Source organism: Pseudomonas sp. NPDC088368, assembly GCF_044753445.1.
Classification (GTDB): Bacteria; Pseudomonadota; Gammaproteobacteria; order Pseudomonadales; family Pseudomonadaceae; genus Aquipseudomonas; species Aquipseudomonas bambusae.
In genome coordinates this window covers 332,523-389,716 of record NZ_JBIVNG010000007.1, presented here as the reverse complement: position 1 = coordinate 389,716, position 57,194 = coordinate 332,523, and the positions used below count along the sequence as shown (strand labels likewise).

Here is a 57,194-nt window from a genome sequence, read left to right as displayed (position 1 = left end):
TGCGTTCCATGGTTCGTACCTACATCAAGAACGTAGTGAAAGCCATCGACGCCAAAGACGCTGCTAAAGCGCAAGCTGCTTATGTTCTGGCCGTGCCAGTTATCGACCGTATGGCCGATAAAGGCATCATCCACAAGAACAAAGCTGCTCGCCATAAGAGCCGCCTGAACGGTCACGTCAAGGCTCTGAACCAAGCTGCAGCCTAAGCGACTGTTTATTAAAAAACCGACCTCAGGGTCGGTTTTTTATTGCCTGCGATTTGGCAGCACATCCTTGCGCCTACCGAGTTGGCGCAATCTCGTCACGGTGCAGGCGCGGGCGCCCAGGGCAGGATCGGAATCGCGGTCACCGCATTCTGCGGGCTGCCCTCAATCACACGATCGCTGTAGACCAGATACACGAGCGTATTGCGCTTCTTGTCGAGGAAACGCACGACTTGCATGGTCTTGAACACCAGCGATGTGCGCTCCTTGAACACCTCATCACCATCCTTGAGCTCACCCTTGAAGTGGATAGGCCCAACCTGGCGACAGGCAATCGACGCTTCCGCGCGGTCCTCTGCCAACCCTAACCCACCCTTCAGGCCACCGGTCTTGGCGCGCGACAGATAGCAGGTCACGCCATCGACCTTGGGATCGTCAAACGCCTCGACCACAATCCGGTCGTTGGGGCCGACGAATTTGAACACCGTCGAAACCTGACCAATCTCTTCAGCCGACGCCAGCACGGGCAACATCAGCAGCGCACCCAGCATTCCTTTTACGAATCGCATTGCAGCTTCCTGTTCAGAGAGCCTGACTCACACCAGAATCAGGTTGTCGCGATGAACCAGCTCGGGTTCAGCTATATAACCCAACTCCTTCACGATGGAGTCGGAGGACAGTCCGATAATCTTCTGCGCTTCAAGCGCGCTGTAGTTGCTCAGCCCGCGAGCAACTTCGCGACCGTCCGCCGCAACACACACCACCATCTCGCCGCGACGGAAACTGCCCTGCACCACCTTCACCCCTACAGGTAGCAGGCTCTTGTGGCTTTCAGTGAGGGCCTTGACCGCTCCATCATCCAGCACCAGCGTGCCGCGAGTCTGCAAGTGCCCCGCCAGCCACTGCTTGCGCGCCGCCAACATCTCGCGCTCGGGCGACAGCAGCGTACCCAACCGCTCACCCGCCTTGAGGCGTGCCAGCACGCGCTCGATGCGACCACCGACGATCACCGTGTGCGCACCCGAACGCGCCGCCAGACGCGCCGCACGCAGCTTCGTCTGCATGCCACCGCGCCCCAGCGCCCCGCCAGTACCGCCCGCGACGGCATCCAGCGCCGGATCATCGGCACGGGCTTCGTAGATCAATTGGGCTTCAGGATTATTGCGTGGGTCGGCGTCGAACATGCCGTCACGATCCGTGAGAATGACCAGCAGATCGGCTTCGACCAGGTTGGCCACCAACGCCGCCAGCGTGTCGTTGTCACCGAAGCGGATTTCGTCTGTCACGACCGTGTCGTTTTCGTTGATGACCGGCACAACACCCAATTCGACCAGCGTGCGCAGGGTGCTGCGCGCATTGAGGTAGCGCTTGCGGTCGGACAGGTCGTCATGGGTCAGCAGAATTTGCGCGGTATGACGGTCATGCTCAGCGAAGCTCGATTCCCAGGCCTGCACCAGCCCCATCTGACCAATCGCCGCCGCCGCCTGAAGCTCATGCATGGCACTCGGTCGCGCAGCCCAGCCCAGTCGACTCATCCCGGCCGCTACCGCGCCAGACGAAACCAGAACCAGCTCGACGCCCGCCTCATGCAGCGCCACCATCTGCTCGACCCAAACACCCATCGCGTTGCGATCAAGACCCTTGCCGTCCGCCGTCAGCAGCGCACTTCCGATCTTCACAACCCAACGCTGGGCACCTGTCACCTTGCTCCGCATGATCTTTCAACCTTAAGCCAGAGAGTACAAATCCAAGATACTAAAACGCCGCTGATTTCAGCGGCGTTGTAGTTTACTTCAGTCGATCACTCACGGACGTAAATGATTTCCGGACCGTCTTCATCGTCCTCGAAATCTTCATCCCAATCGTCATCGCCCATGTCATGCACGCTCTTGACGCCACTACGGCGCAGTGCACGCTTGTCGTCCAGCGCCTGCAACTGTGCGCGGGCCTCGTCTTCAATGCGCTGATCCAGCTCGGCCAGCTCTTCGGCATAGGCCGGGTCATTGGCCAGACGATCAGCACGATCCTCCAGATAACGCATGATGTCGTGACTCAGACGCTCGGTGCCCTGTTTGGCAATCGCCGCGATCATGTACACCGGGCCGGTCCAGTTCAGACGCTCGACAATCTGCGCCTTGACCGCCTCATGCTGATCTTCCGACAGCATGTCGCACTTGTTCAGCACCAGCCAGCGATCGCGATCCGACAGCGCCGGGCTGAACTTGACCAGTTCGTTGACGATCACTTCCGCCGCATCGGCAGGATCGCTTTCATCCAGCGGCGCCATGTCGACGAGGTGCAGCAGCAGGCGAGTACGCGCCAAGTGCTTGAGGAAGCGAATGCCGAGACCCGCGCCATCGGATGCGCCTTCGATCAGGCCCGGGATGTCGGCGACGACGAAGCTCTTCCAGCGGTCAACACTGACCACGCCCAGGTTCGGCACCAGCGTGGTGAAGGGGTAATCGGCGACTTTCGGCTTGGCGGCCGACACCGAGCGAATGAAGGTGCTCTTGCCCGCGTTCGGCAAGCCCAGCAGACCGACGTCCGCCAGCACTTTCATTTCCAGTTTCAGGTCACGCTGCTCACCCGGCTTGCCCGGCGTCGTCTGACGCGGTGCACGGTTGGTACTGGATTTGAAGCGGGTGTTGCCCAGACCGTGCCAGCCGCCATGAGCCACCAACAGGCGCTGACCGGCTTTGGTCAGGTCACCGATGATTTCCTGGGTGCTGGCGTCGATCACAGTGGTGCCGACCGGAACGCGCAGGACCAGATCTTCACCCTTGCGGCCGGTGCAATCCGTGCTGCCGCCGTTCGAACCACGCTCGGCATCGAAATGACGGGTGTAGCGATAGTCGACCAGAGTGTTGAGGTTCTCGTCGGCGATCATGTAGATCGAGCCGCCATCACCACCATCACCACCGTTGGGACCACCGTTTTCGATGAATTTTTCGCGACGGAAGCTCATGCAACCGTTGCCGCCGTCACCGGCCTTCACCCGAATGGATACTTCATCAACAAATTTCATAACGCACGCCTCCCGTCACAAAGACGAGCAAACAACATAAATTCATAAGGCTCTTGCAAAGATGAGCGTTGCGATACCGATCAAAAACCAGCGACTTCACACCACAACGGCCCACACAAACAGCTTTGCAAGAGACTCACCAAAAACCAAAGCTTCTACAAACGAAAAAGCCCTGTCATCGACAGGGCTTTTTTGCTCGGACGGCGTGAGCGCGAGAACGCACCCGAACCACCCGAGACTGCAAGATTATGCCGCGGCTTGAGCCTTAGGCACGATGCTTACATAGCGACGACCGAAGGCGCCTTTGACTTCGAACTTGATCACGCCTTCGACTTTAGCGAACAGAGTGTGATCTTTACCCATGCCAACGCCGTAACCAGCGTGGAATTGGGTGCCGCGCTGACGCACGATGATGTTGCCCGGAATGATTACCTGGCCACCGTACATCTTGACGCCAAGACGTTTGGCTTCTGAGTCGCGACCGTTACGGGTACTACCACCAGCTTTTTTGTGTGCCATGAGTTCAATACTCCTATTAGGGTATCAGGCTGAAATTCAGGCCTGGATACCGGTGATTTTGATCTCGGTGAACCACTGGCGGTGGCCCATACGCTTCATGTGGTGCTTACGGCGACGGAACTTGATGATGCGGACTTTATCGTGACGACCTTGGGAGATCACTTCAGCCACAACGGTAGCACCGGCAACAACTGGAGCACCGATATTGACGTCGTCACCATTGGCAACCAGCAGAACGCGGTCGAAGGTCACGGTTTCGCCAGTAGCGACTTCCAGCTTTTCAATTTTCAGGTATTCACCTGGGGTGACTTTGTACTGCTTGCCACCGGTAACGATTACTGCGTACGACATGGTATTTCTCCGAAAATCCTGCTCACCCAGCGCTTTATAAGAAGAGTATCGGCTGGCATGGCTGCATGGGGCTGGAAAGGCTCGTCATGCAATTGCGTAAGGCAGGTGCTGCCCAGGAAAGTTAGGGTGCGCGATTGTACGCAAGCCGCGAACGCCTTGCAAGCGGCGTTACGTCACGCCTTGACAGGGTGGGGCCTGCGACCTAGCATGCCGCGCAACCCTTCTGGAGCACGTCTCGCTGATGCAACCCCAAGCCTTCTACCGCGCTGTGGCGGACGACTTTACAGCCGTCGACCACATTATCAAGAAGCAGCTGACATCGCGCGTGCCGCTGGTCTCGAAAATCGGCGACTACATTACCTCAGCTGGCGGCAAACGTCTGCGTCCGTTGTTGGTGCTCCTGTGCGGCAAGGCGCTCGGCAGCGGTGGCGACAACCTGCGCCTGCTGGCGGCCACCATCGAATTCCTGCACACCGCGACCCTGTTGCACGACGACGTCGTTGACATGTCCGGCATGCGCCGTGGCCGTTCGACCGCCAACGCCATGTGGGGCAACGCACCCAGCGTTCTGGTCGGCGACTTCCTTTATTCCCGCTCGTTCGAAATGATGGTCGAGCTGGGTTCGATGCCGGTCATGAAGATCCTTTCGAAAGCCACTCGCGTCATTGCGGAAGGCGAAGTGCTGCAACTGTCCAAGGTTCGGGACGCCAGCACCACCGAAGAAACCTACATGGAAGTGATTCGCGGCAAGACGGCCATGCTGTTCGAAGCCTCGACCCACAGCGCCGCCGCCCTGGCCAATGCAAACCATGACCAGAGTGAAGCGTTGCGCACGTTTGGTGACCATCTGGGCATCGCGTTCCAGCTGGTCGACGACCTGCTCGACTACCGCGGCGACGCCGAGACCATGGGCAAGAACATTGGTGACGACCTGGCAGAAGGCAAACCGACCCTGCCCCTGATCTACACCATGCGCGAAGGCACGCCTGAGCAAGCAGCATTGGTGCGCAAGGCGATTCAGAAAGGCGGCCTGGAAGACCTGGATGCCATCCGTGAAGCGGTCGAGCAATCAGGCTCGCTGGACTACACGGCACAATTGGCCCGTGACTATGTGGCTCGTGCCATCGCCTGCCTGGATGTGCTGCCTGCCAGTGAGTACCGCGATGCACTGATCGAACTGAGCGAATTCGCCGTCGCCCGCACACACTGATACGCGCACGGCTCCACAAGAAAGCCCGTCCATGCGACGGGCTTTTTCGTTCTGACGCCGAAAGCCTTGTAGGAGCCGGCTTGCTGGCTCCTACAAAGGTTGCCCAGGGTGAGGATAAACGGTAGCGGACGCCCAGCATGACTCAGATCAGTTCCACCGCCAAAATGCGAATTAATCTCAAATAGCGCCTTGCTATTCTTCAGATAAGAATTATTCTCATTGAAACATTTCAAGGAGAACGGACATGACCTATCTGATCGACGCATGGCTGGATCGGCCACACCCTTACCTGCGTATCCTGCATCGCGAAACCGGGGAGGTGTGCGCCGTGCTGGAAGAAGACGCGCTGGATGAATTGCGAGATCAAGGAGATCTGGACGTGAACAGCCTCAGCTCATGCGAACCGGGGATTCAAAAGGAGATGGTGCGCAGCCTGTTCCTGTTCTGCTATGCCCGAGCGTTGCGCCCGGCATGCGAACTTCACTGATCAGCTGCAAGTGGCAAGCTACAAGCCGCAAGCTTTTCGTCGTCGACTGTACGATCAGGGCCAGTCAACGACGCACTGCTTTTAACGTGAAGCTCAACACTTGCAGCTTGCCGCTGTTTTAGAGGACGTCGAGCAGTTCGACGTCGAACACCAGCACGCTGTGCGGCGGGATGCTGCCAACGCCTTGAGCGCCGTAAGCCAGTTCGCTCGGCACGTGCAGGCGCCATTTGCTGCCGGCTTTCATCAGTTGCAGGGCTTCGGTCCAGCCAGCGATCACGCCGCCAACCGGGAATTCGGCAGGCTCGCCACGATCGTAGGAGCTGTCGAAGACGGTGCCGTCGACCAGCATGCCGTGGTAATGAGTACGCACGTTGCTTTCGCGGGTTGGCTGAGCGCCATCGCCTTGGGTGATCACTTCGAACTGCAAACCGGAATCCAGCGTAGTGACGCCTTCACGCTTGGCGTTTTCGGCCAGGTATTCCTTGCCAGCACCCGCAGCGGCTTCGGCTTTTGCGGCGGCTTCAGCTTGCATGATTTCACGAATGACTTTGAAGCTGGCCGCCATTTCTTCCTGGCTGACACGGCTTGGCTGACCAGCGAACGCATCGGTCAGACCGGCCAGGATGGCGTCCAGATTGACGCCCGGTGGCGGGTTGTCACGCAGTTGGTCGCCCAGTTGGCGGCCAATGCCGTAGCTGACGCGAGTTTCGTCGGTGGACAGATTGACTTCGGACATGCTGCTGCTCCGCTTGATGAACGCCCGCAGGCGCCCTGAACTAAAAGGCCGAGCAGCCTAGCACATCTGCCCTCCGCACCCTAGGCAGCCAACCCGCCGTTACCAGGCCGAGCGAATAGAGATGGGAACGCGTACGACCTGTTCTTCGGTGTCGTGGATGCCACACATCTCGTCGTGAACCACGGCGTGCACCAGATTGAACGGCATACGCGAGACCGATTGCAGCACGTCCCTGGCGTGTTCGACCGAGCGCAGGTGCAGGGTTTTCCCCTGGGCATCGTTCAGCGGATGCGCAGCGCCGTGCATGCGCGCTTCGAGCAGGTAAATGCCGCCTTCCATGGAGATAAGGTTGAGCTCGTCGATGCGACCGGCACTGGCGTGAGCCGTGAGTTCCTGAAGATTCATGAGAGAGCCCTCGTTGATCCAGGCGTTGAGTGAGCGAAAGACAATTCTTGCCCAGTCTGGCTGAAGTACAAGGAACAGAAGGCGCCGCTGGTCATTTTCTGTTCAGTTGAAAATGCCAGCGGCCTGGGATCAGTGCTTGGTCAGCTTGTCCAGATAGCCCATCGCAAACGCCGATACCACGAAGGTCATGTGAATGATCACGTACCACATCAGGTATTGGGTTTCGATGTTTTTGGCGTCCATGAACACCCGCAGCAGGTGAATGGAAGAGATCGCGACGATGGAGGCGGCGACTTTCATCTTCAGGGAAGACGAGTCCATTTTGCCCAGCCAGTTGAGCTTTTCCTTGTCTTCGTCAATGTCGAGCTGGGACACGAAGTTCTCGTAACCCGAGATCATCACCATGACCAGCAGACCGCCCACCAGCGCCATGTCGATCAGCGACAGCAGCACCAGAATCAGGTCGGACTCTGCCAGGGAAAACACATTGGGGATGACGTGAAAGATTTCCTGAAAGAACTTGAGCGCTAGCGCCAAAAGTCCCAGAGACAGGCCAAAGTAGATCGGCGCCAACAACCAGCGCGACGCGTACATGGCATTTTCGATAAACCGTTCCATTGAAGCTCACAGGTAATTGAAAGCCCGCGAGTATAGGGTCAAGGTTTGTCGACACAAGCGTTGAGGACAAGAAATGAAACAATTAACTGAAGTGGGCTTGCGCCTGTAGCCATCGGCGAACTCCACGCTACAACCCTGATGACCAGGCATACCGCGAGGCGTTCGTCGATGTGTCAGAGCGTATCAGTTAACCGGAGAGGTTCGCTGACCGTGAGCAGTGTCACCGTTGATCCGTCGTAACTCACCCTGCAGATGAAGACTCCAGATCGGTATTTCTTCCGCAGTCTGATAACCATGAAGGGTCAGGCTTTCGGCAATCGCGTCCAATACGGACTCGGCGGCGACCGGGCCGTGAAACGGGCCCTGAGCCTTTAACGCGGAAGGTTGTTCTCCGGACATCCCGGCGGCGAACAGCAAAGTCCACATACCGTTATCGCCGGACAGAGGGCGAACCACACATTCGATACGGGTCTCAAGACCCAGACATTGGCGAGTAAGACAGAGGCTGCGCGGCATGGCGAGCTCCTCATTGATTGCAGTATTCATTCCCTTGGAACAGCGAAGGAAACGCGTCAGTCCCTTTGACAACTGCTGCAATACGACAATATCGAAGAAATACCCCACAGGAAAAGCGTAAAAACAAAAAGGGCGCCGAATGGTCATTTTGCCATCAAGCGCCCTGTTTCATTGACGTCAAACCGTTAACTTTTCAGTTCTGGCTGTAATTGTGGCGCCTCTTTTTCGAGCTCTTTCAGGTCTTCTTCGCTGAGCATTTCTGCGATATCACGCAGACGATCCACCACCCGGCCATTGACCGAATTTTCCGGGAACTGCCCCTCTTCATCCGCCTCGCCCACCGTTTCTCCGACAAGCAGGCTCAGCGCCTCGTCCACCTGACGCACGGCATAGACATGGAACTGCCCCGCACGCACGGCTTGCAGCACACGCTCGTCGAGCATCAGCGTGGCGACGTTGGCCTGCGGGATGATCGCGCCCTGATCGCCTGTCAGACCCCGGGCTTCACAGAGTCGGAAGAAGCCTTCGATCTTCTCGTTGACGCCTCCCACGGCCTGCACTTCACCGAATTGGTTGATGGAGCCGGTAATCGCGAAACATTGCTTGAGCGGCGTTTTCGACAACGCCGAGATCAGCGTGCAGACCTCGCCCAGCGAAGCGCTGTCGCCATCCACGTAACCGTAGGACTGTTCGAGGGCGATGCTCGCGGAAATCGCCAGCGGGAATTCCTGCGCATAACGGCTGCCCAGATACCCCGTGAGAATCATCACGCCCTTGGAGTGGATCGGCTGACCGAGGTTGACCTCACGCTCGATGTCGACGATGCCGCTGCCGCCCGGATAGACCGTTGCCGAAATTCGCGCAGGCACACCGAAGGCCGAGTCGCCGACTTCCAGCACGGTCAACCCGTTGCATTTGCCGACCGCCGCGCCCGCCGTGTCGATCAGGATAATCCCGGCGAGCATGTCATCGAGAATCCGTGCCGAGACGCGACCGGTGCGTGTGGCTTTGGCCTTGAGTGCGCGCTCGATATGGCCCGCATCCGTGCGCTCGTCGTTGGCCAGGCTGCGAATGAAATCCGCCTCGCTGACCAACTGAAACAGATCACCGATTCGCGCCGACAAACGCCCCTGATGCTCCGCCAGCCGAGCGCTGTACGTCGCCAGACGCGCCACGGCATCGGCGGTCAACGGCGCCATACCTTCTTCCGAGGTGCGCGTTTTCAGCAGTTGAGCGAACTGCTCAAGACTCTCGTCGACCATCGGGATGTCTTCGTCGAAATCCACCAGCACCCGGAACATCTCCTGGAAATCCGGATCAAGGTCTTGCAGCGTGTAATACAGCGAGCGGGCGCCAATGATGATGACTTTGACCTGCAACGGAATGGTCTGCGGCGTCAGGGTCACGGTCGCGATACGGCCCAGCTCCCCCAGCGGCGATTCCATCTTGAGCTTGCGCGATTGCAGCGAGCGCTTGAGGGCGTCCCACACGAACGGCTCGCTAAGCATTTTCTCAGCTTCGAGAATCAGGAAACCGCCATTGGCCCGGTGAAAAGCCCCCGGACGCAGTTGGCGATACGTGGTGTACAGCGCGCCTTGGTCGGTGCTGTATTCGATACGCCCGAACAGGTTGTCGTAGGTCGGGTGCGGCTCGAACACCACAGGCGCCCCGCCGCTGGCTGAATGACCGACCACCAGGCTCGGGCAGTACTGCTCTTCCAGCAGCTTGCGCGCCTGGGCGTCGGTCTTGCTGTCGTCGACCAGTTGCTCGACCACCGTTTTCAGCAGGTTGACCTGCACAGCCTGCAGGTACGCGCAAACGGCGGCATTCTCGGCGTACTGCTCCGAGAGCGGCGCCAGCAGCGGTTGCAGGGCCAGAATAATCGTCTCTTCATTTAGCTGACGCATCTGGTTGTTGGACTCGCGCTTCCACTGCGGCAGGCTGGCGAGCTCTTCATTCAAACGTTCTTCCAGCGCCGAAATATCGGTGTGAAAACGCTCGCGCTCGGCTTCCGGCAATTGTGAAAACTCGGCCTCGTCCAACGCCTTGCCTTCCAGCATGGGCGTGAAGGCGATGTTGGTGCTGTCGCGATACAGGGCGATGTCCTTTTCCAGCGCCAAGCGCTCGATCACGTCCAGTGCCTTGTCGTAGCGCTGATTGAAGGCACGGTCGATGGCGCTTTTCTTTTGCTGGTAAGACGGGTGCTCAAAGACTGCAGGAAAAGTCGACAGCAGGTTGTCGATCAGTCCGTTTATGTCGGCGATGAACGAACTGGCGCTGCCCGGTGGCAGTTCCACGGCGCGAGGCTCGCGCGGCTCATCGAAGTTGTTGACGTAGACCCAGTCCGACGGGGTCTGCATGCGCTTGCCCTCAGCCTTGAGGTAGCGCTTGACGAATGAGAAGCGGCCAGTGCCGGGCTCACCCATGACGAATACGTTGTAGCCGGGGCGCGGCATGGCGACCCCGAATTGCAAGGCCTCGACTGCTCGCTCCTGGCCGAGTACGCCGCGAAAAGGTTCCAGATCGTTGGTTGTCGTGAAGCTGAACTGTTCAGCGGAAAAGGGGCGGGTCAGCGCCTCGGGCGCAAGTCGCAGGCTGGCAGCTACAGAATCGGGCATCGGACATCCTTACATCAGGCGGGGCAGATGGGGGCATTCTGGCGCTCGCTGCACCAGACTGGCAAGGCAAGAACTCGCGCAATCGTTTTCTTCTTGAGGAAGCGACCTACAAGCCCCAAAGGCCGGGAGCTACAGACAACAAACTGCAATAAACCACGGAACGTTCAGATCGTGCCTAAACTCCAAGCTGCGCGGTCGGTAACAAATCGAATAGCCGGCCCGACCTGACGCCCGTATCGGTCAGGACTCCGACCCTTGGTTGAAACAACAGAGACTAACGCTATGAAACGGATTCTTCTTGGTACTCTCCTCGCCGCTGCATCCCTGAACGCCATGGCTCAAGCCCCTGGTGGCCCAGATTGCGGCTGGGGCAACATGCTGTTCGAAGGGCAACGCGGCACCCCGGCCCACTTCCTGGCTTCCACCACCAACGGCACCTCCGGTAACGCCACCTTCGGCATGACCTCGGGCACCAACGGCTGCTCCACCAACAGCGCGCTGACGTACGGCGGCAAATCCTGGTTTGCCATGAACGGCATGATGGACGAGCTCTCCAAAGACATGGCGATGGGCCAAGGCGAAGCACTGACCACCTACGCGGTCGTGCTGGGCGTTGCACCGGAAGACCGTGCGCATTTCGCCGCCGTCACCCACGAGCACTACACCCAAATCTTCAACAAGGCCGACGCCACCGCTGAAGACGTGCACACCAACACCATCGACGTCCTGAAGAACGATCCGACTCTGGCCAAATACGCAACCCAAGCCTAAAGTCGTGCCACCTGCCTCCCCGTCGGGAGGCAGGCTTTTAACGCCTTCCGCCTCTTTTTGATTAGTTGCCACTCTATGCTCAAACGCCTTGCCTGGCTGGCGCTCTGTGTCTGCGCCCCGCTGTCCGCCGCGCCTCACGTCGATAACGAACGTTTGCAGCACCTCGCCGATTCCAGGTTCTGGATCGCGATCGGCCACTATGAATCCGGCAAGCTGGGTGGCTGGCGCAGTTATGTCGATGACCCCAAATTCTTCTTGGCCACTAATGGTGCCCATGACCCTAAAGCCGAGCTGGCCGCGACCCTCGAAGCGATCTATCGCCCGGTCGTGCAAGGCAAGGAAGACCTGCACCCGCAATGCGTCTATCCCTCGCGCACGCGTTTTCTGCGGGACGAGCTGAAGCTCACTGACCTGCCCGCCGTGGACTGCAAAGAGTTCAACAAGTGGTTCTCCGATGTGGCGCCGGACAGTACAGTCATGATCTTCCCCGCCGCGTACCTCAACAGCCCGTCGTCGATGTTCGGCCACACGCTGCTGCGTATCGACCAGGCCAACGTGCAGGCAAACAAAACGGCGTTGCTCAGCTATGCGATCAACTTCGGCGCCTACATCGAAGGCTCCGACAACAGCATTCTCTACGCCTGGAAAGGCCTGATGGGCGGCTACCCCGGCCTGTTCGCGCTAGTGCCGTATCAGGAAAAACTCTCCGAGTACCGTAGTCTCGAAAACCGCGACCTGTGGGAATACCGCCTGAACCTGACACCGGAAGAAACGCGGCGCATGGTCGAGCACGTGTGGGAACTCAAGCAGATTCGCTTCGGCTATTTCTTCTTCGACGAAAACTGTTCGTACCGGCTGCTGGAGCTGTTGCAGGTCGCGCGCCCGAGCCTGAACCTGACGCCGCAATTTCAGCTCACGGCCATTCCCACCGACACTGTGCGGGCTGTTAAAGAGGCGGGTCTGGTCGAGAAAATCGACTATCGCCCCTCCAAGGAACGCGAACTGCTGAGCCGCGCCGAGCCGTTGAATCACGATGAGAAACAGTGGGTGCTGAAGGTGAGCGCCGACCAGAAGCAGATGCAGACGGCGGAATACCTTGCGGTGCCGAAAGAGCGCCGAGCGTTGATTCAGGACGCAGCCTATCGATTGGAGCGTTACCGCGCTAATGGTGAGGAGCGCGACTCTGCAAGGTCGCAACGCAGCTACGACCTACTGCGGGCGATCAGCACCAACCCGCCGCCTGCACTTGATATCGAGCGTCCGGGTTTGCCTGAAGACGGCCACGAATCGCGCACCTGGCAGCTGGGCGCCGGCACGCGGGACGACAAGGCGTTTGCCGAATACGGGCTGCGCATGGCTTATCACGACCTGAACGACAACGCTTACGGCTTCCCGCTCGGCGCGCAGATCGAGATTCTTCAGTTGAAGCTTCGCCAGTACGAGAACAACAAGTGGCAGGTGCAGCAACTGGACCTCGCGACCATTCGTTCACTCACGCCGCGCAACGAGCTGTTGCAGCCTTGGTCCTGGCAGGTCGCAGGCGGTCTGGAGCGCGTGTTGGGCAAGCATGGCGACGAAAATCTGGTGAGCCACGTGAACGGTGGCGCGGGCGGGACATGGAAGCTGGGGGATGACGTGCTGGGCTTTGCGCTGGGCACGGTGCGCATCGAGCACAACAATGATTTCGACGCGTTCGTTTCGCCTGCTGCTGGCTTTGACAGTGGGGTGCTGTGGCGCAATCCGCTGGGCAATTTGAGTCTTGAGGGTAAGGGCGATTACTTCACCAACGGCGAAGTGCGACGCACGATCAGTCTGAATCAACAGTGGGAATTGTCGCGAAACCTGGGACTGCGGCTGAGTGCGCAGCGTGAGTTCAGCGAGCTGACGTCGCCGGTGAATGAGGTGATGCTGGAGTTGAAGTGGTATCACTATTGAATAACTGATCAGCCTTTGATTCTGCCCGGAGGGCGTAGGAGTCCAGCTTGCTGACGATCTGTCAGGAACTGGCAGTAAAACCTGCAATCGCGGCGTACCTGATACACCTCGTCCGCTCGGTTTTGCTGCCGCTTCGCGCCAGATCGCAGGCAAGCCAGCTCCCACGCCTTCGGCAGAAGCAAGAGCAAGCAGATATGCGGGCGGGCGACGCGATTCGGGCTCTTGATTCTGGCCGAAGGCCGTGGGAGTTGGCTTGCCTACGATCTGCTGCGAAGCAGCAGTAGAACCTGACAACGCGATCTACCTGACCCGCCACGCGTGCCGGGTTTGCTATCACCGCGCAATGGATCGCAGGCAAGGTGGAGCGCCTCCCCGGCAGCTCCTACGCCTTCGGCAGAAGCAAGAGCAGACAGGCCGCGCACTCACGCCACCTTCGCGGTGTAACCTTCTTCCACAATCAACCCGATGATCTGATTGGCCGGCAGTTGGCTTTGCACGACCACCTCGCCTTTGGCCAGGTCGATCTGCACGTCGGCACTCGGGTCTTCGCCTTTGATCGCGTTAGTGACGGCGCGCACGCAGTGGCCGCAGGTCATGCCTTGGACGTTGAAGGTTTGCATGTCGTGACTCCTCGTTTGAGTGAAAAGCAATGAATGTCGGCATGTTCGACCTTCCCATCGGGGTAAGGTCAAGTTTTGATTGAATCGGCCGGGCTGGTATTCGGCCGTGCTCTGAGCCAAAGTGTTTCATCAACGTACATCAGGAGAATCGGCCATGGGCGGGTCTGCCTTTCGCATCGCAGGTTTTATCGGTCTGCTGGCCTCCGCTTCCTGGGCTCAGGCGGACGAAGATTATGGCGTGCTCATCATTTCCCGCGAACGGCTGGAAGTCGCCACGTCCTGTGAAATTGGCATCTATATGCAGGATCAACTCGTAGGCCGCCTGTTCCAGGAAGAGTCCCGCTCGTTCAACCTGCCCGCCGGTAACATCTCTGTGCGCCTGCGCGTGCTGCCCGGCCAGATGCCCGGTTGCTCACCCGGCATTGAAGCGCAGAACAACACCGCCCTCCACATCAACGCTGGCGACGTTCTGAAGTACCGTATCGCGTCGGGGCCGAACGGGATGTACCTCAAGCGTGCCGAGTTGAATTACTAATCCTGAAAAAGCACGCCCTCCTTCGCTCAAAAATCGAGACTTGACCTTGCCCACGTGGCAAGGTTGATCCTTGTCGGCAATCGCCTTCAAGGAGTCCTCAGGATGTCCAGTCCCGATACGTTCGACCTGCCCATCACCGGCATGACCTGCGCCAGCTGCGCGGGACGTGTCGAGCGTGCGCTGCGCAAAGTCCCTGGCGTGAAGAACGCCACCGTCAACCTCGCCAACGAGCGCGCCCATGTCGAACTCCTGGAAAGGATCGACCCGGCCAACCTTATCTCAGCGGTGGATAAAGCCGGTTATGGCGCCAGCCTTGAGCAGAACCCTGGGGTTCAGAAAGCCGAGCAGCTGAAACGTCATGACAGCGAACGTTGGCACCTGATTCTGGCCATCGTGCTTGCTCTGCCGCTGGTGCTTCCGATGCTGTTGCAGCCATTTGGCGTGCATTGGATGCTCCCCGCCTGGTTCCAATTTCTGTTGGCCACCCCCGTGCAGTTTTTCCTCGGCGCGCGCTTCTACGTCGCGGCATTCAAGGCTGTGCGGGCGATGGCGGGCAACATGGATCTGCTGGTCGCACTCGGCACCAGCGCAGGTTACGGGCTGAGCGTTTATCAATGGCTCATCACGCCAGCAGGGGCCATGCCGCACCTGTATTTCGAAGCCTCAGCAGTGGTCATCGCCTTAGTGTTGCTGGGCAAATATTTGGAGAGCAGCGCCAAGCGACAGACCTCCAGCGCGATTCGGGCACTGGAAGCCTTGCGACCCGAACGGGCGATTCGAGTGGTAAACGGACAGGAAACCGATGTGGCGATCAGCGCGTTGAAAATCGGCGATCTCGTGCTCGTTAAACCCGGCGAGCGTTTTCCGGTAGACGGCGAAGTCGTCGAGGGTCAAAGCCATGCAGACGAAGCGCTGATCAGCGGTGAAAGCCTGCCGGTCGCCAAACAGCCCGGCGACAGGGTCACCGGCGGCGCAATCAATGGCGAAGGCCGCCTGCTGGTCAGCACTCAGGCGCTGGGGGCCGAAACCGTTCTTGCACGCATCATTCGACTGGTGGAAGACGCGCAGTCCGCCAAAGCGCCGATCCAAAAACTGGTCGACAAGGTGAGCCAGGTGTTCGTGCCTGTCGTCCTACTCTTGGCGCTTGCGACCCTGATTGGCTGGCTGCTGACAGGTGCCGCCACGGAAACTGCGCTGATCAACGCGGTTGCCGTACTAGTCATCGCGTGCCCTTGCGCCCTGGGGCTGGCAACGCCTACCGCGATCATGGCCGGTACAGGCGTCGCGGCGCGCCACGGCATTTTAATCAAGGACGCCGAAGCGCTAGAGCGCGCTCATGAAGTGACTGCCGTCGTGTTCGACAAGACCGGAACGCTAACCTCCGGCACACCGCGCATCGCCCATATGATCGCCGTTGATGGAGACGTGAACGCATTGCTGCAACAGGCCGGTGCGCTCCAGCGAGGTAGTGAGCATCCGCTGGCCAACGTCGTCCTGGACGCCGCACGCGAACAGGGCCTGACCCTGGAAGACATCACCCAAAGCCGCTCCCTCGCCGGGCGCGGCATCGCGGGCACCTTGCAAGGTCGTGAACTGGCGCTGGGCAATCGGCGTCTGCTGGACGAAAGCGATCTCACGCCCGACGCCCTCGCCGAAACCGCGCAAGCCTGGGAAGCGGAGGGTCGAACATTGTCCTGGCTCATCGAACTGAGTCCGCAACGCCGCGTGCTTGGCCTGTTCGCTTTCGGTGACACCCTCAAGCCGGGCGCCGCGCACGCCGTTAAGGCGTTGAGTGAACGAAACATCAGCAGCCATTTGTTGACGGGCGACAATCGAGGCAGCGCCAAAGTGGTGGCCGACGCCCTGGGCATCTCGGACGTGCACGCCGAAGTGCTGCCCGCGGACAAAGCCGCCACCGTGATCGAACTCAAAAAGACGGGTGTCGTGGCCATGGTCGGCGACGGCATCAACGACGCCCCGGCCCTCGCCGCCGCAGACATCGGCATCGCCATGGGCGGCGGCACCGACGTGGCCATGCACGCGTCAGGCATCACCCTGATGCGCGGCGATCCTCGGTTGATCCCTGCCGCGCTCGACATCAGCCGCAGGACCTACGCGAAGATCCGACAAAATCTGTTCTGGGCCTTCGTTTACAACCTGATCGGTATTCCGCTGGCGGCGTTCGGCCTGCTCAATCCGGTGATCGCAGGGGCAGCCATGGCGCTGTCCAGCGTCAGCGTCGTGAGCAACGCTTTACTGTTGAAAACCTGGAAACCCGACGTTGAAGGAGATGCACCATGAACATCGGTCAAGCCGCCAAGAGCAGCGGCCTGAGCGCCAAGATGATTCGCTACTACGAATCCATTGGCCTGCTACAGGCCGCCAATCGCACCGACAGCGGCTACCGGTTGTACGGCAAGGACGACCTGCACACCCTCGCCTTCATCAAACGCTCGCGGGACCTGGGGTTTTCGCTGGAAGAAGTCGGCAAACTGCTGACACTTTGGCAGGACCGGGGCCGCGCCAGCGCGGACGTCAAAGCGCTCGCGCGGCAGCACATTGCCGAGCTGAATCAGAAGATCACCGAACTGGCGGGCTTGCGGGACACGTTGCAGGATCTGGTCGAACATTGCCACGGCGACGACCGGCCCGACTGCCCGATTCTCAGGGATCTGGAATCGGGTGGGTGTTGCCGAGCATGAAAAAGCCCGACCTGGGTCGGGCTATCACATCAACCGTTCACTGCATCCATGGCGGAGGCGGTTCTTCGGCTTTGTTCGGCGGTGCATCGTCTTCCGCTCTCGCCGCCTGACGTCGCGCTTCATCACGCTGCGCGGCTTCGATTTCACGAAGCACGCTGTTCACGTCGGCCACATCGTCCGGATCGGCGAACTCGCCGGTGAGCACCGTCGCAGGTGACAAGGTGCCCGCCTGATAGTAGGCCCACATCTCTTTGGCGAATCGTGTTTTCTTTAGCTCCGGTGCGAAGCGTCCGAAGTACGAAGCCATGTTGCCCACGTCGCGTTCGAGCATGCTGAACGCGTGGTTGTTGCCCGCCGCATCCACCGCTTGAGGCAGGTCAATGATGACCGGGCCGTCGGGCGACAGCAGCACGTTGAACTCGGAGAGGTCACCGTGCACCAGACCGGTACACAGCATCAGCACGATCTGTTGGATCAGGAACGCGTGATACTCGCGGGCCTGATCGGGTTCGAGGGTGACGTCGTTCAGACGCGGGGCCGCATCGCCGTATTCGTCCGAGACCATCTCCATCAGCAACACGCCATCAAGGAAGTCGTAAGGCTTGGGCACTCTGACGCCCGCGCCCGCCAGACGAAACAGCGCCGCCACTTCGGCGTTCTGCCAGGCGTCCTCGGTTTCCTTGCGCCCAAACTTTGAGCCCTTGGCCATCGCCCGGGCATCCCGGCTGTTGCGGACCTTGCGGCCCTCCTGATATTCCGCTGCCTGACGGAAACTGCGTTTGTTCGCCTCCTTGTAAACCTTTGCGCAGCGCAGTTCTTTGCCGCAGCGCACCACATAAACAGCTGCCTCTTTACCGCTCATAAGCGGGCGCAGCACCTCGTCTACCAGACCGTCTTCGATCAGGGGTTCAATGCGTTTTGGAGTCTTCATCAGCTTTTATTGTGGGTCCTTCGTTGCCAAACACGCGATTGTTGCTCGTTATACGGCAATCCTCTGCCAGCGAGTAGGGGCATATGGATTGAGTCATGGATTCAATCGCCAACCATACGTTCCCTGAATCATGGCAAGCAGCTTTCATGCCGGGTGTCAGACTGTCGCCTTTAAGGCTTCGTAGCCTGGCTCAAGGAAATGGTTCCGTACGCTTTCCACCGATTCGGTCATGGGAAGTTGTGCCCACGAAAAGAAAAAGGGGCCTTGAAGACCCCTGCCATGACGCCAAATGTTTGCGTCTTCGTTACCAGCTGTAGCGCAGACCCACGTTCACACCCCAAGGCTGCTCGATGTTTTGTCCGTTGCTGTAATCGATGTCGGCATGCAGTTGCAGAACCTCGGTCAATTGAGCGGCCACACCGGCGCCCAATTCACCTCGGCTGCCCGACAGGTCATTGCTGAAGCTGTTGTCGTTGACCTTCACCCGATTGGCGTTGGCGAACTCGTGAGCCAGGGCGACCTTCATATAAGGCTGGACGTATCCGCCTTTTTCCATCGGGAAATTACGCCCCACGGTCGTCCCGACTTTGCCGAGAAACGAATCCGCCTTGTTGCTGCTGGCGTGCATGCCATTATCCAGCGAGTAGCTTTCACCCTGCACCCACAGGGATGAAATCTGGCCGAAAGGCTCGACGAACCAATTGTCTTGCAGCTTGATGTGCTTGCCGACTTCGACCGATGTCCCGATGCCATTGGTGTTGTAGTCACCGTCGGTCTTGGTCCCGTCGCTCATGCGCACGTCAGATGAGTTTTTGAAGCGGTTGGCCTTGAGCACTGCGTCGACGTAATAACCGCTGTCTGACAGCCACGTGGTGTAAGCGCCGACGTAGTAGCTGTCGACATGCCCGGACGTGCCGGCGGCGATGTCCAGGTCCGAACGGCTGTAGCCCGCCAGCAGGCCAATCAGCCACTGCCCGCTAGAAACCGGCAACGGTGCATCGACACCGAACGAAACGCCGTGCTGATTCTGTTGATACGCCGTGCCGCCGGCTGCCGACATGTTGTATTTGTTGCCGTATGCCCGCGTCCAAGCGCCACCCTGAGCCTCACCGTAGCGAAGCTCCCCCATGCGACTGCGCAAGGTGCTCAGTTCGCCATACCAGACGGTGGGGGCAGCGCTGAACAGACCAATCACAGATTCGGTGCCCGGCGTCACGATCGGGTTGCCGTCATCGTCGAACTTCTGCACGAGGTACCAATCCGTGCCTTCACGCTGTTCGAGCTGGTAGGCGAACGTACCGAAGTCGACCTGGCCGCCGATCAGACTGAAACCCGCCGTGCTTCCGGTGCCGGTGTGCACAACCTGCTGATCGGGATCGCCCTTGATCGGGTCAATCCCGGTGTTCTTCACCAGCAACTCGTAATCCCCGCTCGCCTGCCCGGAAACGTTGACGAGGTCGCCCTCACGACCGCCGAGGTTAGTGTCCATGATGAACCGGCCATTACCCGACAACGTATCAAGATTCAGGGCCTGGAACGTACCGTCTCCTAATCCCAGTTTCACCGCGCCCGCGTTCATGTTCAGGTGGCTGACACCCTGGCCGTCAGGCGTGGTCCATGTGGAATTGTTCAAATTCAATTGGGCGACATTCGCAAGCTTGCCGCTGAGCTGCGAGTTGCCGGAGAGATTGAGGGTCTGAACATCGCTTACATCCCCAGAGACGCTGGAGTTGCCGTCGACGTTGAAGGTCTGGACACGGGTAATGTTGCCCATCGCCGACGAATTGGCCGTCACGCTCAGATTCGTGACGTCCGCAACGTCACTGGCAATCCGGGCGCCGTTCAGCGCATCGAATGTGGCGACACGGCTGATCGTCCCGGCGGTCGAGACGTTCCCGTTGGCAGTGAGCGTCGTCACGTCGCTGACATCGCCTTCAATGCGGGACCCATTGAGAACGTTGAGCGTATCGGCACGCGTAATGTTTCCCGTCACCGAAGCGTTGTTGTTGAGGTTCAGGTTCGCGACATTGGTGATATTCCCCGTGATGCCAGCGTTGTTTTGCAGCGTCAACGCGCCCGTCGAGCCATCGCCGATCAGCACATCCCCGGTGAGCAGGCTGTCATCGACAAGGATCTTTGCGCTGGAGTTGTTGGCGACTTCGAGAATCACGCCATTGCCACCGCTCAGCGTCGAGCCATTGCGGAGGGTGATATCGGCCGACGAGGCCAGGGTGTTGCGGAATGACCCGACGATGATGGCGCTGCCGTTGGTCCCGGTGACCGAGGAGTTGTCGACGATGATGTTGCTCTGCTGGCTGGGCAGTGACGCATCAGGGCTGACCAGAATGCCGTTCTGTTCACCCGTGATGGAGCTTTGATCGGTGATCGTGGCGTTCCCGTTGAAGAGCGCTATCCCGATACCGCCATTGAGAAACCCCGTTCCGCCTGCGCTGTTTCCCTGGACGGTGCTGCCCGAAAGGGTGACATCGCCTGCCGCGACGCTGACTCCGCGCTCCTGACCGATGATCGTGCTGTCCGTGACATTGGCAACCGTGCCTCGGGTGCCCGCCAGGTCGGTATTCAGAAAGAGGCCGAAGTCGCCGGTACTCTCGATACGCGCTCCATTGAAAACACCGGTGGCCTGATTCAAGGCGACGCCAACGCCACCCGATTGAACCAGCACGTTGGGATTCAGATTGACCACTGATCTGCTCGACGCGTTAATGCCCCCCGTCGTCGCGCCGTTGACGGTCAGTATGGCCTGATTGAGAAGGGTCCAGCTTTCGACTGGGGCGCCGCTCTCAATCGTTTCAATTGAGCCATTGAGCGTGCGTGCCGTGGCCTGCTGTTGAACCATGAATAATGCCAAACCAATCGAGAGTGCCATCGTTGATTTTGGAAAATGTACAGACATTCGCTGTCCTGCCTTATCTTTTAAGAAGTGGCACACATTATGAGAAGACAATGAAATCATGCTTGTAGGACATTTCTTATTTAAGCGCAGGAAATATAAACGGACAGTTATAACCATCGATTTTTTCGCGATTACAAAACGTGCTTTTATCGCGAATACTTAATGAAACAGGCCCGCAATTTTAGTCATCCGGGTTATCGCGAAAGATCATATCCCCATCCTCTGTTCAGCGTTGGCCCGCTGCTACGCTGACAACAAGGCCGAATGCAATGCCCTGCTTGGGTAGACCCGTCAACCGGCCTTATTGACTCAATAAATTGCTTGTCTCGAACCGCGCTTATCCAACAGCTAGTGGTGCGGACTATCACGTTTCGGCACGAGGTATTGGAAGCACACATTTCACGCAACGTTGTGGCTCACGCGATAACGGAATGTCAGCCAGTTAATCAATGGAAGCAGGAGATACATATGACCATTTTGCAAAGTCGTGTACTCAGGCAAGGCGCTTGCAGGATCGATCCATTTACTGCAAACGCCCTGGACGCCCCGTCACTCACAATTCCGGAAGCTATCCCGGATTACGACGGGTTACTGCACATAAATACGCTCGCAAATGACCTGGAAATCAATTTGCCCTGGTGGAACGGTGTAGAGGAAGACATGCGTCTGCAAATCGCCTGGAAACCGTTTGACCCGGGTGATCCGAACGATCCTGGTGACACTAATCTCATCGGCACCCGGCACGACGTGACGGATGCAGAGGCCGCCGATACCACTACCGTGTTCAAACTCTATGTCCCTAAAGCGCTTCTGGTCCACGGCGTATACATCATCCGGGTCAGGGCCAGATCATTTCCAGGAGGGGTGAACGATTGGACGCTTCGGCACACCGTGCGCGTTGATACCGAGGCGCCGGGCGGTGGCGCACTGCCCTTGCTGACCTTCCCGCCAGAAGTCGAGGTCAGCAAAATGATCGTCGATGCCAACATTCAGGACGGCCAACTCCCCGTGCAACTGGCCCACTATGAAGGCATTGCCAAAGGGGACACTATCGAGCTGTGGATCAACACAACGCCTTGTCATTCGGAAGAACTGACGGTTGATCCAGACCCGGTCGAAGGGTTTATTCGGCTCGGCTACCTGGAGCCCGAGCTTGAAGCCGCTGGCAACGGGCCCGCCTCTTTCTTTTACAAGGTGACGGACAAATCTGGAAATTTCGCGGGTTCAAATAGCCAGGTGTTCGACATCCAGTTGCATACCACACCGTCCGTGATTCCAGCACCCACCGTCCCCCAAGCCGATCCGGATCTGCTGGATGAAGCAGAAGCGCGCTCCGGAACCAAGGTGGGCATTACCAAATTCGACCTGGCTCAGGCCGGGGACGAGATCATGGTTCACTGGGGCAGCCAGACTTCATCGAAATACCCGCTGACCGCTGCCGATTTAGGGAACGACCCGTTCATTACGATTGATCTCGCTTACAGTCTGGTGATTGCGGAGACCGAACAAGGGACCGTCGATGTCACATTCGAAGTATTCAGAAATGGGGTTTCCGTCGGGATGTCCGACATCAACACCGTCAATGTCGATCTGAGAATTCCCGGCGGCCCGGACCCAGACCCCACGAACCCCATCAACGAAAACCTGAAGCCGCTGATCGCACGAAACGCCAGCGCCGGAGACCCGCCACCGCCGGGAGAAGACAATGTCATTCCACCGGAGGATTTCGCTCAGGACGCACGCGTCATCATCTCCTGGCTGGATGTCGCCGGTGATGACATCTACGAACTGGACGACGAAATCGAAGTGACATGGGGCTCCCAGACCGCGGCGACCATCACACGCACGATTGTGCAGCAAGACCTCGACGATGCGATCGACCTGGTCGTGACCGTTCCTACTGCCACAGTCCAGGCAGAGGGGTCGGGCATTGATATTCCGGTGTTCTACACCATCACGCGCTTGACCGTTGCACCGCCAAACGGAAACCGTGCCATTGCACCGTTTGCACTGGTCAAGGTCGTCGGGCCGGACGAGTTACCCGGCAGCGGGACCATCGACATGCCTGTGTTCACTGTCCTGAATGAAGACGACGCGATTGGGCAGGACCAACTGATCGGCCCGGCGGGAGGCCGCTATAACCCGGTTCGCACCCGTGTCAACTACGCCAACGTTGCCGCTGGCGATACCGTGCAGTTGTTCTTCAGCGGGTATGACAGGCTCACCGGTGGATCGCTGATCCCCGGTGCGGCTTATGAACCGGTGTACACGCTGACGCCAGCAGACATGTCTGCCGGCACTTACACCTTTAACGTCTCGGCAACCTATCACTTTGCGGTCTGCAGCAGGGGCCATGTGGAAGCATATGTGATGTTCACCAACGCGAAGGGATCGACGCAATCCACGGCAGCGTCGGCGTATTGCGACGTGAAACGCCCGAACGATCCTGACTGTTCCAGCTACGTGCCTTAAGTCGGCAGTGCAATCACCACCGGCGTGCGCCGGAATCCGTTCTGGCCCACGCCAATCACGTCAACAAGCACGATTCACCCTTCACGGCACAAGGAGCGTTCTGTGGGCAACTCAACGATTACTCCGCTAGCACTGTCCAGCCCAAGGGTTCCCTCGACGGAAGCCAACGGCGGATTGAACTGGACAGATTTGTATGAAGACCCCGAAGCCAGCATCGTGGTGCAAGTGGTGCTTCCCATCGGGAACGAAATAGGGCTGGGGGACCGCATCGACCTCTATTGGCACGGGCAGGGCCTTCTTTCAACCCTCGTCGATGACAAGGCAATGGAAACCCGTCTGGTCAGCTTTCTGGTCAAAGCAACCGACATCATCCAGTTTGGCGACGGTGAACATGAGGTGGCCTACGAGGTCACCTCAGCCATTGGCGGTTCGACCGATCGCTCGCCTGTCCGATTAGTGCGAGTAAAAACCCTGATCCCTGGCGGAACAGACCCGGACGCAGGGACGCCCTACATCAATGAGCGCTTGCCTGAAATTCAGGGTATTCCGGAGCTCATCGAAGAGCCGACTCAGAGTCTGACGGTGACCATTGCGCCCTACGAAAACATGGATTTACATGACAACGTCACGCTTGACTGGGGAGGACAGCGCATTCTTCCTCGTCCGCCTGTCATCGTAGGCAACCCTGTTACGTTCGATGTCACGCGGGCGGTGCTGGAGGCTAGCGCAGGTAAGGTGATCGTGCGCTACCAGATCCGGGATCTTGTCAACAACTGGTCAAAATGGTCACGTCAGCGCGACACCGACGTCGAGGTGGGCAACAGTTTTCTGCAGGCTCCCAGAGTCAGCGGCACTGGCGTGGTCGATGGCAAGATAGACTTGAAACTGTTGGGCAACAGCGACGTGCAGGTGCAGATTCCTGTCTACACCCTTAAAGGGGGTACTGCAGAATATGCGCAGGTTCAATCCTCGGCTGATACGCCACAGCCGTTCATGGAGCGCGACGACCAGGTGCAACTGGCCTGGAGCGGACACACCGCAGACGGCACTTTGCTGCCCGACGTGCTCATCAACTACAAAGTTACGGAGAATGACATTGGCTGGCCCATCGCCCTGAGCGTGCCCAACGCACAGGTGAAACTGATTGCGAAGGGCTACGCGACCATGCGCTATACAGTCACGCCTGCAACAGGACCTTCCAAGTATTCCCGAAGGGCCAATGTGCAGGTAATTGGCGACGTACAAAACTTGCCACCGCCCAGCATACTCGAGGCGACTGGCAGCATTCTGGACCCTGACGCACTCCCTGCGAGCGGGGCGACGGTTTATATCGACGCCTCCGAAATGATTGCCATCGGCGACCAATTGCAAGTCTCCTGGAGCGGCACCGCGGCCAACGGAACACCTTTGGTGCATACGATCGACATCCTCGTCACGGGAAGCGTTGTCGGGAAACCCATTACGCGCTCAGTGAGCAAAACCTTCGTCGACCCTTTGGTCAATGGCAAGGTGGACCTCAGCTACACGTTGTACAAGGGTGACGGGCCGGTCATCGCTTCTCCCATCAGCACCTTCCAGATTCGCCAGGCAGGCGCGCAGTTGCCCGCTCCGGTCGTGGATCATTCCGAAGGCGATTTGCTGGACCCCGCAAAAGTACCGGCTAACGGCACCACCATCCGGGTCAATTACATCCCCATGCAGGCGGGGGAAACCGTCACCGTCGTCTGGGCGGCAGATTCGCCTTTCACAGACACGTTCGTAGTGCCATCGAACTGGAACGGCAAAGAAATTCCTTTCGATCTGGCGAAGACGTACGTCGATGCCAACCTCGGCAAAACGGTGCAGGTGTACTACACGGTGGTTTTGAACGGAGCTACCCGCACCTCTGCCAGCAAAGCGCTGCTCATACAGGCCGCTGGGCCAAGCGAGCTCATTGACGACTTCGACGAGCATGACGCCGACTTGATCAGCGCGGGGGGATTGATCAAGACCCGGAACATGACGATCCGGTTCGTATCAGGCACAGGCGTGGCCGGTTTCGATGGGCGCTATGTCCTCCCACCCGAAGCCGATACCGGGCTTTTCACCAACCCGGTCCTGCAAGTCAGTTATCGGGAAAACGGCAGTCAGGTGATTGAGCTTCAGTGCGACATCGACTCCACCACCCTGAGCTTCAATGTCCACGGCGTGGCCTCCAATGCCACCGCGGTTCGCTACCTGGACGCCTCTAGAACAGAACTGGGTACCAAAATCCTGCCATCGCAACTCAACCAGACCGTGACCTACACCAGCCCCACCAACCGCATTCGGTACCTGGAAATTTCCAGCAGCGCCGACTGGACCCTGTGGGACCACTTCGTCATGACCCTCTGAAATGCGAAAACGAATCCATGTCTCAACAAGGATGAACATCATGAGCAAGATCACAGACGACCACAAAAAAAAACTGGCCGCAGCCTTCTCCTCAGTGTGTAAGACCCCTGGCGTGAGCACGTTCGGCAGCACTCAACAGAACACCTTCCCCGCACCGACGGTGACCGAAGCACCTTCAGGCACCCTGAATCCCATACTCGGTACATCTGGCGTACACGTCGAGGTTGCCTACCCCGAGATGAACGTCTCAGACATCATCGGGCTGTCGTTCAACGGTAATGACACATTCGAAGCGCAGAACGGCAGCATGTTCGGCAAGGTGACGTTCGCCGTTCCAGTCGCGGACGTTGCCAAAGCGATCGGCAAGACCGTCGATGTCATCTACGCGGTGGTCCGCCCAGCCGGCACTTCAATTTCCGATTTCTTGAAACTGACCGTGACCTCGATCCCGGAAAACCAGCTCGCGGGCCCGCAGATCACACAAGCCTCTGGGGGAACACTTGATGTGACCGCCTTGACGGCCGACGCCGATGTCACGGTGCCGGCATGGCCTTTGATCGCCGTCGGACAACGTCTTTGGCTAAAGCTGGAAGGCTCGACCGCGCTGGATTTGCCCGCATGGCAGGGCTTTGCGATCACCAGCACAGGCGTTCAAAGCACCAAGGTCCCGCAAAGTTTTCTAAAAGGCCTGACCGACGGCTCTTCACTGAAGCTGGTGTTGGAAGTGTCGTTCGATGGGGGGGCCACGCGCCAGGCATTTCCGTTGACGACATATGCCATCACGGCCGTGCCGCCCATCACCTCCGTCACCATCGACCGAGTGACCGACTCTAAGGGCGTCGATATCCCCAACGGGGGCACGACCACAGACACCAGCGTGACGATTTATGGCTCGGTGGCGTGATCAAGATCATGCAAGCGCAGTGGGCAGCGGGGCCGTTGACCATACGCGCAGATGTCACGCGCGAAACAGCTCACCCGGCGTGAAGCCAAACAGGCTCTTGAACGCCGCGATGAACGCCGACGTTGAGTCATACCCGCAATTCAGGGCGGTGCTGGTCACGCTGTCGCCCTCTTCCAATGCATTGAGCGAGGCAAGCAACCGCGCTCGTTGTCGCCACCCTCTGAAACTCAAACCGGTCTCGCGCTGAAACAGCCGCATGAGGGTCTTCTCCGACATGTTCAGGCGCGCGGCCCAATCGGTGAGCGTGATGGTCTGGCCGGGGTCTTCGACCAGTTCATTGCACAGCGCCAGCAAGCGGGCATGACGGGGCAACGGCAGAGAAAAGCCGACTTCGGGCAGTTGCGCCAATTGATCGAGCAGCACCTGCACCAGCCGGGACTCATGGCTGTCGCGTTCGGGGTAATCCGCGGGCAGCAGGCAGAAGGCTTTGATCAGCTCGCGGGCCAGCGGTGTGACTTCCAGCACCCGGCAGCGATCGGGCGCCCATAGGGAATCCTGAGTGCGAACGTACAGGCTGCGCATTTCTGCGCGGGTAGAAGTGACCACTTCATGGCCCAGTCCTGCGGGAATCCAAACGCCCCACTGCGGTGGCGCGAAGAAACTGCCCTGATCGGTGTGAACGCCCAGCACACCGCTGATGGCGTAGGAAAACTGCACCCAGTCGTGACGATGGGTCGGCGTCCACGACCCGGCGCTCAGACTCTCGGCACGTGCGTAAACGGGTCGGGGCAGGTCGGTCAGGGCGGGGATCTGCCGCAGCGTGTCGGGGCTGCGAGAGGGTGAATGTCCTTTGCTCGGCATGGGCGCGCCTTCTGTCGTGAAGCGGGCAGTGTAAAGCCTCTCGATTCAGGCGCCACGTCTGTGAGAGCGAATTCAGTCGCGAAATGGCGGAACGATCGATGCAACTGAGTTGGCCGATCGATTATTCGCGAATGAATTCGCTCCCACAGTCAGGCGTTTTGGTGGCGTGAATCACCGCTCCAGGATCGCCGTTACGCCCTGCCCGCCCGCTGCACAAATCGAGATCAGACCTCGCCCTTGCCCCGCCACGCTGAGCAGTTTCGCGAGGTTGGCGACGATGCGCCCGCCGGTCGCGGCGAAGGGGTGTCCTGCTGCCAGCGAGCTGCCTTTCACGTTGAGTTTGCTACGGTCGATGGAGCCCAACGGCGCATCGAGGCCCAGACGGTTTTTGCAGTATTCCGGGTCTTCCCAGGCCTTGAGCGTGCACAGCACCTGCGCCGCGAACGCTTCGTGGATTTCGTAGTAATCGAAGTCCTGCAAGGTCAGACCGTTGCGCGCCAGCAGCCGAGGCACGGCGTACACGGGCGCCATCAGCAGCCCTTCGTCGCCGCGCACAAAATCCACCGCTGCCGCCTCACCATCGCGCCAATAGGCCAACACCGGCAGCCCGCGTTCTTTGGCCCATTCCTCACTGGCCAGCAGCACCAGTGACGCGCCATCGGTGAGCGGTGTTGAGTTACCGGCCGTCAACGTGCCACGAGGGCTGCGCTCGTAGGCCGGTTTGAGCGATGCCATTTTTTCGAGGCTGGCGTCGACGCGCAGGTTGTTGTCCCGGGTCAGGTTTCGAAACGGTGTCAGCAGATCATCCTGCCAACCCGAGGCATTGGCAGCCGCCATTTTCTGATGGCTTTCCAACGCCAGTTGATCCTGGGCCTCCCGAGGTATCTGCCAGGTCTGCGCCATCAGCTCGCAATGCTGCCCCATCGACAGACCGGTGCGCGGCTCGCCATTGCGCGGCAGTTCGGGCTTGAGATTGTGCGGCCTCAGCTGCGTCAGCAGCTTGAGCTTGTCCCCCGTGCTTTTGGCGCGATTGACCTGCAGGAGTATCTGACGCAGGTCTTCGTTCACGCCAATCGGCGCGTCGGATGTTGTGTCCACGCCGCCGGCAATGCCGCACTCGATCTGTCCCAGCGCGATCTTGTTGGCCACCAGCAGCGCTGCTTCCAGACCTGTGCCGCAGGCCTGCTGTATGTCGTACGCGGGTGTTTGCGGAGACAGTCGCGAGCCCAGCACACATTCGCGGGTCAGGTTGAAATCCCGTGAGTGCTTGAGCACCGCACCCGCCGCCACTTCGCCCATGCGCAAACCATGCAGGTTGAAGCGCTCGATCAGCCCCTCCAGCGCGGCCGTGAGCATCTCCTGGTTGCTGGCGGTGGCGTACGCGCCATTGGAGCGGGCGAACGGAATGCGGTTGCCTCCGACGATGGCGACGCGGCGTGTCTGACTCATTGAAATCTCCCTTTCTTGTGTGAGCTGATCAGCCCAAGAGCGTAGGACTTATTAGCCGTTAGTGTGGTCCACTTCTTTGAACCCCGACTCAAGGAGAGTGTTCCATGGCATCTGATCGCTACATTGACTTCGCCAACTCGGACATCGGTCGCCGACTGGTCGGAGCCGTGGGCCTTCCCGCGCCAGCGCGACTGGAACGCTGGCAGGCAGGGCGTCTGCGTCCGGTCGAAGGGGCATTGCTGTTGAGCGGCGGCCCGTTGGCGGAGCGCGTCAGCGAGTTTGCCCCGCGCATGACCGATCTGTTGTTCAGCTTCGCCAGCGAGGTCAGCGGCGCGCACCCGTGGACGCCCGAGCAGGGTTCGAAGGTCAAAGCGCTCGTGTTCGACGCCAGTACGTTGCTGCACACCGCTCAACTGTCCCAACTGCGCGACTTTTTTCAGCCGGTGCTGCGTCACCTCGAAAACAGCGCACACATCGTGATCCTGGCTCGGACGCCCGACGGTCAGTCCGACCCATTGGCCGCCAGCACACAGCAGGCCATCGAAGGTTTCAGCCGGTCGCTGGCGAAAGAAATGCGCAACGGCGGCACGGTTCAACTGCTGCAAATCGAAGACGGCGCGGAAGATCAACTGGAAGGCGCCTTGCGTTTTTTCCTGTCGCCAAAGAGCGCGTTCATCTCCGGCCAAGTCATTCGCCTCAGCGCCTCCACAGCCCACGTGCAGGACTGGAGTCGCCCACTGGCCGGACGCAAGGCATTGGTGACCGGCGCTGCTCGCGGCATCGGTGCAGCCATCGCGGAAACCCTGGCCCGTGATGGCGCAGACGTTGTGTTACTGGATGTGCCACAAGCCAAGTCAGACCTTGAGGCCTTGGCCGCGCGGCTTGGCGGTCAATCGCTGGTGCTGGACATCTGCGCACCGGATGCCCCCGCCCAGTTGATCGAACACCTGCCCGACGGACTCGACATCCTCGTGCACAACGCGGGCATCACTCGCGATAAAACCCTTGCCAACATGACCGCCGACTTCTGGGATTCGGTGCTCAACGTCAACCTCAACGCCCCGCAACTACTGACGCAGGCACTCCTCGATGCAGGCACCCTGCGCGACAACAGCAGCGTGATTCTGATGGCCTCGATCAGCGGGCTTGCCGGTAATCGTGGGCAAACCAACTACACCACCAGCAAAGCCGGGCTGATCGGACTGGCGCGTGCGCTGGCGCCTTCGCTGAAAGAACGTGGCATCAGCATCAACGCCGTGGCACCGGGCTTTATCGAAACCAGCATGACCGCGCACATGCCCTTCGCTCTGCGTGAAGCAGGCCGACGCATGAGTTCGCTCGGCCAGGGCGGCTTGCCCCAGGACGTCGCGGAAGCGGTGGCATGGCTGGGCCAGCCGGGTAGCGCTTCAGTCAGTGGGCAGGTGTTGCGTGTGTGCGGGCAAAGCGTGATTGGGGCTTAACGAATACGGGAGAGAATCGATGAGTGCACATTGGCGCTATCTGGACACCCCTCCATCGCTGCCGGGCTTGTTCATGCAGGCGGCGTTGCGGCGCAAGATCAGCGGCTCGCAGTTGCCGGATCAGGGGCTGCGCTGCTGGGTCTCGGTGGACCCGGACAAAGTGAGCGCATTCTCCAAGGTCTGCGGGTTCATCCCCGGCAGCCTGTTGCCGCCCACGTATCCCCACGTACTGGCGTTCCCGCTGCAAATGAAGCTGCTGACCGACAAGGACTTCCCGTTTCCGCTGTTGGGGCTGGTGCATTTGCATAACCGCATCAGCATTCGCCGTCCGCTCGGCAGTGTGATCAAGGCGCAAGTCAGTGTGCGCGTCGCTAACCTCAAGCCTCACGCAAAAGGCGCGACGTTCAGCCTGATCACGCAGTTCGAGGACGCGCTGGGGCTGTTGTGGGAAGAAGACAGCATCATGCTGTGCAAAGGCGCGAAGATCGAAGGTGAAATCGAAGGTGCCTACGAACCGGCACCGCTGCCGATGACTGAACTGGCGACGTGGTACGCCCCCTCCGATATCGGTCGGCAATACGCGAAAGTCAGTGGCGATTACAACCCGATACACCTGAGCGACAGCAGCGCCAAGCTGTTCGGCTTTCCCACCGCCATCGCCCATGGCCTGTGGATGAAAAGCCGGACGCTGGCCGCGCTGGATGATCATCTGCCTGCGTCGAATGTGGATATTTCGGTGGAGTTCCAAAAGCCCGTTCGTCTACCGAGTGAAGTGACGCTGTCCGCCAGCGCGGCGGGGTCTCACGGCCAGTTGAAGGTCGAGGGCAAGGAAGGGATCGTGCACATGATCGGGACGTGGCAGCCTGCGGCGGAGTAATTCCGCAGACGTTGACTGCTAGCACTTACATACCTTGTGGGAGCGAATTCATTCGCGAACGGGCCATTCAGGCGCTTCATCACTGACTGACACACCGCATCGCGAATGAATTCGCTCCCACAGAGGTTCTGAGACAGGCAGGAAATTCCATCGGCTTCACTTGATTCCGCCCCGCATCCCCCTGAAGCTACCCACCTTCAGGAGACCCGCCCCATGAACCTCGACGAACTCACCCAACGCCTGCATCGCATCCGCGATACCAATGACTGGCGGCAATTTCACAGCCCTAAAAATCTCGCCATGGCCGCCAGTGTGGAAATGGCCGAGCTGGTGGAGATTTTTCAGTGGAAAACCGAGGATCAGTCGCGTCAGCTGCCCGCCGATGAACTCGCCCACGCGGGTCAGGAAGTGGGTGACATCGTGCTCTATCTGCTGCTGATGTGCAGCGAATTGGGGCTGGACATGAACGAAGTGGTGCGCGCCAAGCTGGCCGACAGCGAGCGGCGGTTCAGCAAATGAGCGACCGTCATTTTGACCAGTTGGCCACGCGCTTCGCCGAGAAGATTTACGGCGGCGCCAAGGGCGCGATCCGCTTGGCCGTGTTGCAAGCGGATCTGAAAGAAAGCCTGCCGGACCGCCCGCTGCGCGTCCTCGACATCGGCGCCGGGCTGGGCCACATGTCGCTCTGGCTCGCTGAACAGGGGCATGACGTCACCTTGGCCGAGCCTGCTGAACCGATGCTGGAAGGCGCACGCCAGCGCTTCGCAGAAGCCGGACAAACGGGCACGTTCATTCAAGCCCCGTGGCAGGCGTTGCCCGAGCAACTGAGCGAGCCGTACGATCTGGTGATTTGCCACGCCGTGCTTGAATGGCTTGCCGAACCCTTCACCATCCTGCCGGTGTTGCGCCGACTCACCAAAGCCGATGGCTGGCTGTCGTTGGCGTTCTACAACCGAGATGCGTTGATTTATCGCAATCTGCTCAAGGGCCATTTCCGCAAAATGCGTCGAAATACGCTGGCCGGTGAAAAGCAGAGCCTTACCCCGCAAGAACCCCTTGATCCGCGCGAATTAGCGGCGCAACTTGAGAGTCTGTGGCGAGTCGAAACCCAGAGTGGCGTTCGGGTGTTCCACGATTACATGCCGGTCGAATTCCAGGCGAAAGCCGAACTGGCCGACCTGCTGGAAATGGAACTCGCCCACCGCCGCCACCCGAGCTTTGCCGGACTGGGACGTTATCTGCACTGGATGTGCCGACCTGTTTGAGGCTACCTGCGGAGACCATCATGAAACGCCTCGCTTTGCTGCCCCTCTTCCTGGCTTTGGCCGCGTGTCAGAGCCCTAACCCGTACACGGCCGTTTCCGCCGCCATTCCGCCTGCTCCGCCGCAAGCGGCCAACGCCATCGACATGAGCGCCTACCCCGCTGCGCCCCGTGATTTCGGGCGTTATCGCAACTGGACGTGGCTCAACGGTCAGTTGCCGCCAGGCACGCAATGGGCGGAGTCGGCGCAGGTCGCAGAAGCGGTGAGCAACGGTCTTGACCAGCGTGGCTTGCGGCCTTCGCAAAATCCGCAGACCGCTGATTTGCGTGTCGCGGCCGACACCCACACGGAAACCCGTATTCGTCAGGTGCGTGACGATTATTACGACCCGTACTACGGCGGCGGCTATTACAACGGGTATCGCAACGGCTATGGCGGTTACGCCACGGTGCCGGTCGTGCGAACCTATCAGGAGCAAGTCGTGGTGGTGCGCATCAGCCTGTTCGACGGTCGCAGCGGTCAGCCCGTTTGGAGCGCCAGCGCCGAAACCGGCAGCGGCGGCGATCAGTCGGCGCGGGCCAAGGCGTTGCGCCAAGCCGTGCAGCACGCGCTGACCGCTTATCCGCCGTCGTAATCTTTCCTGTTTTCTTTCCGGAGAAACGTCATGTTCCGCTGCATCGCTGTCGTGTGTGTTGCCCTGCTGCTCGCCGCGTGCCAGACCGATCGGGTCACTCGAGACTTCGACGCACAGCGCGATTTCGGCGGGTATCGAACCTGGGCCTGGAAGGAGCCGGGCCTGCAATATCAGCCCAACGACCCTCGCATCAAAAGCGACCTGACTGAGCAGCGCATTCGGCAGTCGGTCGGTGAACAACTCGATCAACGCGGCCTGCGCATGGCCGCGTCGGGCGTGAAAGCCGACGTTCAAGTGCAAGCCTGGCTGATCGTCGAAGACCGCCAACAACTGGTCACTACGAACTACGGCGGTGGCGGCTATTGGGGCAACCCGTGGGGCGGTTACTGGGGCGGCCCGATGGGCAGTGAGACGCGCAGCGTCGACTACAAGGTCTCGACCCTGCAAATCGACATGCTCGACGGCAAGGACGGCAAACTGGTCTGGCGCGGCAGCACCGAACAGGTGGTGAACGACAACAACGCCAACCCGGCCGCGCGGGAATTGGCGCTGCGTCAGACCGTGCAGAAAATCCTCCAGCAGTACCCACCAAGGTAAACAGCCACGAGCTGTGAGCTACAAGCTGCAAGCAGTGCGCGGTGTCTGACATCACGCGCACTGCTTTTAGCTTGCCGCTTGCCGCTCGAAGCTCGCCGCTTGCAACTGCTCCTCCGGCAACTAGACTCCCCGCATCTCGGGTGAGTAGCGACGGCTTTGCCGAAGGAGTGCTGGATGTCTCCCCTGATGTACCCCTACGCACGTCGGGACCGGCAGCGTGGCGCCATAGGATTGATGGCCGCGCTGACTCTGGCTCTGGCCCTGCTGTGCACCCTGGTGGTGGTCGACAGCGGGCGACTCTACATGGAAAAACGCTCGTTGCAGCGCGTGGCGGATGTGGCAGCGCTGGAGGCTGCCAGTCGCGGCGGCGATTGCACCGGCAGCAACACCGCCAGCACGTACGCCACGCAAAGTGCGACCCGCAACGGTTTCACGGTTTCCGACAACACCCGTACCCTGGCGACCCGCTGCGGCATCCTGATCGTCGGCACTGACAGCCGTCGCACCTTCGCGGTCGACGCCACCCGTTCTGACGCCATTCAGGTCACGGTCAGCCACAGCGTGCCACGGAGCATCGCTGCCGGTGTCAGTGCGATGTTCGAAACCACGCCGTCGCCGCCGGACGTTCAACTGAGTGCGGTGGCGGTGGCTGCCGGGGTGCCGCCCGTGGCAGCCCTGACCATCCGCAACACCGCGCTGCAATTGAATACCGCCAACGCGAGCATCCTCAATCCGCTGATCGGCGGTTTTCTGGGCAGCAGTGTCAATCTGGATGTCGCAGGTTGGCAGGGGCTGGCCAACAGCAACATCAGCCTGCTCGGCTACCTGGATCAGTTGAAGAGCGACATCAAACTGTCGGCCCTCGATTACACGCAACTGTTGAGCAGCAACATTGCGGTCAGCCAACTCCTGCAATCGGCAATCAACGTGCTCGACCCCAATGGCACACTCGGCGCCACTGCAGCCGTGCTCGGTTTGAAGGCGCTCAAGGTGGCGGCAGGCTCGACGCAAGTGGTGCTGGGCAATTTGCTTCAGGTTCAGGGCGGGACCGACATCGCCGCGCTCAACACCAAAGTCAATCTGATGGACCTCGTAGAAGGCTTCGCCCAGTTGGCGAACAAACAGAATGGCCTGGTGGCCAACTTTCCGATCAATCTCGCAGGGCTGGCTCAGGTCAACGCTCGCGTACAAGTGATTGAACCTGGCCAGCTGTCTGCCATTGGCAACCCTAAACTCGCGATCAAAGACCCCAACCCCAGAACCGGCCCCAACCGCATCTACGTGCGCACTGCGCAGGTCAAGACACTGCTGAACGTGAAACTGCCGGCGCTGGATGGGATCGCCTCCCTGGCCAATGCCGCCACCAACCTCATCGCCCCACTGACGCCGACGGTCAGCAGCCTGCTGCACCTGGATCTTGTGGGCGTCGTCAACTCAGTGACCTGCCTCTTGGGTGCCGGGTGCCAGACGCTCGATCTTAAATGGCTCTCTGACAGCAGCAACAGCGTCAGCCTCGACATCGCGCTCACCGCCACCAGTGCCGAAAGCTATGTCACCGGGTACACCTGCACCACCAATACCAATAAATCACTGACCACTCAGACCCAGTCCGCCATCGTGGATCTGAAAGTCGGCAAGATTGACCCGGCTGCGGCATTTCCCGCGAGCACCAATCCGGCCACGATGGTTCCCGGCCCCTTGCCAGTGCTGGATATCGGCATCAAGACCTGCCATCTGGTTCTGGGCATCGGCACGTGCGGCGCGCGAACCGCGTTTGCGGGGGGCGGCATCGGTGTGAGCCTGAATACTTCGCTGGGCGTCACGGGCACGCCGTTTACGTACATCTCGCCCAACCTGCCGGAGATCAATCAGGCGGCCTATTTTCCTCCCTCCCCCGTCCTGACGACGCCGACCAGCGCCTTGTTGTCGAATGCGCTGTCGGGGATTCAGGTCAACATGTACAAACCCACCGTCAGCAATGGGCTGGGGGATTTGCTTAGCAATCTGGGAACAGTACTCAGCGGGATAACGACGGCCCTTGACCAGGTTCTGGCCAGCACGCTGACCCCGCTGATCAGCGGCCTGATCGACCCTTTGCTCAAAGGCCTCGGCGTCAACCTCAACGCCGTGGACGTCGGCGCCAACCTCAGCTGCAATCTGGGGCAGGCGAAGTTGGTGATCTGAGCGAAAAACCTCACTCCCGCACAATCGGCAACGCAATCCGGAAACACGCGCCCTCGCTGGAGTTGCTGACACTCAGACGACCGCCCATCTGCTCGACGATCCCGTAACTCACCGACAGCCCCAGCCCCGTTCCCACGCCCACGGGTTTGGTGGTGAAGAACGGTTCGAAAATCCGCTCCAGCAGGCGCGGGTCGATGCCGCCACCGTTGTCTTCGACGATCAACCAAAGCGTCTGCTCGTCCTGTTCGACATGCAGGGCGATCCAGGGCTCAAAATCGCGGTCTTTTTCGCGCTTGGAAAGCAGGGCATCCCGGGCGTTGACCATCAGGTTGATCAGCACTTGCTCCAGTTGATCGACGTGCCCGCGCACTCTCACCCGCGCTCCCGGCTCACCGATGCGCAGGTCGACGCCTTTGCCCTTCATGCCCTCGCTGAGCATGTTCAGCGTGCCGTCCACCGCATCGATCGGGTCGAACAGTTGCTGCTCGATTTCCGAGCGACGCCCGAACACCCGCATGTGGTTGACCACCCGTGCTGCACGCTGCACCTGGGTGTCGATGCGATTGAGCTTGTCGGTGAGGTAATCGATTTCCACCTCGCCGTTGCTCAAGCGCTTGAGGACGTTGACCACGGCCATGCGCATCACGTTGAGCGGTTGGTTGATCTCATGCGCGAGCCCCGTGGCCATCTCGCCGAGGGTCGCCATTTTGGCGCTCTGATTGAGCTGCATGCGGGTGCGGCGGATTTCGGTGTTGTCGCGGCCCACCGCCTGAATCTCGATCAGCTTGCCGCTGTCGTCGAACACGCCCCGGTCAGCCCAGACCCACCACGCGTGCTCGCGCCCCGGCAGCTCCAGACAGATTTCCGACGTGCTCATGGGTGATTCCGGGGTCAGCTCTTCGATGCGCTTCACGAACGCCTCTTTCTGCTCGGCCGAAAACCATTCCCCGAGGTTCACCCCCGGCAACTGCGCAGGGGTGCATTCGAGATAATCCGCCAATGGCCGGTTGCCGAAATTCAGCACCAGGTCCGGCGTGTAGCGACAGATCATCGCAGGAGAATCTTCCACCAGAATCCGGTAACGCTCTTCGCTTTCTCGAACGCGCTCGGTGGCCTGTGTCGCTTCCGTGACGTCAAGCCAGAGCCCGACCGCCTCCACCGGCATGCCCAAGTCATCGCGCAATAACCGCGCCTCGTCCAGCAGCCAGTGGTACTCGCCTTTTTTGTCCCGCAGGCGATACCGGCAGCTGACCACGCCCTCCCGCAACAACTGGCGTGTGCGCTGAAACCAGACGTCGCGGTCGTCGGAGTGAATGTATTGCGTGAGCAAGCCGTCGCTGCATTCCGCCTGGGTCCAGCCCAACACCGGCGTCAGGCTGGCGCTGAAGAACGTCGGTTCAAGGCTGCCCCGGTCGTAGCTCAGCACGTAGATCACCGCGGGCGAACTGGCGATCAGGTTGTCCAGCCGGGCGTGAGCGGCCGCGGCCTGAGTTTCCTGGTTCTTGATATCGCTGACGTCGAGCATGAAGCCCAGCACCCGGCGCGCCTGCCCGCTGACCAGTTCCTGCCCCTGAATCCGCAGCCAGACCGGCGGGTGAGCGCCCTCGTCGTCACGTAACCGGACGCAGGACAACATCGGCGTCCCATGCTCGCGCAACCCGCCAAGGCGGCTTTCCAGCTCGTGCCGGTCGGCGGGGTGAATCAGTTGTAGCCACTGGCTAAGGGGCAGCACGTCGCTGGTCTCCGGCAGGCCCAGCGTCCTCGCCAACTGAGGCGCGAGCTGCACTTCGTCGGTGTCGGGCAGCAATTCCCACCAGCCGGTGCCCAGCAGGTCCTGCAACACCGCAAGCCGTTCCAGTTGATGGCGGTGCGCCTGATCGGCATGGCGATAGAGGATGGGCCCGGCAAGTGCCGAGCAGAGGTTCATCCACTCCCGATCCCCCAGCTCAGGCGCCTGTTGCGCGGCATCGTAAAACCCGAACAACATCCACGCCTTCACAGAGCCCTCTTTGTGGTGGGGCAACAGAAACCCCTCGGCGTTGCCAAACGCACTTTGCAGATGCACGAGATGGCTGGGAGCGTCGAAGTCGATCTGGTGCGTGACCGTGCCGTTCAGTGAATCGAGGTCGGTGCCCAGGCGCTGTCCGTCTTGCCACAGCTGCGGCGCAGTGTGAGCGTTGTAATGGGCAAAGATGCGCCAGCCCAGACCGCTGGGCTCTGAGAGCGCAAGCGCCAGGCAGGGCACCCGATAATTCTGCGCCAGCTCTTCCAGTTGCTCGGCGGTCACCGCTTGCAACCGGTCGATGTGGCATCCCCGGACTTTCTCTGCGATCTGCCCGGCCACCCGCAGGCACTGCTGACGGCTTTGCGCGACGTTGGCTTCTTCCATCAGGTCGCCAATGTCGAGCAATTGCAGCAACCAACTGCCGGGCAGGTTCGTCGACTGCGCCTGGACCCAGCCGCGCGTGTGCAACACCTGGCCGCCCGGTCGTTTGAAATCCAGATCGAGCATGTGCCCCAGCCACTCCTGCGGCGAACCTTCCACCACCAGCGCGCTGCTCGGCATCAGATAGCTCAACAAACGCTGTGGCGGCGCCGTCGACGCCCCCAACCCCAACGCGCTGCGCAACGGCTTGCTGATGCTGGTGACATGCCCGTCCTGATCCAGCTGCATGTGCCAGTCCGCACTGATTGAAGTGGGCTCGACACTCAGGGATTCCGGTTCGCGCCCGGAAGGTGCATCGCCGCGCCCGAGCCAACGGTTGAGGATTTCATTTTTAAGGGGCAAGTTGCAGGCTCGCTTCAGCAGAAAGGTAGGTCGGCAGATTCGGCACGTCACCGATTCCGGGTAGCGTCAGCACCGGCATGACCTGAGTCAGCTTGCTTTTGGGGTAATCGATCCGGACTTTGAGCAATTTGCCGTCGAAGCTGACAGTGGCATCCGAGGTGGGATTGAAGCCGAGCGCCGACGGAATCCAGGCCAATTGTGTCGTCAATGCCGACTTGGCCTGAGTCGTGACCAAGGTGGCGTAAGCGGCGGGTGTGGTGGCGCTGCCGGGGCTGATGGCCACGCTCTGGCGCACCGCTTCGGCGGTGGCGTTGTTGAACGATTGCATCATCAGCAAGGGCAGGCTGTAGGTCACCAACGCGTAGAAAATCGCGAAGAAAATCACGAACACGAGGGCAAATTCGATGGCGGCGGCGCCACGTTGCCTGATGGGGGAAAAATTGCGAGCGATCCTGCGCATGCCGACGTCTACCCTGACAGTGCTACCGTGCTTGGAGCATAGATTCTTTACGGAAAACAGGACGTTTTTTACCCAATGAATTTACTTTTCCTACTGGTGTGGTTTGCCGTATGCGCGGATCAGGACGCTCGCGCCAGGCGGGTTTCCAACGTTCTGACCTTCGGCGCCGGGCTGATCGCGGTGTTCTATCTGGTGATGAACGGTGAAAGCTGGCTGGGTGCACCGTCGCCGCAGCCATGGTGGGCATTGCTGCTGACGCTGCTGCTGACGTTGCCGGGGTACGCGCTGGGCAGGCTCGGCGCAGGGGATGTGAAACTGTTGATCGCCCTGGCACTCGCCAGCGACCCGGAGCTGGTGCTGGGCACATTCATCGGTGCTGGCGTGACCAGCGTGGCCTGGTTGCTCATGCGCCAGAGAATATGGCGCCAGGTGGGTCAACGGGTCAGGACACGTTATCCACAGCTGTCGCCCGAAACGTCAACAAAGCAGCCTTTCGTGCCTTTCCTGTTTTTGGGGTGCATCGCTACCCTCATTTGGGTCCACTAGTCGAATTGCCATCACACGCTATGTACATAGTCCGAAAGTGAGTCTAGGTTTGTTCCTACGTCCGGGCAGAGAACTGTCCTACAGTGGTTGCCATAAAGGATAGGCAAGGCACCGGGCCCGGTTCAGCCGTAGTCGCAGCAGGGAGTAGCGCGTGAACAAGCAATCGGCAATAAAGGTTCTGGTGGTCGACGATCAACCGCTCATCGTCGATGAGATCAGCGAGTTTCTGGAGGGCAGCGGTTACCGTTGCGTGCCGTGTTACTCCAGCCGTGAGGCGCTGGAACGGTTCCGCGACGACAGCGCCATCGCCATCGTGCTGTGCGATCTGGACATGCCGGGGCTAAACGGCATCGAACTGGTGGAGGCCCTGAAACTGCTGGCGGGCAAGAAGCGCATCTTCGAGTCCATCATGCTCACGGGCCGCGCCGAGAAGCAGGACGTGATCAAGGCCCTGCGTGCGGGGATCGCCGATTACTACCAAAAACCTGTCGATCTGAACGAGCTGCTCGAAGGCGTACGGCGGCAGGAAGACTCGCTGGAAGAACGGGTCAAGAACGTCCAGCACCTGGGCCATCTCAACGACAAGTTGCAGTTCCTCGCCGCGTCCATCGACGACCTCTGCCAGGACCTCGACAAATCCCGCCAGATCGCCCAGCCCGCACAGGCTGAAAGCGACGGCGACTTCGAGATGCCCGCCATCTTCGAACAACTGTCCCCACGCCAGCTCGACGTCGCAAGGCTGGTGAGCAAAGGACAGACCAACTACCAGATCGCCTGCGAACTGGGCATCACCGAAAACACGGTGAAGCTCTATGTCTCCCAGGTCCTGCGTCTGACCCACATGCACAACCGCACCCAACTGGCCCTGGCCCTGTCACCCAGTGCCGCGCGCGCGCGGGTGACGGCGCATTGAACGACGGCATTGCGGCGTAAATCGATCAGGCGACAGATATCTAGCGCCTGTACGGCGCATCGCGAATGAATTCGCTCCCACAGAGGTTCATCTGCGCCGAGAAGTCTGAGCCTGGCGCGGACTCAACTGTGGGAGCGAATTCATTCGCGAATGGCCAGTGCAGGCGGCAAAGATGTGAGTGGACTCAACCCGCTCTCAATTACTCCCCGAACTGCTCCCCGACACACTCCCCCCCTTCTTCTGGTCATAAAAATCCGGGATCGGATGCTGGTAGGTGTTGAGCCAGCGCTGCATCGTCAGGTCGCGCTCGATGGGGGCTTGGGGTTGGGGAATGGGGGACGCGGCCCTGCCGCTGGCCTGGAGTTGCAGCCAGTCCTCGGTCTGTTTTTGCGAGGAGGAGGACGGGCCGGGTTCGATGGCGAAGGCTGTGCCGCTGAGCGTCAGCATGCACAAACCCGTCAACAATAGGCGCTTCATGGTTGTCTCCCTGCGACCGTCGGAGCGTCGATGACGGCGGCGACTTTGTCGGCCTTGAGTGGCGTTCCGGCCGGGGTGTTTTTGAGTTTCTCGGCACGTGCCTGGGCGTCGTTCACCTGGTCGGGTGTCAACCCCGTGCGCGAGACCAGTTCCGCCGCTTGCGTCCAGTCATCCTGATAAATCAGCAACGTGACCATGTTCTGCGCTGCCAACGTATCGGGCTGTTTCAGTTCCATCGCCGTGAGGAACTGAAAGCGTGCCAGGTCGAGCTTGCGCTGATTGAGGTAGACGACACCCAGGTCGTTGCGGATTTTCTCGTCAGTGGGCGACAGCTTCACTGCCGCCTGCAAATACATCAGCGCCTGATTGTTATCGCCCCGCGCTGCCGCGAGCTGGCCAAGTCCATGCTCGCCCTCCGCAGCCCGACAGGTGCCGATCAGACTCTTGTACAGCGGGTCGGCCTCGTTGCTGCCCAACAGACGCAGCACTCGGGCCTTGCGCAGCCGCACATCCGGCAACGTTGGCGGCAGGCTTTCCAGATGGGCCAGGCTCGCGTGCAAACGGCCTTCATCGGCCATGTCCTGCGCCATGTTCAACGCCAGTTCCTGATCCGACGTCGGCTTCGCACAGCTGCCCGCCGTGGCCTGCGCCAGCCAGGGTGCCGTGCCGTCAGCGGCGCAACCACTGAGCAACGCCAGGCCTATTACTGCGATGAGCGCTTTCATTCGATCTCCTAATGCGAACCCAATGCCTTGCCAATGGCGACGAAGCCTGGCCCGGCCAATACGATCAACAACGCGGGAAACAGAAACACCATCATCACGATCGACATCTTTGCCGACAGCTTGGAAATGTATTCCTGCAGCCGCGTCAAACGGCGGTCATCGATCAACTGCTTGAGCGCCAGCAGCGACTTCATCGCCCCGCCGCCCTGATGAATCAACTGATTGAGAATGACGCAGGTGTCGCTGAACTCATCCACCGCCAATATGGCGGCCATCTTGTTCAGCTCATCACCCAGTTCCAGACCTGAGTCGATACGCACCAGCATCACCCGAAGCTCCGACGACAGCACCGGCAGCAGGCTTCGCCCCTCGTTGCTCAACACCCGCAGCGCCTGTTCCACCGCCATGCCCGATTCGAACAGGATGCGAAGCAGCGGAATGAATGTGGCGATTTCCGCGACCGCTTGTTTTTGCCGGCGCATGGCCGCCGTGGCCAGAATGCGCTTTGGCGCGAGGTAGCCCAGACCCAGCGCAAACATCGGCGCCAGCAGCGGGTATTCGACGTCACTGAAGAACAGCGCCTGCACCAGCGTCACCAGACACACCGCCACGATGGGCACACCCACCTGGCAGGCCGCGAACAACGAACGCTGGCTCGCCCGCCGCCAGCCGATGCGGTTCAGTAATGTCTGGGTTTCGCTGTCCAGGCTGACCGAACGCTGGCCAAATCGGCTGTCACCCAGCAAGCGCAATAACGTGCTGACGCGACTGTCGCGGGCGACCACCCCTTGCAGTCGCGACATCACCAGGCGTTCATTCCGGCGCTGGCGGGCGACGGTCAGCAGCAGGAAGAAGCCGGCGATGAAGAACATCAATGCGCTGAGCAACAAGGCCATTTCACACGCTCCGCAACATGCGCCACAGCGCCAGGCAGCCCGCCGTCTGCATGCCAAACGCGACCATCAGCATGGTCTTCCCCGAACCGTCGTTCCACATGTGCAGCAGGTAGTTCGGGTTCACTGCCAGAAAGTACGCCACCATGCCCACCGGCAGCAGCGCCAGCACCACGGCGGTCATGCGGGTTTCGCCGGTCATCGCCCGCAACTGCCGTGCGCCCTGCTCGCGCTCACGGATCAAGCGAATCAGGTTGTCGAGCAATTCGCTGGCATTGCCGCCGTAACGGTGATTGACCCGCAAGCCCATGGCGAACAGTTGAAACTCATCGCGCTCGTACAGCTCAGCGAAGTCTTGCACGGCGTCTGGTAATGAAACGCCCATTTGCACGTTGCGCTTGATGCGCGACATGGCGTCGTTCAAGGGATAACTCGCCGAGTCGATGCTGTGCAGAATCGCATCACCCAACGTGCGCCCGGATTTCAGGCTGCGCACGGCGTGATCGAGCAACTGCGGCAATTGCTCAATCATGCGTCGCACCCGACGCCGATAGCGAAAGCTGACGTAAAAACGCAACACGATAACCGGCAGCAAGATGCCCAGCATCAGACCAAACCCGTCGTGCAGCAGATAGCCCAGCAACATCGCCATCGCCCAGACGGTGAGGGCCAGCGGCAGGCGCTCGGTGGGCCGCCCCAACCCTGCCCGCAGAAAGGCGCGTTCTATTCGCGCCAGACCCGGTTTCGCGGCATCAGGTTCAGGCTGCCCCAATGACAGGCGCGCCATGACGCGGTCATGAGCGCCCTGGTTCAGCCCGCGATAAAACAGGTAGAACGACAGCAGCATCAGCAACATGAAGACGAGCCCGAGGATAATCGCGCCTTTCACCTGAACCTCCCTGGCCCCTGCCTAATAATCCATCTGCCGCAGCTTGTCCCCGGCGGGGTTCATGGCCTCGCGCAAGAAACCGAAGCCGGTCCGCCGATCGAGGCGGAACAACGTATTGGTGACGTACACGTCGTCCCGCACGCCCACCACTTCCACCACCTCGCTGACGCAGCGTCGCCCATCAGGCATGCGCGTCAGTTGGATGATCACGTCCAGCGCCGCGCAGATCATCTGCCGCAAGGTTTTCTCGGCGATTTGTCGGCCCGTCAACCCCACCAGCGTCTCCAGCCGCAGCAAGGCATCCTGCGCGTTGTTGGCGTGCACAGTGCTCATGGAGCCGTCGTGGCCGGTGTTCATCGCGGTCAGCACGTCGAGCACTTCAACGCCACGAATCTCGCCGAGGATGATCCGGTCGGGGCGCATCCGCAGGGCGTTGCGAATCAGGTCGCTGGCGCGCACCTCGCCATGGCCCTCGGCGTTGGGGGGGCGGGTTTCCAGGCGCACGACGTGGGGGTGGCCGAGCTGCAATTCGGCGACGTCTTCGATGGTCACCAGCCGCTGCTGGGTCTGGATCATCTGGCTCATGACGTTGAGCATGGTGGTCTTACCGGTCCCCGTACCGCCGCTGATGAGGATGTTGCAGCGCTTGCTCACGGCGGTTTCAAGAAAGTCGTAGATCGACTGGTCGATGGTCTGCATCGCCACAAGGTCGGCGCTCTTGAGCATGTCCTTGCGGAATTTCCGGATCGACACGCACGGCCCGTCCAGCGCGATGGGCGGAATGATCGCGTTGACCCGGCTGCCGTCGGGCAAACGCGCATCGACCATCGGCGAGGATTCGTCCAGACGACGTCCCAGCGGCGCGAGAATCCGCTGGATCACACGCTCGACGTGGTGGGAATCGATGAAGCGCAGGTCCGAATGGTGCAACACACCTTCGCGCTCGATGAACACTTTGTTCGGGCCGTTGACCAGAATTTCTGTCACTGACTTGTCCCGCAGCAGCACTTCCAGCGGGCCAAAACCGGTGAGTTCATCCACCAGTTCCTCGGCCAGCCGCTCCATCTCATAACGGGAAATCGCCAGCCGCAGCCGCGCCACGTATTCGGCCACTTTGTCGGTGACGAACTGAGCCAGCGCCGGGCGCGTGCCTTCCAGCAGGTTGCGTCCGCTTTCTTCGATGGCATCAATGATGTAGCGGTGCAGGACCAGCTTCAGACCCTGACCGTCGCCGCCCGCATCCTGGGGACGCGACGACACGCCGAACAGTTTCTCGCCTTTCATTTACGCGCTCCCAGTAAACGTCCGAGCCAACCGTCACGGGGTTTCTCCGGCGTCTGGTTCTGACTGGCCATCCGCTCGCCCAGGTTTTTCAAGCCGGTGCTCAAGGACTCACGAGGCGACAGTTCAAACAGCGACAGGCCCTGATTTTTCGCGTTCAGGCGCAGCTCGGGGCTGAGCGGCAAAACCGCCATGGCTGGCAGCCCGAAGGTCTTCTCCAGCGCCTCGGCGTTGGGCGTGACCTGGCGCAGGTACTTGTCCACCAGCAACCCGCCCTGCTGCAACTTCAGGCCTTTTTCGCGCCACAGATTGAGGATCGCCAGGTTGCGACGGCATTCGATGACGTTCTGATCGACGTACCACAGCAGCTGATCGCAATGGGTGACGAAGGTCCGCAGCGACTCGCTGTCAGGCTGGCCTACCAGGTTCACCACGACATGCTGAAAGTGCTGACGCAACGCACTGAGCAACATGTACAGCTCGGCGGCGCTGGTGTGTTCCAGCGACATGTCGTCCTCGCCATACGCGAGAATGCGCAGTTGGGTGGGATGAACGGTGAAGGCGCTGTCGATCAGGGTGGAGTCAAGACGACGCAAATGGCGCACGGCATCGCCAAAATTGAACGAGGATTCGAGGCTCAACATGGCCAGGCTGTCGCCGCGAGGCATGCCCAGATCCAACAGCAGGGTGCGCTGCTCCTTCTGCTGTGCAACCAGGGCCAGATGCGCCGACACCAGCGCGCCGTCGCCGTCGCATTGGGCGCCGTAGATCACGGTCAGGCCACCCATGTTGGGGTTCGGCGCCACGGGCGGCAGGCGTTTACTCAGGCGCCGCACCAGACCGGCCACCTCACTGGAGCGCGAACCGTAGGCCACAAAATCCCGCGCCCCGGCGCGCATGGCGTTGAGCACGAGCTGGTTATCCATGCCGTCACCCAACGCGACGATGGCCAGCATCGGCTTCGCCTCCAGTGCGCCTTCGATCAGCGCGCTCTGATTCATCAAATGCTCGCGATCAAGGCCGACGAACACCACGCTGGCGAACGTCACGTCCACCAGCGCCAGCAGTTCATCGAGGCTGCCGGTGCCCGCGCTGACCACCTGACCCAGTGGGGCCAGCGCTCCCTGCAGCCATTCGAGGTCGGTGCTGTTGCGTGTGATGGCCAGAAACGTCTGGCTGAGGCTCGGTCCCTGGCTCATTGCGATAACCCGCTGCGGCGATCAAAGCTGCCGTTTTCGAGGAAGTACATCTTGAGGAAACTCGGGTCGTAATTGCGCAGCCCTTCCCCCGGAAGAGACGGCAACGGCGCATTCACTGCCATCGGCTGAACCAGGTGCGGGGTGACGATCATCAGCAGCTCACGCTCGTCGCGATTGATCTGCGAACTGCGAAACAGCGCGCCGAGGATCGGGATGTCGCCCAGCCCCGGAAACTTGTCCACCGAGGCGATGTTGCTGGTGTTGATCAGGCCACTGATCACGAAGCTCTCACCATCGGCCAACGAGACGCTGGTGTCGGTGCGGCGAACGTTCAACGCCGGTACGGTGGTGCCCGCGATGGTCACCCCCGCCGTGAAATCCAGCTCGCTGACTTCGGGCGCGACTTTCAGCGATATGCGGTTGCGGCCCACCACGGTCGGCGTCAGCGTCAAGCGCACGCCGTACTCTTTATATTCGATGGAAATGCCGTTGCCTTCGCCGTTGGGCACCGGCACCGGGAATTCGCCACCGGCCAGAAAACTCGCGCTCTGCCCGCTCAATGCCACCAGGATGGGCCGGGCGAGGGTGTAGGCAAAACCGCTGGTTTCCATGGCATTGAGCATGCCCAGCACTTTGCTGCTGCCGCCGCCCCAGACGATGTTGAAGTTGTTGTTGCTGAGCGGAATCGCCGGTCGCGTGCCGCCCACTGTGCCCGGCGTCACGGTCACGCCGGGTACGGTGCCGGGGGAGCCGAAGAGGAAATTGTTCGAGCCTCTGCCAAAGATCGAGGTGCTGGCTTCTTTCAACTTGGTACGGCTGACCTCGACGAAACGGATGTCAGTTTGCACCTGACTGGGCAGCAGCGGGTCTTCGGAAGGTGGCAGCAGGGTGTCAGTCATCGCCGTCTTAGCAGTGCCACGCACGAACACCATGCTTTGCCGGGGCGAGGTGGAACACGCCGTCCAGATCATCAGGCTGGTGGTGCCCGGTCCCACCCCGGTCAGCAGGAAGCCGCCGTTGTCGTCGCCGTTCACATGAACATCCGCAATCTTCGGATCGCCCACCGCCAGACGCGTAATGGCGACAGGCGAGCGGATAGCTTGCTGTACGCCCTGGCCGATCTCCGTGGCCGCTGGCATGGCGGCGAGTCCCGAACACCCGGTCGGCGCGGCCACCGCGATGCCCTGATACAGGCCGAGAGACATAAAGGCCAACGCGATACGGTTCAACACCGGTTTGGAACGGCTGCTCATCAAGTGCAATCCTTGCTCGAATCAGGGGGTTTGCTGCGTGATCTGATTGCCACGAATGACTTCCACCGGCCGCGGTCCGCGCGGGGCACCCCCGCTGGCGCGAACCGCCACGTTGGGCTGCAGACTCAGTTGGTTGAAGTGGGTGACGTTGCGATTCGCGGTGTCCAGCTGCAGGGCTATGTCGCTGTCGCCCGCCCAGTAACGCTCAAGATTTTTCTCGTCAGCGCTGCGCACAGCCAAGCGCAGAGGTCCGGCTTGCGAGGCCAGCATCAAACGGTTGAGCAGCTTTTCCGGCACCGCGACGACCACGCTCCGGGCATTGACCCTGCCTTTTTGCTGTTGGGCGCGTTCGTCGCGGCTGATGCCTTGATCGTCCTGGCCCTGATTCACCGGCCCCATCAACGCCCCCACACTGAGCACGCGTAACGCTGGAACGACGGTTTGCGCGCTGCGGTCGTTATTGGCCTGGTCCGGAGGCAGGTAGAGCAGGACATCCACGTAATCACCGGGGCTCAACTGCCCTCCGGCACCGATGATTTCGTCAATGGACAGCGCCAGTGCTCGCTCGCCGGGGCGGATCATCCGAGCCAGTGAGCCACCGGCGTCGAAGCTGCTGTCGGTCAGCCAGGTGCCTGCGGTGAGGGGGCGCCACGACATGCGGCCGATGGCCTCATCCGGTTTGCTGAAGCTTCCGGCAGGCGCGACTTTGAGGCGTTCGACAATCAGGTCGTCAGCCTTGATGGGCTCATAGGCGGGAAGATCGCGAGCCAGCACCAGCACGGATTGACGGGTGGGGTCTTCGGAGGGTTTTTCTTCGACAACGGGGGCGGCGACCGGGGTAACGGTCTGTGCGACAGGCGCTTGAGGTGCAGGCGCGGGTTGGCGGCTCAAGACCAATCCCCAATACCCGGCAAACAGCGCACCCAGCAGAAAAAGTACAGCGAGCCCTAGTGTGACGCGACTGCTCATGACGGCCCTCCTGTGCCTTACCGCTCTGCGGATCACTTCGAAAACGGTTCGAGACAACCGATCAGTCAGTTGGCTGTGAACATTCTTCCTTTTCGCCTTATGAAGGTAGACGAGGTCATTCAAAACGCCATCATTCGTCGGAAATTTCCCATGCATTCATCCGTTCGGAGGGGCCGGGCCACGGCCTGTGGGCCGCTTGGCATTATCACTTTCGGATTAATGCTTTCTTGCGATTGTGGAGTGTGGAAATGGGGTCAATGCTGTGAGTACGAAGGATTGGCAAACGCTTTTTGCGTGCAGTAACGCGCTTCATGCGCTGAGGAGAAGTGAGATGTACCTTGCAAAAACCGCTAGATGGATCAAAAAATTTCTCAAACGAGAAGATGGTGCCTCGGCTGTTGAATACGTCATCATCATTGCGATGGTTGCGCTGGTTATCGTGGGTATTTCTCCAAGCGTCAAAACCGCGCTGACCAATACTTTCAGCAGCATTACGACGGCGCTGACACCGACTTCTGGATCATCAGGGAGTTCGGGCAGTTCAGGCAGCTAATCTCAAAAGGCGCCTACTCTAAGGAAATCTCCATCACTAAGGATTGTCTTTATGGCCGCCGCTCCTACACGCCAACAATTACTACTCGTTGACGACGAAGAGGACGCCAACGAAGAGCTGGCCGAGTTGCTTGAGGGCGAGGGTTTTTGCTGCTTCACGGCGCCCTCCGTCAAAGTAGCGCTGAAGCTGCTGACCGAGCACCCGGACATTGCCTTGGTGATCACTGATCTGCGGATGCCGGAGGAAAGCGGCATCTCGCTGATCAAACGCCTTCGCGAGCATACGTCGCGCCAGCACCTGCCGGTCATCGTCACCTCAGGCCACGCGGACATGGAAGACGTCAGCGACCTCCTGCGCCTGCACGTGCTGGACCTGTTCCGCAAACCCATCTACCACGTCCGGCTGCTGGAAACCCTCGACAACCTGTTTCCGAAACCGAAGGTGTATCAGGTCGGGCCTTGAGCCTTCCTTTCGACCGGGATTCCCAATGACCATCAAGGTGGTATGCCCGTCGGCCTATCCGTCGCCGGACACACCGCTTCGCTGCCGTCGTAACCTCCGGCGTCTCCCACAGGTTCTGCGGCAAGCCCGAACCGAACGCCTCGCCCTCTAGCTCCCTCGGTGCCGATCACAAGTGTTCAGAACGGCATAAGACTCGTGGGAGACGCCGAAGGTTACGACGGCAGCGAAGGCGGTATATCAGGCCCACGCCAAAGCCCGACACACCGCCCTCCTCTCTCAAAGCTGATAACTGAAACTCAACGTGAACCTGGGATTGCGGTTGAAACTGTCCAGCCCGACGTCTGACATCGGCTTGGCGGCTTCCAGCGCGATGTTGTAATAACGGCCATCGCCAAACCTGAGTCCGCCCGCCGCTGAGGACAGTTTCGAATCCTTGACCGGCAGTTCGTTGAACCACGTCCGTGCCGCATCAAACACCACGTACGGTTGCAGCACTTTCACCCAGTTGCCGTCACGGGTGAAGCTGTAGTTGACCTCATACGCCACGCCCCAGCCCTTGTCGCCCGACGCCTGATCCGTCGGATAGCCCCGACCGAAATTCTGCCCGCCAAACTGCGCCCGCTCACTGTCTGGCAAGGTGTCGTCGCTCCAGTACAACGCAGCGGAAAACACCCCTTGCCAATGCTCGAAAAACTTGTCGCTTTGCACCCCCGACAACCGCGCCCGAAAGAAGTCCAGGTCGTACGTGCTGTCGTCGGTCTTCGCGCCCATGCCGTCGATACCCTGGTACACCCCGGCGCTGAGAATCCGCAGTTGCCGGTCGGTCGATCTGCGCCAGTCGCCTTCCACCGCCACGGCGCGAATGTCGGTGCGACTTTTTACGCTCAAGGGAAAACCGATCACGTCGTAACGCGTCTTGTCATTCACCGCGTACAGCCGCGCCCCTGCGCTCAGCCATTCGTTCTGCGCCGCAATCAGCGGGTGAGTGAAACCAATGGAAAACCGGTCGTTGTCGCGCCGTTGCTTCAACTCCAACCCATTGTCCAACGCCACGTTGGTGCCCGGCTCGCTGCGGTAGTGAGACGCCGACAGATTCAGCTGGGTGCCCTCGGTATTGAGGTACTGGCTGTAATCCAGACGGTAGTAATGCTCTTTGTCGTCTCCGGGCGGGAACAGGCCGCTGAAGGTCAGTTGCTCGGCCATGGCGGTCTGCGCGTTGCTGCTCAAACCGAGCAACGCTTGCAAGCCATCGCGGTTATCGTCCGTGGTGCTCAGGGTACTGGTGAAGGGCTTGCGCGAGGCTTGGGCGATCAACGTGGTCGCGCCGTCCGTGGTGCCCGGTGGCGGCACTTGAGCCTGCAAGGTCACGCCCGGCACCCGGCTCATCAGCGAGGTGTAGCGCTCGAACGTCTTGCGGGTCAGCGGACGCTCCTGCTTGATCTTGTCGACGAGCTTTTGCAGGTACGCCGACACGTTGCCAATGTCACCTTCAAGCCGATAATCCCGCACGTAACCTTCCACCAGCACCACGCGCACCAGCCCCTGATCGAAATTTTGCGGCGGCAGGAACGCGTAGGACAACAGATAGCCGTCATCCTGATAACGCCGGGTGATGCCGCGCGTGGCCTCGATCAATTCGGCGAGTGTGGCGTCGCGGCCAATCAAGGGTTCATAGGCAGCGCCGAGCTGTTCTAGCGGGTACACCGTGCCGCCTTCGATACGAATTTTGCGCACGCCGACCTTGGTGCTCATCATCAAGGGCGTGGCGTCGGACGGGGGTGCAGGCACCTGTAGGGCGGGCGTCGCAGGACGGTAGGCATCAGCGGGGAGGTTGGGCACCGGGAGCGTGCGCTCGCGGTCGTTGCTGTTGAGGAAGCTGGGAAGCGGTTCAGCGTTCGCGAAGAAAGGAGAGACAGAAACACCCAGCACAAAGACAGGGATACAAGCACGCATAAGGACACTCCATTGGCCAACAGCAGCGGTGCGCGGGCAAAAAAAAGACAGGGGATCTTCCGACTCCCCTGTCTGAAACAAGCGTAGGCGTTGTGGGAGAAGTCGCTAGCGAAGCAAGCTGGAGAAAGAACACTGCATCGCGGACAACGGACTCGCGAACGTTCTCAAACTGCCCAGCACTTCTTACTTACGCGTAGCCAACCCACCGCCAAGGACGCTTGTAACCCCGTTGAGCAACCCGCCGACACCGCCATTCGACGCGCTGCCATTTGCATTCACCAGGCCACCCACCTGAGCGACCGTATTACCCAGTGTCGAGACCGTGCCGCCAACCGCCGTGGTGACCGGGTTGGCGTTGGTCGCGGCGATCTGGCTACCGAGATTGCTGACTGCGCCGCCCGCTTGCGTGAGCAGGCCGTTGACCGGTGCGCCGATGCCCGTGGCCCCGCCGATGTTCTGCGTGACGCTCGCGACGTTGGTCACGACCGGGGTAATCGCGGATGCCACGTTGTTGGTCAGTGCCGCCACCGGTGCGCCAAGCGCCGTATTGGCGACCCCGTTGCCGCCGAGGATCGGCCCGAGGGAGGCGACGGTGGTGCCGACGCCGGTGCCATTCAAACCTGCAGCGCCCAGCAGACCGCCGCCAGAACCGGCGGTCAGCCCCGAACCTGCGGCAGCGACCACACCACCGACGTTTTCAAGCAAGCCGCCGTTCAAGCCCGGAACACTGGGCAGCCCCGGCAGGCCAGGCAACGTGGTGCCGCCACCCGTGCCGGCATTGGCTTGCAGGTAACCGGCTGCCGTGCCCGCCACATCACCCAGGCCGCCGAGCGAACCGCCCAGCCCTGCGGTGAGCGGATTGTTCTGCGCGCCGTTTTGCAAGCTGCTGCCGACGTTGTTGAGCGTGCCTTTGACGTTTTGCAGCAAACCATTCACCGGCTGGCCCAGCCCTGTCGCGCTGCCGACTTTGTTGGTGGTCGATTCAAGCATCGCCACCACCGGCACCAGTTTGTCGCCGATGGCTTGCGTGGCCGAGCCGAGCGGGCCACTGGTGGTGGCGGCGCTGAGGGTGTCACCGAGCATGGTGACTTTCTGACCTACGCCGTCGACCAGATCGCCTGCGCCGCCGACCACGGTGCCCACCAACGGCACCTGTTCGATGGCCGAGGATCGAGCAAATTTCGACACGCCAGTGCCGAGGGAAGAGACGCCCGTGCCGAGGTCGCCGGTCGCCGTGCCGACGCTGGAAAGCGTCATGCCGAGGGAATTACTGTCGGTGCCAAGCGTGCCGAGGCCATCGACCAAACCGCCGCTGACGCTGTTCGCCGCGAAGCCAAGGGATGAAACCAGGCCACCCGCGCCGGAGGTCAGATCGGTGTTGCCCGCAATCGGCACCGACGACACGGCATCACCCACGCCCACGACCGCATCGCCCACCTGACCGAGGACGCTGCCGAGATCGACGCTGGTCTGTGCGGTCGTGCTGCGTGTCCGGATCACCGGAGTACCGCCACCGGTTCCGCCGGTTCCACCATCAGTGCCGCCTGTACCACCTGTTCCGCCCGTGCCTCCAGTGCCGCCGTCAACCACGCCACCACCGGTTCCGCCTGTTCCGCCTGTTCCGCCCGTACCTACTGTTCCGGTATCGCCTGTGCCTCCTGTCCCGCCCGTATTACCGGTGCCGCCCGAACCGCTGCCATCGGTGGTTCCGCCGCTGGCTGACCCTCCCGATGTACCCGCTGTGGATGAGGAACCCTCTACGTGACTTTTCGAACCGCCACCGCCACTGCTGCACCCACCCAAGCTGACCGCCAGAACAAGTGCCAATGCCGATGATGCGAAAAACATCTGGGTTTTCATGGGGAGAATCCTTCCAAAACACGATTGTTTTATTGGCCTCCCGGCTTGAGCCGAAAAGCACTTGTCCATGACGCCATGACAGGCTTTGGAAGGGGATTGGGCAACTCACAACTTGGTATTAACGCCTTATATACCTGCGAGAAAGGGTGACTGAAGGTGTGAAAATCGTGTTTTAAATCAGGGCATTAGTAGCGACATAAATAACCGTCACAGCCCGCGCAGACGAAAGTTATATAGTCGTAATTGACAGGTCCGAGGCGCTCAAAAAATCTCGTGTCCTGCCGAAGGCATGCAGAGATTCGAAAGACACACAGCTTTGCGTCTGCCGCAGGCATGTGGGTGTTCGACCTGCACAGTTCTGCTTCTGCCGAAGGCGTAGCTGGCTTGCCTGCGATCTGGCGTGAAGCGGCAGCAAGGCCAGACACCTCGGTGGTGTCAGGTACACCGCGTGCACAGGGTTTGCTGCCGGTGCCCGGCAGATCGTAGGCAAGCCAACTCCCACGCCCTTCGGCAGAAACAGATTTGTGGCGCGATTCAGACTTTGATTCGGGCCGAAGGCCGTGGGAGCTGGCTTGCCTGCGATCGGCTGCGCAGCTGTCGTAAACTCTCTGAGCGCGGTCTTTCTGACACCACCGATGCGTAAAAAAAACTTATCCAAGACCGCAGAGTCTTCTGCACTGTCGGCAGAGGCGAATATGCAGTGTGCCGGGAATCCCCGCCAAGTCGTTCAATCCACCACACTGAACTCCACCCGCGCGGTCTGCCCGCTTTCGTCCAGCACGCTCAGTTGGTAGCGCCCCAAGCGGTTGAAGGTGTGGGTGTAGCTGTCCTGATTCGCCGTATCCCCCACTGGCGCGCCGTCGATGAACCACCAGCGGCGACCGTTGCCGCCGAGGGCCGACAGCTTCAATCGCAACTGCTGCTGGCTGCCGGTGGGCAAACGCAGTTGATCGCCTTCGCGCACGCCCACGATTGAAATAGGTGCGGCCAGGCTCAAGCCCTGGGGCGGGCAAGAGGGATCGACCGCGGGCAAGCGCGCGTCTCTGCGCTCACTCTTCGGCAACCACGGTTCCAAAGGCGCAGGCCAGAGCGCGATGTCACGGGGTTCAGCCTGCGGACAACTGGCGCCGACACGCAGCCCCTTGTCGTTGACCCAGACTTTCTCCAGCAGCCCCAATCCCAACGGCTGATCGGTGGCTTGCAAGGTCGGCGGCGTGGTGCCGTCCAGCGTCCAGGCGAAGCGCTGACGTCGGCAGTTGGGGTCGTTCTTGTTCATGGTCTGCCCGATCGGCCAGCAGATCGCGGCCACGCCGACGCTGAGCGGCACCGGTTGCACGGGCGGCAGGATGTTGCGCTGGGCATCGCGGTTCACCAACAGGTCGTGTACCTGCAACATCAGCGGCGCCGCCGACGCCAGTCCGAACTGCCCCGGCACCGGCGTGCCGTCGGGTCTGCCGATCCACACGCCTATCAGGAATCGTGGCCCCACCCCAATCGACCAGGCATCGCGAAAGCCATAACTGGTGCCGGTTTTCCAGGCCAGTTGCGGTCGCTGCACCAGCTCGGCGTGAGGGTCGAGATCGGGGCGCGACTGGCCGCTCAGAATCCGCCGGATGATCCACGCTGCACCGGGCGACATCATTGGCCGGTCACGCAGACGATCTTCCGGTTGCAAGCGAATGTCGGCGCTGCGCCCTCCCCTCGCGAACGCGCTGTAGCCGCCCACCAGATCTTCCAACCGACTGCCCGCGCCACCGAGGATCAGCGCCAGGTTCGGTTCAGCCAGTGGCGGCAAGGTCAACGGCACCCCGCCATTGCGCAGTTCGGCAGCAAAGCGTTTCGGGCCGTAAGCCTCCAGCAGTTGCACGGCGGGCAGATTGAGCGACATCGACAACGCCGAGCTCGCCGCCACCGCGCCGTTGAAACCAGAGGAGAAATTCCCAGGTCGGTAATCGCCGTAACGACGTGGTACGTCCTGCATCAGCGATTCGGAATGGATCAGCCCTGCGTCCATCGCCTTGCCGTACAAAAAGGGTTTCAGCGTCGAACCCGGAGAGCGCAGCGCATTGACCATGTCCACGTGGCCGAAGCGTTTGTCATCGCCAATGTCCACAGAGCCTACGTAGGCCCGCGTCGCCATGTTCTCGGCCTCGACCACCAGAATCGCTGCTGACGTGCGCTCGGGTAAACGCGCGCGCCAGCCCATCAACAGGTCTTCGAGGCGACGCTGCAAACCGGCGTCCAGTGTCGTGCGAATCAACGGCGGGCTGTTCGGTCGGTTCAAGCGCCGCGCCAAGAGTGGCGCGAGGGTCGGTTCCTGACGCGGGGCGAGCAGCAGCGGTTCTTCCAGCGCTTCGTTGACCGACTTCTGCGGCCATTTGCCGAACTCGGCCAGGCGCCTGAGAACCTTGTCGCGAGCGGCCTGAGCGCGTTGCGGATGACGATCCGGACGCAAGCGGCTCGGCGCCTGTGGTAATACCGCCAACAGCGCGGCGTCGGCGCGGGTCAGTTGTTGTGGCGACTTGCCGAGATACGCCCAACTCGCCGCCGCCACGCCTTGCAACGTCCCACCGAAGGGCGCGCGATTAAGATACAGACCGAGGATTTCCTGCTTGGACAGATGCCACTCCAGTTGCATCGTTCGCCACAACTGGCGCAATTTGCCGGGCAAGGTTCGGGCGTGGGGATCAAGCAACCGGGCGACCTGCATCGACAGCGTGCTGCCCCCCGACACTACATGGCCGCCGCTGAGGTTTTGCCACGTGGCCCGGACCAACGCCATCGGGTTCACGCCGGGATGCTGATAGAACCAGCGGTCTTCGTAGGTCAGCAGCGCTTCGAGGTAATAGGGCGACACCTGATCCACCGTGACCGGGTAGCGCCACACACCATTGGCATCAGCAAAACGCCAGAGCGGCGTGCCGTCCTCGGCCAGCACCACGCGGGCGAGATCGTCCTTGGGTAGGGGCAACGGCCAGATTCTGTCCGCAAGCCAGAGCAGCAAGCACAGGCCCAAAGCGCCGACCATGAATCCGCGCAACAGGCGCAGGGCAAGTTTTCCGCGCCTCATGCCAAAGAGCCTTTATGCTCTAGGGAACTCGCCCCGCCCATCCGTAGCCAAAGCGAACACGCCCTTTTCCGTTTCACCCCTTTCATCAGGAAGCAGACATGCAGGTAGAAAGCGTTTTCGAATGGCTGGGCCAGGTCATCGGGGCGGTGATCCGCTTCGTCGTTGACGGGTTAAGCTGGTTGTTCAACATGTTCACTCATGCCGGTGGCAATTTCGTCGACGGATTGTCGCGCACGCTGGGGATGGACACTTCACTGATCAGCATCATCGCCCTGATCATTGGCCTGATGTTCCTGTACTCCGCGATCCGCGCCTTCATGCGCGCCTCGATCATCCTCGGGATCATCTGGCTGTTTCTGGGGTTGTGGTTGTTGAGCTGGATTATTCATTGATCGGCATGTGGTCGGACGCATTCACAGACTTCATCTGACACACCGCAACACCCCTGTGGGAGCGAATTCATTTGCGAGACATGCGTACAGCCGACACATCGTCATCGGCTGTACGATCTTCGCGAATGAATTCGCTCCCACAGTTGAACCGCATACATCAGGCAAACCGCGACCGAATGATGATCACGTGCCCACCCAGAGCGCGGAAACGATCCAAAAACTACGCCGCAATCCCTGACACCCCACAACACCCCTGTGGGAGCGAATTCATTTGCGAGACATGCGTACAGCCGACACATCGTCATCGGCTGTACGATCTTCGCGAATGAATTCGCTCCCAC

51 protein-coding genes (1 of these 51 only partly in view) are annotated in these 57,194 nt (G+C 60.4%); 23 read left to right on the top strand and 28 right to left on the bottom strand.

The window, feature by feature from the left end; genetic code table 11:
- Nucleotides 1-206, top strand: partial view of a 30S ribosomal protein S20 gene (rpsT, locus tag ACIQAL_RS17885; protein WP_166598376.1) — the 3' portion only. It extends 70 nt beyond the left edge of the window; the window shows 206 of its 276 coding nt (coding positions 71-276); its start codon lies beyond the left edge, outside the window; its stop codon occupies nucleotides 204-206.
- A 95-nt stretch (nucleotides 207-301) separates the two neighbouring features.
- Here the strand turns inward: rpsT and ACIQAL_RS17880 are convergent, their stop codons facing one another.
- The 5 genes from ACIQAL_RS17880 to rplU all read right to left on the bottom strand — a co-directional run bounded on the left by ACIQAL_RS17880 (nucleotide 302) and on the right by rplU (nucleotide 4,098).
- Complete coding sequence (locus tag ACIQAL_RS17880; protein WP_166598375.1) at nucleotides 302-772, bottom strand: CreA family protein; 471 nt, start codon at nucleotides 770-772, stop codon at nucleotides 302-304.
- 27 nt (nucleotides 773-799) lie between these two features.
- Nucleotides 800-1,918: a glutamate 5-kinase gene (gene proB, locus ACIQAL_RS17875; RefSeq protein ID WP_166598374.1), complete on the bottom strand. Its 1,119-nt coding sequence runs from the start codon at nucleotides 1,916-1,918 to the stop codon at nucleotides 800-802.
- A gap of 86 nt (nucleotides 1,919-2,004) precedes the next feature.
- Nucleotides 2,005-3,228 (bottom strand): Obg family GTPase CgtA, encoded by a 1,224-nt coding sequence (gene cgtA / locus ACIQAL_RS17870; protein ID WP_166598373.1) that lies wholly within the window; start codon nucleotides 3,226-3,228, stop codon nucleotides 2,005-2,007.
- 246 nt (nucleotides 3,229-3,474) lie between these two features.
- Nucleotides 3,475-3,747, bottom strand: a complete 273-nt coding sequence (rpmA, locus tag ACIQAL_RS17865; protein ID WP_166598372.1) for a 50S ribosomal protein L27 — start codon at nucleotides 3,745-3,747, stop codon at nucleotides 3,475-3,477.
- Nucleotides 3,748-3,783: 36 nt separating this feature from the next.
- Nucleotides 3,784-4,098: a 50S ribosomal protein L21 gene (gene rplU, locus ACIQAL_RS17860; RefSeq protein WP_401147765.1), complete on the bottom strand. Its 315-nt coding sequence runs from the start codon at nucleotides 4,096-4,098 to the stop codon at nucleotides 3,784-3,786.
- 241 nt (nucleotides 4,099-4,339) lie between these two features.
- On the opposite strand from rplU, the gene ACIQAL_RS17855 reads away from it, so the two are divergent.
- Together ACIQAL_RS17855 and ACIQAL_RS17850 are read left to right on the top strand one after the other, a co-directional pair.
- Nucleotides 4,340-5,308 carry a polyprenyl synthetase family protein gene (locus tag ACIQAL_RS17855; protein WP_166598371.1) on the top strand — a complete coding sequence of 323 codons (969 nt, stop codon included), beginning with the start codon at nucleotides 4,340-4,342 and terminating at the stop codon, nucleotides 5,306-5,308.
- Between the two features lie 244 nt (nucleotides 5,309-5,552).
- Entirely contained in the window at nucleotides 5,553-5,795 is a 243-nt protein-coding gene (locus tag ACIQAL_RS17850; protein WP_166598370.1) for a hypothetical protein, read from the top strand.
- A gap of 118 nt (nucleotides 5,796-5,913) precedes the next feature.
- Here ACIQAL_RS17850 and ACIQAL_RS17845 read toward each other — a convergent pair whose 3' ends face one another.
- From ACIQAL_RS17845 to ACIQAL_RS17825, 5 genes are all read right to left on the bottom strand, one after another.
- Complete coding sequence (locus tag ACIQAL_RS17845) at nucleotides 5,914-6,531, bottom strand: FKBP-type peptidyl-prolyl cis-trans isomerase (protein WP_401147761.1); 618 nt, start codon at nucleotides 6,529-6,531, stop codon at nucleotides 5,914-5,916.
- 99 nt (nucleotides 6,532-6,630) lie between these two features.
- On the bottom strand, nucleotides 6,631-6,936 hold the full coding sequence (locus tag ACIQAL_RS17840; RefSeq protein WP_401147758.1) for a DUF6482 family protein: 306 nt from the start codon (nucleotides 6,934-6,936) through the stop codon (nucleotides 6,631-6,633).
- A 129-nt stretch (nucleotides 6,937-7,065) separates the two neighbouring features.
- Nucleotides 7,066-7,554, bottom strand: a complete 489-nt coding sequence (locus tag ACIQAL_RS17835; protein WP_166598367.1) for a TIGR00645 family protein — start codon at nucleotides 7,552-7,554, stop codon at nucleotides 7,066-7,068.
- A 183-nt stretch (nucleotides 7,555-7,737) separates the two neighbouring features.
- A complete protein-coding gene (locus ACIQAL_RS17830; RefSeq protein WP_166598388.1) occupies nucleotides 7,738-8,070 on the bottom strand; it encodes a hypothetical protein in 333 nt (110 codons plus the stop codon).
- 185 nt (nucleotides 8,071-8,255) lie between these two features.
- A complete protein-coding gene (locus ACIQAL_RS17825; RefSeq protein WP_401147755.1) occupies nucleotides 8,256-10,688 on the bottom strand; it encodes a Lon protease family protein in 2,433 nt (810 codons plus the stop codon).
- A gap of 282 nt (nucleotides 10,689-10,970) precedes the next feature.
- On the opposite strand from ACIQAL_RS17825, the gene ACIQAL_RS17820 reads away from it, so the two are divergent.
- Nucleotides 10,971-11,459, top strand: a complete 489-nt coding sequence (locus tag ACIQAL_RS17820) for a DUF3015 domain-containing protein (protein WP_166598365.1) — start codon at nucleotides 10,971-10,973, stop codon at nucleotides 11,457-11,459.
- Between the two features lie 75 nt (nucleotides 11,460-11,534).
- On the top strand, nucleotides 11,535-13,394 hold the full coding sequence (locus tag ACIQAL_RS17815) for a DUF4105 domain-containing protein (RefSeq protein WP_401147752.1): 1,860 nt from the start codon (nucleotides 11,535-11,537) through the stop codon (nucleotides 13,392-13,394).
- A 422-nt stretch (nucleotides 13,395-13,816) separates the two neighbouring features.
- Here the strand turns inward: ACIQAL_RS17815 and ACIQAL_RS17810 are convergent, their stop codons facing one another.
- Entirely contained in the window at nucleotides 13,817-14,014 is a 198-nt protein-coding gene (locus ACIQAL_RS17810; protein WP_401147750.1) for a heavy-metal-associated domain-containing protein, read from the bottom strand.
- A 154-nt stretch (nucleotides 14,015-14,168) separates the two neighbouring features.
- Here ACIQAL_RS17810 and ACIQAL_RS17805 point away from each other — a divergent pair, with 154 nt between their 5' ends.
- The 3 genes from ACIQAL_RS17805 (at nucleotide 14,169) to cueR (ending at nucleotide 17,251) form a co-directional block, all read left to right on the top strand.
- Nucleotides 14,169-14,549: a hypothetical protein gene (locus ACIQAL_RS17805; RefSeq protein WP_341960113.1), complete on the top strand. Its 381-nt coding sequence runs from the start codon at nucleotides 14,169-14,171 to the stop codon at nucleotides 14,547-14,549.
- Between the two features lie 102 nt (nucleotides 14,550-14,651).
- Nucleotides 14,652-16,850, top strand: a complete 2,199-nt coding sequence (locus ACIQAL_RS17800; RefSeq protein ID WP_401147748.1) for a heavy metal translocating P-type ATPase — start codon at nucleotides 14,652-14,654, stop codon at nucleotides 16,848-16,850.
- Entirely contained in the window at nucleotides 16,847-17,251 is a 405-nt protein-coding gene (cueR, locus tag ACIQAL_RS17795; RefSeq protein WP_401147744.1) for a Cu(I)-responsive transcriptional regulator, read from the top strand. The genes ACIQAL_RS17800 and cueR overlap by 4 nt, the downstream gene beginning before the upstream one ends.
- Nucleotides 17,252-17,288: 37 nt before the next feature.
- On the opposite strand, the gene ACIQAL_RS17790 is transcribed toward cueR, so the two are convergent.
- Nucleotides 17,289-18,182 carry a PA4780 family RIO1-like protein kinase gene (locus tag ACIQAL_RS17790; RefSeq protein WP_401147741.1) on the bottom strand — a complete coding sequence of 298 codons (894 nt, stop codon included), beginning with the start codon at nucleotides 18,180-18,182 and terminating at the stop codon, nucleotides 17,289-17,291.
- A gap of 304 nt (nucleotides 18,183-18,486) precedes the next feature.
- Nucleotides 18,487-21,039, bottom strand: coding sequence for an autotransporter outer membrane beta-barrel domain-containing protein (locus tag ACIQAL_RS17785; protein ID WP_401147739.1), 2,553 nt, complete (start codon nucleotides 21,037-21,039; stop codon nucleotides 18,487-18,489).
- 525 nt (nucleotides 21,040-21,564) lie between these two features.
- On the opposite strand from ACIQAL_RS17785, the gene ACIQAL_RS17780 reads away from it, so the two are divergent.
- From ACIQAL_RS17780 to ACIQAL_RS17770, 3 genes are all read left to right on the top strand, one after another.
- Nucleotides 21,565-23,568, top strand: a complete 2,004-nt coding sequence (locus ACIQAL_RS17780; RefSeq protein WP_401147737.1) for a hypothetical protein — start codon at nucleotides 21,565-21,567, stop codon at nucleotides 23,566-23,568.
- Between the two features lie 102 nt (nucleotides 23,569-23,670).
- Nucleotides 23,671-25,941, top strand: a complete 2,271-nt coding sequence (locus tag ACIQAL_RS17775; protein WP_401147735.1) for a hypothetical protein — start codon at nucleotides 23,671-23,673, stop codon at nucleotides 25,939-25,941.
- 40 nt (nucleotides 25,942-25,981) lie between these two features.
- Nucleotides 25,982-26,845, top strand: a complete 864-nt coding sequence (locus ACIQAL_RS17770) for a hypothetical protein (RefSeq protein WP_401147733.1) — start codon at nucleotides 25,982-25,984, stop codon at nucleotides 26,843-26,845.
- 54 nt (nucleotides 26,846-26,899) lie between these two features.
- Here ACIQAL_RS17770 and ACIQAL_RS17765 read toward each other — a convergent pair whose 3' ends face one another.
- On the bottom strand, nucleotides 26,900-27,706 hold the full coding sequence (locus ACIQAL_RS17765; protein ID WP_401147731.1) for an AraC family transcriptional regulator: 807 nt from the start codon (nucleotides 27,704-27,706) through the stop codon (nucleotides 26,900-26,902).
- 171 nt (nucleotides 27,707-27,877) lie between these two features.
- Nucleotides 27,878-29,155, bottom strand: a complete 1,278-nt coding sequence (locus tag ACIQAL_RS17760; RefSeq protein ID WP_401147729.1) for an acetyl-CoA C-acetyltransferase — start codon at nucleotides 29,153-29,155, stop codon at nucleotides 27,878-27,880.
- A gap of 104 nt (nucleotides 29,156-29,259) precedes the next feature.
- On the opposite strand from ACIQAL_RS17760, the gene ACIQAL_RS17755 reads away from it, so the two are divergent.
- The 7 genes from ACIQAL_RS17755 to ACIQAL_RS17725 all read left to right on the top strand — a co-directional run bounded on the left by ACIQAL_RS17755 (nucleotide 29,260) and on the right by ACIQAL_RS17725 (nucleotide 36,170).
- Complete coding sequence (locus ACIQAL_RS17755) at nucleotides 29,260-30,615, top strand: 3-oxoacyl-ACP reductase (RefSeq protein ID WP_401147727.1); 1,356 nt, start codon at nucleotides 29,260-29,262, stop codon at nucleotides 30,613-30,615.
- A 19-nt stretch (nucleotides 30,616-30,634) separates the two neighbouring features.
- The gene (locus ACIQAL_RS17750; RefSeq protein WP_401147724.1) at nucleotides 30,635-31,492 is read left to right on the top strand and encodes a MaoC/PaaZ C-terminal domain-containing protein; all 858 of its coding nucleotides are present in this window, start codon (nucleotides 30,635-30,637) and stop codon (nucleotides 31,490-31,492) included.
- 213 nt (nucleotides 31,493-31,705) lie between these two features.
- Nucleotides 31,706-32,011: a nucleotide pyrophosphohydrolase gene (locus ACIQAL_RS17745; protein WP_341960132.1), complete on the top strand. Its 306-nt coding sequence runs from the start codon at nucleotides 31,706-31,708 to the stop codon at nucleotides 32,009-32,011.
- Complete coding sequence (locus ACIQAL_RS17740; protein WP_401147721.1) at nucleotides 32,008-32,757, top strand: methyltransferase; 750 nt, start codon at nucleotides 32,008-32,010, stop codon at nucleotides 32,755-32,757. Before ACIQAL_RS17745 ends, ACIQAL_RS17740 begins: the two co-directional genes overlap by 4 nt.
- Before the next feature lie 20 nt (nucleotides 32,758-32,777).
- A complete protein-coding gene (locus tag ACIQAL_RS17735; protein WP_166598349.1) occupies nucleotides 32,778-33,389 on the top strand; it encodes a DUF4136 domain-containing protein in 612 nt (203 codons plus the stop codon).
- Between the two features lie 30 nt (nucleotides 33,390-33,419).
- On the top strand, nucleotides 33,420-33,986 hold the full coding sequence (locus ACIQAL_RS17730; protein WP_401147718.1) for a DUF4136 domain-containing protein: 567 nt from the start codon (nucleotides 33,420-33,422) through the stop codon (nucleotides 33,984-33,986).
- Between the two features lie 174 nt (nucleotides 33,987-34,160).
- On the top strand, nucleotides 34,161-36,170 hold the full coding sequence (locus tag ACIQAL_RS17725) for a pilus assembly protein TadG-related protein (protein ID WP_401147715.1): 2,010 nt from the start codon (nucleotides 34,161-34,163) through the stop codon (nucleotides 36,168-36,170).
- A 10-nt stretch (nucleotides 36,171-36,180) separates the two neighbouring features.
- Here the strand turns inward: ACIQAL_RS17725 and ACIQAL_RS17720 are convergent, their stop codons facing one another.
- Entirely contained in the window at nucleotides 36,181-38,958 is a 2,778-nt protein-coding gene (locus ACIQAL_RS17720) for an ATP-binding protein (RefSeq protein WP_401147713.1), read from the bottom strand.
- On the bottom strand, nucleotides 38,948-39,418 hold the full coding sequence (locus ACIQAL_RS17715) for a TadE/TadG family type IV pilus assembly protein (RefSeq protein WP_166598345.1): 471 nt from the start codon (nucleotides 39,416-39,418) through the stop codon (nucleotides 38,948-38,950). The genes ACIQAL_RS17720 and ACIQAL_RS17715 overlap by 11 nt, the downstream gene beginning before the upstream one ends.
- 75 nt (nucleotides 39,419-39,493) lie before the next feature.
- Here ACIQAL_RS17715 and ACIQAL_RS17710 point away from each other — a divergent pair, with 75 nt between their 5' ends.
- Entirely contained in the window at nucleotides 39,494-39,964 is a 471-nt protein-coding gene (locus tag ACIQAL_RS17710; RefSeq protein WP_401147710.1) for a prepilin peptidase, read from the top strand.
- A 151-nt stretch (nucleotides 39,965-40,115) separates the two neighbouring features.
- The gene (locus tag ACIQAL_RS17705; protein ID WP_401147707.1) at nucleotides 40,116-40,877 is read left to right on the top strand and encodes a response regulator; all 762 of its coding nucleotides are present in this window, start codon (nucleotides 40,116-40,118) and stop codon (nucleotides 40,875-40,877) included.
- A 195-nt stretch (nucleotides 40,878-41,072) separates the two neighbouring features.
- On the opposite strand, the gene ACIQAL_RS17700 is transcribed toward ACIQAL_RS17705, so the two are convergent.
- The 8 genes from ACIQAL_RS17700 to cpaB form a co-directional block, all read right to left on the bottom strand.
- Nucleotides 41,073-41,354, bottom strand: a complete 282-nt coding sequence (locus tag ACIQAL_RS17700) for a DUF3613 domain-containing protein (RefSeq protein ID WP_401147705.1) — start codon at nucleotides 41,352-41,354, stop codon at nucleotides 41,073-41,075.
- Nucleotides 41,351-42,079 (bottom strand): tetratricopeptide repeat protein, encoded by a 729-nt coding sequence (locus ACIQAL_RS17695; protein ID WP_401147702.1) that lies wholly within the window; start codon nucleotides 42,077-42,079, stop codon nucleotides 41,351-41,353. Before ACIQAL_RS17695 ends, ACIQAL_RS17700 begins: the two co-directional genes overlap by 4 nt.
- A gap of 8 nt (nucleotides 42,080-42,087) precedes the next feature.
- Entirely contained in the window at nucleotides 42,088-42,975 is an 888-nt protein-coding gene (locus ACIQAL_RS17690; RefSeq protein ID WP_401147700.1) for a type II secretion system F family protein, read from the bottom strand.
- A 1-nt stretch (nucleotide 42,976) separates the two neighbouring features.
- Nucleotides 42,977-43,861: a type II secretion system F family protein gene (locus ACIQAL_RS17685; RefSeq protein ID WP_166595908.1), complete on the bottom strand. Its 885-nt coding sequence runs from the start codon at nucleotides 43,859-43,861 to the stop codon at nucleotides 42,977-42,979.
- A 21-nt stretch (nucleotides 43,862-43,882) separates the two neighbouring features.
- Nucleotides 43,883-45,145, bottom strand: a complete 1,263-nt coding sequence (locus ACIQAL_RS17680; RefSeq protein ID WP_166595909.1) for a CpaF family protein — start codon at nucleotides 45,143-45,145, stop codon at nucleotides 43,883-43,885.
- Nucleotides 45,142-46,341 (bottom strand): pilus assembly protein, encoded by a 1,200-nt coding sequence (locus ACIQAL_RS17675; RefSeq protein WP_341960156.1) that lies wholly within the window; start codon nucleotides 46,339-46,341, stop codon nucleotides 45,142-45,144. Before ACIQAL_RS17675 ends, ACIQAL_RS17680 begins: the two co-directional genes overlap by 4 nt.
- Nucleotides 46,338-47,546 (bottom strand): type II and III secretion system protein family protein, encoded by a 1,209-nt coding sequence (locus ACIQAL_RS17670; RefSeq protein WP_401147862.1) that lies wholly within the window; start codon nucleotides 47,544-47,546, stop codon nucleotides 46,338-46,340. The genes ACIQAL_RS17675 and ACIQAL_RS17670 overlap by 4 nt, the downstream gene beginning before the upstream one ends.
- Before the next feature lie 69 nt (nucleotides 47,547-47,615).
- Nucleotides 47,616-48,563, bottom strand: coding sequence for a Flp pilus assembly protein CpaB (gene cpaB, locus ACIQAL_RS17665; RefSeq protein ID WP_401147696.1), 948 nt, complete (start codon nucleotides 48,561-48,563; stop codon nucleotides 47,616-47,618).
- Between the two features lie 331 nt (nucleotides 48,564-48,894).
- Here cpaB and ACIQAL_RS17660 point away from each other — a divergent pair, with 331 nt between their 5' ends.
- Nucleotides 48,895-49,116: a Flp family type IVb pilin gene (locus ACIQAL_RS17660; protein ID WP_401147694.1), complete on the top strand. Its 222-nt coding sequence runs from the start codon at nucleotides 48,895-48,897 to the stop codon at nucleotides 49,114-49,116.
- A gap of 51 nt (nucleotides 49,117-49,167) precedes the next feature.
- Entirely contained in the window at nucleotides 49,168-49,578 is a 411-nt protein-coding gene (locus ACIQAL_RS17655; RefSeq protein ID WP_166595914.1) for a response regulator, read from the top strand.
- A 276-nt stretch (nucleotides 49,579-49,854) separates the two neighbouring features.
- Here the strand turns inward: ACIQAL_RS17655 and ACIQAL_RS17650 are convergent, their stop codons facing one another.
- The 3 genes from ACIQAL_RS17650 to pbpC all read right to left on the bottom strand — a co-directional run bounded on the left by ACIQAL_RS17650 (nucleotide 49,855) and on the right by pbpC (nucleotide 56,419).
- Nucleotides 49,855-51,531 (bottom strand): ShlB/FhaC/HecB family hemolysin secretion/activation protein, encoded by a 1,677-nt coding sequence (locus ACIQAL_RS17650; protein WP_401147691.1) that lies wholly within the window; start codon nucleotides 51,529-51,531, stop codon nucleotides 49,855-49,857.
- Between the two features lie 183 nt (nucleotides 51,532-51,714).
- On the bottom strand, nucleotides 51,715-53,391 hold the full coding sequence (locus ACIQAL_RS17645) for a collagen-like triple helix repeat-containing protein (RefSeq protein WP_401147689.1): 1,677 nt from the start codon (nucleotides 53,389-53,391) through the stop codon (nucleotides 51,715-51,717).
- A gap of 727 nt (nucleotides 53,392-54,118) precedes the next feature.
- On the bottom strand, nucleotides 54,119-56,419 hold the full coding sequence (pbpC, locus tag ACIQAL_RS17640; RefSeq protein ID WP_401147859.1) for a peptidoglycan glycosyltransferase PbpC: 2,301 nt from the start codon (nucleotides 56,417-56,419) through the stop codon (nucleotides 54,119-54,121).
- A 140-nt stretch (nucleotides 56,420-56,559) separates the two neighbouring features.
- Here pbpC and ACIQAL_RS17635 point away from each other — a divergent pair, with 140 nt between their 5' ends.
- Nucleotides 56,560-56,853, top strand: a complete 294-nt coding sequence (locus ACIQAL_RS17635) for a hypothetical protein (RefSeq protein ID WP_166595917.1) — start codon at nucleotides 56,560-56,562, stop codon at nucleotides 56,851-56,853.
- The last annotated feature ends 341 nt before the right edge of the window (nucleotides 56,854-57,194 follow it).

Coding starts and splice junctions, on each gene's coding strand:
- rpmA (WP_166598372.1), bottom strand. CDS start 3,747: ATGGCACACAAAAAAGCTGGTGGTAGTACCCGTAACGGTCGCGACTCA.
- cpaB (WP_401147696.1), bottom strand. CDS start 48,563: ATGAGCAGTCGCGTCACACTAGGGCTCGCTGTACTTTTTCTGCTGGGT.
- ACIQAL_RS17855 (WP_166598371.1), top strand. CDS start 4,340: ATGCAACCCCAAGCCTTCTACCGCGCTGTGGCGGACGACTTTACAGCC.
- ACIQAL_RS17880 (WP_166598375.1), bottom strand. CDS start 772: ATGCGATTCGTAAAAGGAATGCTGGGTGCGCTGCTGATGTTGCCCGTG.
- ACIQAL_RS17635 (WP_166595917.1), top strand. CDS start 56,560: ATGCAGGTAGAAAGCGTTTTCGAATGGCTGGGCCAGGTCATCGGGGCG.
- ACIQAL_RS17675 (WP_341960156.1), bottom strand. CDS start 46,341: ATGAGCCAGGGACCGAGCCTCAGCCAGACGTTTCTGGCCATCACACGC.
- ACIQAL_RS17690 (WP_401147700.1), bottom strand. CDS start 42,975: ATGGCCTTGTTGCTCAGCGCATTGATGTTCTTCATCGCCGGCTTCTTC.
- proB (WP_166598374.1), bottom strand. CDS start 1,918: ATGCGGAGCAAGGTGACAGGTGCCCAGCGTTGGGTTGTGAAGATCGGA.
- ACIQAL_RS17805 (WP_341960113.1), top strand. CDS start 14,169: ATGGGCGGGTCTGCCTTTCGCATCGCAGGTTTTATCGGTCTGCTGGCC.
- ACIQAL_RS17645 (WP_401147689.1), bottom strand. CDS start 53,391: ATGAAAACCCAGATGTTTTTCGCATCATCGGCATTGGCACTTGTTCTG.
- ACIQAL_RS17650 (WP_401147691.1), bottom strand. CDS start 51,531: ATGCGTGCTTGTATCCCTGTCTTTGTGCTGGGTGTTTCTGTCTCTCCT.
- ACIQAL_RS17715 (WP_166598345.1), bottom strand. CDS start 39,418: ATGCGCAGGATCGCTCGCAATTTTTCCCCCATCAGGCAACGTGGCGCC.
- ACIQAL_RS17830 (WP_166598388.1), bottom strand. CDS start 8,070: ATGCCGCGCAGCCTCTGTCTTACTCGCCAATGTCTGGGTCTTGAGACC.
- ACIQAL_RS17845 (WP_401147761.1), bottom strand. CDS start 6,531: ATGTCCGAAGTCAATCTGTCCACCGACGAAACTCGCGTCAGCTACGGC.
- ACIQAL_RS17850 (WP_166598370.1), top strand. CDS start 5,553: ATGACCTATCTGATCGACGCATGGCTGGATCGGCCACACCCTTACCTG.
- ACIQAL_RS17835 (WP_166598367.1), bottom strand. CDS start 7,554: ATGGAACGGTTTATCGAAAATGCCATGTACGCGTCGCGCTGGTTGTTG.
- ACIQAL_RS17785 (WP_401147739.1), bottom strand. CDS start 21,039: ATGGTTCAACAGCAGGCCACGGCACGCACGCTCAATGGCTCAATTGAA.
- ACIQAL_RS17810 (WP_401147750.1), bottom strand. CDS start 14,014: ATGCAAACCTTCAACGTCCAAGGCATGACCTGCGGCCACTGCGTGCGC.
- ACIQAL_RS17710 (WP_401147710.1), top strand. CDS start 39,494: ATGAATTTACTTTTCCTACTGGTGTGGTTTGCCGTATGCGCGGATCAG.
- rplU (WP_401147765.1), bottom strand. CDS start 4,098: ATGTCGTACGCAGTAATCGTTACCGGTGGCAAGCAGTACAAAGTCACC.
- pbpC (WP_401147859.1), bottom strand. CDS start 56,419: ATGGTCGGCGCTTTGGGCCTGTGCTTGCTGCTCTGGCTTGCGGACAGA.
- ACIQAL_RS17815 (WP_401147752.1), top strand. CDS start 11,535: ATGCTCAAACGCCTTGCCTGGCTGGCGCTCTGTGTCTGCGCCCCGCTG.
- ACIQAL_RS17825 (WP_401147755.1), bottom strand. CDS start 10,688: ATGCCCGATTCTGTAGCTGCCAGCCTGCGACTTGCGCCCGAGGCGCTG.
- ACIQAL_RS17670 (WP_401147862.1), bottom strand. CDS start 47,546: ATGTCTCTCGGCCTGTATCAGGGCATCGCGGTGGCCGCGCCGACCGGG.
- ACIQAL_RS17780 (WP_401147737.1), top strand. CDS start 21,565: ATGACCATTTTGCAAAGTCGTGTACTCAGGCAAGGCGCTTGCAGGATC.
- ACIQAL_RS17740 (WP_401147721.1), top strand. CDS start 32,008: ATGAGCGACCGTCATTTTGACCAGTTGGCCACGCGCTTCGCCGAGAAG.
- ACIQAL_RS17695 (WP_401147702.1), bottom strand. CDS start 42,079: ATGAAAGCGCTCATCGCAGTAATAGGCCTGGCGTTGCTCAGTGGTTGC.
- ACIQAL_RS17680 (WP_166595909.1), bottom strand. CDS start 45,145: ATGAAAGGCGAGAAACTGTTCGGCGTGTCGTCGCGTCCCCAGGATGCG.
- ACIQAL_RS17820 (WP_166598365.1), top strand. CDS start 10,971: ATGAAACGGATTCTTCTTGGTACTCTCCTCGCCGCTGCATCCCTGAAC.
- ACIQAL_RS17840 (WP_401147758.1), bottom strand. CDS start 6,936: ATGAATCTTCAGGAACTCACGGCTCACGCCAGTGCCGGTCGCATCGAC.
- ACIQAL_RS17800 (WP_401147748.1), top strand. CDS start 14,652: ATGTCCAGTCCCGATACGTTCGACCTGCCCATCACCGGCATGACCTGC.
- ACIQAL_RS17655 (WP_166595914.1), top strand. CDS start 49,168: ATGGCCGCCGCTCCTACACGCCAACAATTACTACTCGTTGACGACGAA.
- ACIQAL_RS17700 (WP_401147705.1), bottom strand. CDS start 41,354: ATGAAGCGCCTATTGTTGACGGGTTTGTGCATGCTGACGCTCAGCGGC.
- ACIQAL_RS17730 (WP_401147718.1), top strand. CDS start 33,420: ATGTTCCGCTGCATCGCTGTCGTGTGTGTTGCCCTGCTGCTCGCCGCG.
- ACIQAL_RS17725 (WP_401147715.1), top strand. CDS start 34,161: ATGTCTCCCCTGATGTACCCCTACGCACGTCGGGACCGGCAGCGTGGC.
- ACIQAL_RS17735 (WP_166598349.1), top strand. CDS start 32,778: ATGAAACGCCTCGCTTTGCTGCCCCTCTTCCTGGCTTTGGCCGCGTGT.
- cgtA (WP_166598373.1), bottom strand. CDS start 3,228: ATGAAATTTGTTGATGAAGTATCCATTCGGGTGAAGGCCGGTGACGGC.
- ACIQAL_RS17760 (WP_401147729.1), bottom strand. CDS start 29,155: ATGAGTCAGACACGCCGCGTCGCCATCGTCGGAGGCAACCGCATTCCG.
- cueR (WP_401147744.1), top strand. CDS start 16,847: ATGAACATCGGTCAAGCCGCCAAGAGCAGCGGCCTGAGCGCCAAGATG.
- ACIQAL_RS17660 (WP_401147694.1), top strand. CDS start 48,895: ATGTACCTTGCAAAAACCGCTAGATGGATCAAAAAATTTCTCAAACGA.
- ACIQAL_RS17745 (WP_341960132.1), top strand. CDS start 31,706: ATGAACCTCGACGAACTCACCCAACGCCTGCATCGCATCCGCGATACC.
- ACIQAL_RS17755 (WP_401147727.1), top strand. CDS start 29,260: ATGGCATCTGATCGCTACATTGACTTCGCCAACTCGGACATCGGTCGC.
- ACIQAL_RS17750 (WP_401147724.1), top strand. CDS start 30,635: ATGAGTGCACATTGGCGCTATCTGGACACCCCTCCATCGCTGCCGGGC.
- ACIQAL_RS17770 (WP_401147733.1), top strand. CDS start 25,982: ATGAGCAAGATCACAGACGACCACAAAAAAAAACTGGCCGCAGCCTTC.
- ACIQAL_RS17765 (WP_401147731.1), bottom strand. CDS start 27,706: ATGCCGAGCAAAGGACATTCACCCTCTCGCAGCCCCGACACGCTGCGG.
- ACIQAL_RS17790 (WP_401147741.1), bottom strand. CDS start 18,182: ATGAAGACTCCAAAACGCATTGAACCCCTGATCGAAGACGGTCTGGTA.